At 70.7% G+C, this 57,172-nt stretch carries 47 protein-coding genes, 1 tRNA gene and 3 pseudogenes (1 of these 51 cut by a window edge); 30 read left to right on the top strand and 21 right to left on the bottom strand.

The window, feature by feature from the left end:
* Positions 1–250 precede the first annotated feature (250 nt).
* From ABZV40_RS19440 to ABZV40_RS19460, 5 genes are all read left to right on the top strand, one after another.
* The gene (locus ABZV40_RS19440) at positions 251–424 is read left to right on the top strand and encodes a DUF5999 family protein (protein ID WP_355442949.1); all 174 of its coding nucleotides are present in this window, start codon (positions 251–253) and stop codon (positions 422–424) included.
* 187 nt (positions 425–611) lie between these two features.
* Positions 612–749, top strand: coding sequence for a hypothetical protein (locus ABZV40_RS19445; protein ID WP_355442952.1), 138 nt, complete (start codon positions 612–614; stop codon positions 747–749).
* Between the two features lie 77 nt (positions 750–826).
* Positions 827–1,474 (top strand): TMEM175 family protein, encoded by a 648-nt coding sequence (locus ABZV40_RS19450; RefSeq protein WP_355442955.1) that lies wholly within the window; start codon positions 827–829, stop codon positions 1,472–1,474.
* 105 nt (positions 1,475–1,579) lie between these two features.
* Positions 1,580–2,596 (top strand): LacI family DNA-binding transcriptional regulator, encoded by a 1,017-nt coding sequence (locus tag ABZV40_RS19455; protein WP_355443350.1) that lies wholly within the window; start codon positions 1,580–1,582, stop codon positions 2,594–2,596.
* Positions 2,597–2,784: 188 nt separating this feature from the next.
* Positions 2,785–3,651: a cellulose-binding domain-containing protein gene (locus ABZV40_RS19460; RefSeq protein ID WP_355442958.1), complete on the top strand. Its 867-nt coding sequence runs from the start codon at positions 2,785–2,787 to the stop codon at positions 3,649–3,651.
* A 19-nt stretch (positions 3,652–3,670) separates the two neighbouring features.
* Here the strand turns inward: ABZV40_RS19460 and ABZV40_RS19465 are convergent, their stop codons facing one another.
* A complete protein-coding gene (locus tag ABZV40_RS19465) occupies positions 3,671–4,576 on the bottom strand; it encodes a S1 family peptidase (RefSeq protein WP_355442961.1) in 906 nt (301 codons plus the stop codon).
* Positions 4,577–4,799: 223 nt separating this feature from the next.
* On the opposite strand from ABZV40_RS19465, the gene ABZV40_RS19470 reads away from it, so the two are divergent.
* Positions 4,800–5,288, top strand: coding sequence for a hypothetical protein (locus ABZV40_RS19470; protein ID WP_355442964.1), 489 nt, complete (start codon positions 4,800–4,802; stop codon positions 5,286–5,288).
* A gap of 72 nt (positions 5,289–5,360) precedes the next feature.
* Here the strand turns inward: ABZV40_RS19470 and ABZV40_RS19475 are convergent, their stop codons facing one another.
* The 3 genes from ABZV40_RS19475 to ABZV40_RS19485 are packed head-to-tail and all read right to left on the bottom strand — an operon-like array spanning position 5,361 to position 8,065.
* The gene (locus tag ABZV40_RS19475; RefSeq protein ID WP_355442967.1) at positions 5,361–6,017 is read right to left on the bottom strand and encodes a response regulator transcription factor; all 657 of its coding nucleotides are present in this window, start codon (positions 6,015–6,017) and stop codon (positions 5,361–5,363) included.
* A gap of 3 nt (positions 6,018–6,020) precedes the next feature.
* Positions 6,021–7,547 (bottom strand): histidine kinase, encoded by a 1,527-nt coding sequence (locus tag ABZV40_RS19480; protein WP_355442970.1) that lies wholly within the window; start codon positions 7,545–7,547, stop codon positions 6,021–6,023.
* A gap of 32 nt (positions 7,548–7,579) precedes the next feature.
* The gene (locus ABZV40_RS19485; RefSeq protein WP_355442973.1) at positions 7,580–8,065 is read right to left on the bottom strand and encodes a hypothetical protein; all 486 of its coding nucleotides are present in this window, start codon (positions 8,063–8,065) and stop codon (positions 7,580–7,582) included.
* A 146-nt stretch (positions 8,066–8,211) separates the two neighbouring features.
* Here ABZV40_RS19485 and ABZV40_RS19490 point away from each other — a divergent pair, with 146 nt between their 5' ends.
* The 3 genes from ABZV40_RS19490 to ABZV40_RS19500 all read left to right on the top strand — a co-directional run bounded on the left by ABZV40_RS19490 (position 8,212) and on the right by ABZV40_RS19500 (position 11,595).
* Entirely contained in the window at positions 8,212–9,474 is a 1,263-nt protein-coding gene (locus ABZV40_RS19490) for a cation:proton antiporter (RefSeq protein ID WP_355442976.1), read from the top strand.
* Complete coding sequence (locus ABZV40_RS19495) at positions 9,471–10,079, top strand: RraA family protein (protein ID WP_355442978.1); 609 nt, start codon at positions 9,471–9,473, stop codon at positions 10,077–10,079. Before ABZV40_RS19490 ends, ABZV40_RS19495 begins: the two co-directional genes overlap by 4 nt.
* A gap of 178 nt (positions 10,080–10,257) precedes the next feature.
* Complete coding sequence (locus ABZV40_RS19500) at positions 10,258–11,595, top strand: NB-ARC domain-containing protein (protein ID WP_355442981.1); 1,338 nt, start codon at positions 10,258–10,260, stop codon at positions 11,593–11,595.
* Positions 11,596–11,620: 25 nt separating this feature from the next.
* On the opposite strand, the gene ABZV40_RS19505 is transcribed toward ABZV40_RS19500, so the two are convergent.
* Genes ABZV40_RS19505 through ugpC form a run of 4 tightly spaced genes read right to left on the bottom strand, consistent with a single transcriptional unit; the run spans position 11,621 to position 16,305 of the window.
* A complete protein-coding gene (locus tag ABZV40_RS19505; RefSeq protein ID WP_355442985.1) occupies positions 11,621–12,526 on the bottom strand; it encodes a carbohydrate ABC transporter permease in 906 nt (301 codons plus the stop codon).
* Positions 12,523–13,818 carry an ABC transporter permease subunit gene (locus ABZV40_RS19510; protein ID WP_355442988.1) on the bottom strand — a complete coding sequence of 432 codons (1,296 nt, stop codon included), beginning with the start codon at positions 13,816–13,818 and terminating at the stop codon, positions 12,523–12,525. Before ABZV40_RS19510 ends, ABZV40_RS19505 begins: the two co-directional genes overlap by 4 nt.
* The gene (locus tag ABZV40_RS19515; protein WP_355442991.1) at positions 13,815–15,098 is read right to left on the bottom strand and encodes an extracellular solute-binding protein; all 1,284 of its coding nucleotides are present in this window, start codon (positions 15,096–15,098) and stop codon (positions 13,815–13,817) included. The genes ABZV40_RS19510 and ABZV40_RS19515 overlap by 4 nt, the downstream gene beginning before the upstream one ends.
* A gap of 10 nt (positions 15,099–15,108) precedes the next feature.
* Positions 15,109–16,305, bottom strand: coding sequence for a sn-glycerol-3-phosphate ABC transporter ATP-binding protein UgpC (gene ugpC, locus ABZV40_RS19520; RefSeq protein WP_355442994.1), 1,197 nt, complete (start codon positions 16,303–16,305; stop codon positions 15,109–15,111).
* 133 nt (positions 16,306–16,438) lie between these two features.
* Here ugpC and ABZV40_RS19525 point away from each other — a divergent pair, with 133 nt between their 5' ends.
* The 3 genes from ABZV40_RS19525 to ABZV40_RS19535 all read left to right on the top strand — a co-directional run bounded on the left by ABZV40_RS19525 (position 16,439) and on the right by ABZV40_RS19535 (position 19,149).
* Positions 16,439–17,125 (top strand): response regulator transcription factor, encoded by a 687-nt coding sequence (locus ABZV40_RS19525; protein WP_355442998.1) that lies wholly within the window; start codon positions 16,439–16,441, stop codon positions 17,123–17,125.
* A complete protein-coding gene (locus tag ABZV40_RS19530; protein WP_355443001.1) occupies positions 17,122–18,336 on the top strand; it encodes a HAMP domain-containing sensor histidine kinase in 1,215 nt (404 codons plus the stop codon). The genes ABZV40_RS19525 and ABZV40_RS19530 overlap by 4 nt, the downstream gene beginning before the upstream one ends.
* A gap of 66 nt (positions 18,337–18,402) precedes the next feature.
* On the top strand, positions 18,403–19,149 hold the full coding sequence (locus ABZV40_RS19535; protein WP_355443005.1) for a DUF899 family protein: 747 nt from the start codon (positions 18,403–18,405) through the stop codon (positions 19,147–19,149).
* A gap of 76 nt (positions 19,150–19,225) precedes the next feature.
* Here ABZV40_RS19535 and ABZV40_RS19540 read toward each other — a convergent pair.
* Positions 19,226–20,872: pseudogene (locus tag ABZV40_RS19540) on the bottom strand (trehalase-like domain-containing protein); the annotation flags it as partial.
* Between the two features lie 205 nt (positions 20,873–21,077).
* Here ABZV40_RS19540 and ABZV40_RS19545 point away from each other — a divergent pair.
* Positions 21,078–22,544, top strand: coding sequence for a sigma-70 family RNA polymerase sigma factor (locus ABZV40_RS19545; RefSeq protein ID WP_355443008.1), 1,467 nt, complete (start codon positions 21,078–21,080; stop codon positions 22,542–22,544).
* A 3-nt stretch (positions 22,545–22,547) separates the two neighbouring features.
* On the opposite strand, the gene ABZV40_RS19550 is transcribed toward ABZV40_RS19545, so the two are convergent.
* Entirely contained in the window at positions 22,548–22,961 is a 414-nt protein-coding gene (locus tag ABZV40_RS19550) for a peptidase inhibitor family I36 protein (RefSeq protein WP_355443011.1), read from the bottom strand.
* A 164-nt stretch (positions 22,962–23,125) separates the two neighbouring features.
* Between ABZV40_RS19550 and ABZV40_RS19555 the strand changes: the two genes are divergently transcribed.
* From ABZV40_RS19555 to ABZV40_RS19565, 3 genes are all read left to right on the top strand, one after another.
* Positions 23,126–23,902: an SGNH/GDSL hydrolase family protein gene (locus tag ABZV40_RS19555; protein WP_355443014.1), complete on the top strand. Its 777-nt coding sequence runs from the start codon at positions 23,126–23,128 to the stop codon at positions 23,900–23,902.
* A gap of 52 nt (positions 23,903–23,954) precedes the next feature.
* Complete coding sequence (locus ABZV40_RS19560) at positions 23,955–24,419, top strand: hypothetical protein (RefSeq protein WP_355443017.1); 465 nt, start codon at positions 23,955–23,957, stop codon at positions 24,417–24,419.
* A gap of 71 nt (positions 24,420–24,490) precedes the next feature.
* Positions 24,491–24,688: a hypothetical protein gene (locus ABZV40_RS19565; protein WP_355443020.1), complete on the top strand. Its 198-nt coding sequence runs from the start codon at positions 24,491–24,493 to the stop codon at positions 24,686–24,688.
* 9 nt (positions 24,689–24,697) lie between these two features.
* Here the strand turns inward: ABZV40_RS19565 and ABZV40_RS19570 are convergent, their stop codons facing one another.
* From ABZV40_RS19570 to ABZV40_RS19580, 3 genes are all read right to left on the bottom strand, one after another.
* Positions 24,698–24,841: a hypothetical protein gene (locus ABZV40_RS19570; protein WP_355443023.1), complete on the bottom strand. Its 144-nt coding sequence runs from the start codon at positions 24,839–24,841 to the stop codon at positions 24,698–24,700.
* Between the two features lie 50 nt (positions 24,842–24,891).
* Positions 24,892–27,630, bottom strand: a complete 2,739-nt coding sequence (locus ABZV40_RS19575; RefSeq protein WP_355443026.1) for a BTAD domain-containing putative transcriptional regulator — start codon at positions 27,628–27,630, stop codon at positions 24,892–24,894.
* A 97-nt stretch (positions 27,631–27,727) separates the two neighbouring features.
* Positions 27,728–30,556: a glycoside hydrolase family 2 TIM barrel-domain containing protein gene (locus tag ABZV40_RS19580; RefSeq protein WP_355443029.1), complete on the bottom strand. Its 2,829-nt coding sequence runs from the start codon at positions 30,554–30,556 to the stop codon at positions 27,728–27,730.
* A gap of 148 nt (positions 30,557–30,704) precedes the next feature.
* On the opposite strand from ABZV40_RS19580, the gene ABZV40_RS19585 reads away from it, so the two are divergent.
* Together ABZV40_RS19585 and ABZV40_RS19590 are read left to right on the top strand one after the other, a co-directional pair.
* Positions 30,705–31,733 carry a LacI family DNA-binding transcriptional regulator gene (locus ABZV40_RS19585; RefSeq protein WP_355443031.1) on the top strand — a complete coding sequence of 343 codons (1,029 nt, stop codon included), beginning with the start codon at positions 30,705–30,707 and terminating at the stop codon, positions 31,731–31,733.
* Between the two features lie 374 nt (positions 31,734–32,107).
* Positions 32,108–32,359, top strand: a complete 252-nt coding sequence (locus ABZV40_RS19590) for a hypothetical protein (RefSeq protein ID WP_355443034.1) — start codon at positions 32,108–32,110, stop codon at positions 32,357–32,359.
* Here the strand turns inward: ABZV40_RS19590 and ABZV40_RS19595 are convergent, their stop codons facing one another.
* Both ABZV40_RS19595 and ABZV40_RS19600 read right to left on the bottom strand, forming a co-directional pair.
* Complete coding sequence (locus tag ABZV40_RS19595) at positions 32,360–33,100, bottom strand: DUF1684 domain-containing protein (protein ID WP_355443037.1); 741 nt, start codon at positions 33,098–33,100, stop codon at positions 32,360–32,362.
* Between the two features lie 213 nt (positions 33,101–33,313).
* A tRNA-Gln gene (locus tag ABZV40_RS19600) sits at positions 33,314–33,386 on the bottom strand.
* Between the two features lie 307 nt (positions 33,387–33,693).
* On the opposite strand from ABZV40_RS19600, the gene ABZV40_RS19605 reads away from it, so the two are divergent.
* The 7 genes from ABZV40_RS19605 (at position 33,694) to ABZV40_RS19635 (ending at position 49,080) form a co-directional block, all read left to right on the top strand.
* Positions 33,694–35,241, top strand: coding sequence for a glycoside hydrolase family 13 protein (locus tag ABZV40_RS19605; protein WP_355443353.1), 1,548 nt, complete (start codon positions 33,694–33,696; stop codon positions 35,239–35,241).
* Positions 35,242–35,734: 493 nt separating this feature from the next.
* Entirely contained in the window at positions 35,735–39,265 is a 3,531-nt protein-coding gene (locus ABZV40_RS19610; protein ID WP_355443040.1) for a DUF4132 domain-containing protein, read from the top strand.
* A gap of 69 nt (positions 39,266–39,334) precedes the next feature.
* Entirely contained in the window at positions 39,335–42,886 is a 3,552-nt protein-coding gene (locus ABZV40_RS19615; RefSeq protein WP_355443043.1) for a DUF4132 domain-containing protein, read from the top strand.
* Positions 42,883–43,953, top strand: coding sequence for an AAA family ATPase (locus tag ABZV40_RS19620; protein ID WP_355443046.1), 1,071 nt, complete (start codon positions 42,883–42,885; stop codon positions 43,951–43,953). The genes ABZV40_RS19615 and ABZV40_RS19620 overlap by 4 nt, the downstream gene beginning before the upstream one ends.
* The gene (locus ABZV40_RS19625; RefSeq protein ID WP_355443049.1) at positions 43,911–46,154 is read left to right on the top strand and encodes a DUF5682 family protein; all 2,244 of its coding nucleotides are present in this window, start codon (positions 43,911–43,913) and stop codon (positions 46,152–46,154) included. Before ABZV40_RS19620 ends, ABZV40_RS19625 begins: the two co-directional genes overlap by 43 nt.
* The gene (locus ABZV40_RS19630) at positions 46,151–47,254 is read left to right on the top strand and encodes a VWA domain-containing protein (protein ID WP_355443052.1); all 1,104 of its coding nucleotides are present in this window, start codon (positions 46,151–46,153) and stop codon (positions 47,252–47,254) included. The genes ABZV40_RS19625 and ABZV40_RS19630 overlap by 4 nt, the downstream gene beginning before the upstream one ends.
* The gene (locus tag ABZV40_RS19635) at positions 47,251–49,080 is read left to right on the top strand and encodes a hypothetical protein (protein WP_355443054.1); all 1,830 of its coding nucleotides are present in this window, start codon (positions 47,251–47,253) and stop codon (positions 49,078–49,080) included. The genes ABZV40_RS19630 and ABZV40_RS19635 overlap by 4 nt, the downstream gene beginning before the upstream one ends.
* Before the next feature lie 141 nt (positions 49,081–49,221).
* On the opposite strand, the pseudogene ABZV40_RS19640 reads toward ABZV40_RS19635, so the two are convergent.
* From ABZV40_RS19640 to ABZV40_RS19650, 3 genes and pseudogenes are all read right to left on the bottom strand, one after another.
* A pseudogene (locus tag ABZV40_RS19640) lies at positions 49,222–50,250 on the bottom strand (BTAD domain-containing putative transcriptional regulator); the annotation flags it as partial.
* A 15-nt stretch (positions 50,251–50,265) separates the two neighbouring features.
* The gene (locus ABZV40_RS19645) at positions 50,266–51,186 is read right to left on the bottom strand and encodes an ArsR family transcriptional regulator (RefSeq protein WP_355443057.1); all 921 of its coding nucleotides are present in this window, start codon (positions 51,184–51,186) and stop codon (positions 50,266–50,268) included.
* A gap of 96 nt (positions 51,187–51,282) precedes the next feature.
* On the bottom strand, positions 51,283–51,837 hold the full coding sequence (locus tag ABZV40_RS19650; RefSeq protein ID WP_355443060.1) for a TetR/AcrR family transcriptional regulator: 555 nt from the start codon (positions 51,835–51,837) through the stop codon (positions 51,283–51,285).
* An 82-nt stretch (positions 51,838–51,919) separates the two neighbouring features.
* Between ABZV40_RS19650 and ABZV40_RS19655 the strand changes: the two genes are divergently transcribed.
* Entirely contained in the window at positions 51,920–53,275 is a 1,356-nt protein-coding gene (locus ABZV40_RS19655) for an MFS transporter (RefSeq protein ID WP_355443063.1), read from the top strand.
* On the opposite strand, the gene ABZV40_RS19660 is transcribed toward ABZV40_RS19655, so the two are convergent.
* Positions 53,265–53,726, bottom strand: a complete 462-nt coding sequence (locus ABZV40_RS19660) for a MarR family transcriptional regulator (protein WP_355443066.1) — start codon at positions 53,724–53,726, stop codon at positions 53,265–53,267. The genes ABZV40_RS19655 and ABZV40_RS19660 overlap by 11 nt on opposite strands.
* Positions 53,727–53,767: 41 nt before the next feature.
* Here ABZV40_RS19660 and ABZV40_RS19665 point away from each other — a divergent pair, with 41 nt between their 5' ends.
* Positions 53,768–54,697 carry an alpha/beta hydrolase gene (locus tag ABZV40_RS19665; RefSeq protein WP_355443069.1) on the top strand — a complete coding sequence of 310 codons (930 nt, stop codon included), beginning with the start codon at positions 53,768–53,770 and terminating at the stop codon, positions 54,695–54,697.
* Here ABZV40_RS19665 and ABZV40_RS19670 read toward each other — a convergent pair.
* Positions 54,645–54,806: a hypothetical protein gene (locus tag ABZV40_RS19670; RefSeq protein WP_355443072.1), complete on the bottom strand. Its 162-nt coding sequence runs from the start codon at positions 54,804–54,806 to the stop codon at positions 54,645–54,647. The genes ABZV40_RS19665 and ABZV40_RS19670 overlap by 53 nt on opposite strands.
* 19 nt (positions 54,807–54,825) lie before the next feature.
* On the opposite strand from ABZV40_RS19670, the gene ABZV40_RS19675 reads away from it, so the two are divergent.
* Entirely contained in the window at positions 54,826–55,437 is a 612-nt protein-coding gene (locus ABZV40_RS19675; protein ID WP_355443075.1) for a hypothetical protein, read from the top strand.
* Positions 55,438–55,486: 49 nt separating this feature from the next.
* On the top strand, positions 55,487–56,269 hold the full coding sequence (locus ABZV40_RS19680) for an alpha/beta fold hydrolase (RefSeq protein ID WP_355443077.1): 783 nt from the start codon (positions 55,487–55,489) through the stop codon (positions 56,267–56,269).
* Here ABZV40_RS19680 and ABZV40_RS19685 read toward each other — a convergent pair.
* Positions 56,161–56,682, bottom strand: coding sequence for a metallophosphoesterase family protein (locus ABZV40_RS19685; protein WP_355443080.1), 522 nt, complete (start codon positions 56,680–56,682; stop codon positions 56,161–56,163). The two genes, ABZV40_RS19680 and ABZV40_RS19685, sit on opposite strands and share 109 nt — an antisense overlap.
* A 173-nt stretch (positions 56,683–56,855) precedes the next feature.
* Here ABZV40_RS19685 and ABZV40_RS19690 point away from each other — a divergent pair.
* A pseudogene (locus tag ABZV40_RS19690) lies at positions 56,856–57,172 on the top strand (Ku protein); its annotated part runs 475 nt beyond the window's last position; the annotation flags it as partial.

Here is a 57,172-nt window from a genome sequence, read left to right on the forward strand (position 1 = left end):
TCGTCGGTGCCGCCTCCCCCCCCCTCGCTTTTTCTTTGTTTTTTTCACGTCACCCTTCAACCCCCTCTGCTCTTTGAAGGCGCCCTTCATCCACGACTTTGCCGGGCCCTGGGACACTCTCGAATCCGTAGGCGTCTACGCAGTTCTCCCGATGTGTCCGCGCGGCGCGGCGAGCACTCTTTTCTCCTGTGACCCGGAACACGAAGGCCGGTGCGGAAGCCGGCCGCCGGATCCACCAGGAGCGCCAGCCATGTGCCAGCACGAACCGCACTGCCCCGCCGCGGAGGACCCGCGCGGCCAGTGGGCCGAGATCGCCGTCTCCCACCCCGAGCAGGGCTGGTACCTGCTGTGCAACGGGATCGTGCTGTTCGACGACGGCGGCCTGATGCTGCCCGGCCACCGCGTCGTCGCTCCTGCCGCCTGATCTCGCTCGGGGGCGGCCTGTTCCCCGGCGGCCACCCTCAGCGTGCCCGGTGACTCCCCGATGCCGGTGCCTGATTCCCCCTCCGGGCACCGACGCGCACCGGGCGGGCGGGGTGACGGTCTGCTCGCCGCAGCGCGCCTCTGCGGTCGGACCGTCCCCCGCACTCCACTTCCCGAGAAAGCACGCCATGACCATCGACTCACCACCGCAGCCCTGCCCGCACTGCCTGCGGCCGACCGTGCTGGTGACCAACCGCCGCGGCCGCGAATGGGCGCACGTCGGCACCTGGCTCGCCCGGTGCGGCCCGGTCGTGCATCCACGATAAACAACCCAAACCGACCAAACAGCACCCGTGAACAATCCGCATCGGAATCCCGGTGCGCGACGGCATAATGATCAACCGTGACCTACGTGACCGACGCCGTCGCGCCGACCCGCGAAACCGATTCGGCCCTGGAACGGCTGACGTTCTTCTCCGACGCCGTCATCGCGATCGCGATGACGCTGCTCGCACTCGAACTGCCGGTCCCGGAAGGGGAGAACGACGGCGAGCTGTGGCAGTCGTTCCTGCACCTCCTGCCGCGGCAGTACCTGACGTTCGTCCTCGGCTTCGTGGTGATCGCGATGTTCTGGCACTCGCACCACCGCTTCTTCCAGCACGTCACGGCGCTCGCACCGGGTCTGGTCAGGGCGAACACGGTGTTCCTGTTCACCGTCGTGACGCTGCCGTTCGCCACGCGGGTGCTCGGCGAGCGCGGCGAGTCGACGTTCGGCACCGTGTTCTACGCGCTCGCCGTGACCGCCGTCGGCCTGAGCCTGCTCGCACTGCTGTGGCTCGTCCGCAAGCACGGGGTGGTGCACTCGGACGCCGATCCCGAATGGCCGGGGCGGATGGCGCGGGGAATCCTGGTCCCGGTGTCCGCGTTCGTGATCTCCATTCCGGTCGCGTTCGTCGACAACGAGATCGTCAGGTACTCGTGGGTGCCGCTCGCGTGGCTGATCGGGTTGGCCGTCCGCGGGTATCTCCGGTTGCGCCGGGTGAATTCATAGCCGATGGAACCGCGTGGCCGCGGGACTCCACTGTGGAAGCTCATCTTGCCGATCGTGCCTGGTTTCACCCGCACCGCATTACGATGATCGCGGCTGAGCGAGGCGATCCGAGGAGCGGGCATGATCACGATCAAGGAGGTCGCCCGTCACGCCGGTGTCTCGATGAGCACGGTGTCCTATGTGCTCAGCGGAAAGCGGACCATCTCCGAGGAGACCAAGCGCCGGGTGGAGCGCAGCATCGCCGCCCTCGGCTACCACCCGAACGCGGGCGCGCGGGCGCTCGCGTCGAACCGGTCGCAGGTGCTCGGCCTCGTCGTGCCGTTGCGGTCCGACCACCACCTGCCGGTGCTCATGCAGTTCGTCTCGTCGATCGCGGCGTCCGCCCGTGAGCACGACTACGACGTGCTGCTGCTGACCAAGGAAGCCGGTCCCGGCGAGGCCCACCGGGTGACCGCCAGGTCCATGACCGACGCGGTCATCGTGATGGACGTCGAGAGCAACGATCCCCGCGTGCCCGAACTGCGTTCCGTCGACGCGCCCGTGGTGCTGCTGGGCATGCCCGACGACAACGAGGGCCTCAGCTGCGTCGACCTCGACTTCGCCACCGCGGGCAGGCAGATGGCCGCCCATCTGGCCGACCTCGGCCACCGCCGCATCGCCCTGATCGGCTCGGCCCCCGCGGTCTACCAGCGCGGCACCAGCTACGCCCAGCGGCTGCTCACCGGGTTCGAGAGCGAGGCCGCCAAACGGGAGCTGTCCGCGTCGGTGCACCCGTGCGACCCCGGCTACGACGCGGTGGCGGCCTGCCTGGACGACGTGCTGCGCGCGGATCACGGCGTCACCGGTCTGGCCGTGCACAACGAGGCCGCGCTCGGTGCACTGCTGCTCGAACTGCGCCGACGGTCGCTGCGGGTGCCGGACGACCTGTCGGTGATCACGTTGTGCCCCGACGACGTCGCGGAGAACCAGGCCGTCCCGCTCACCTCGATCTCCGTGCCCGCGGACGAGCTCGGCGCCATCGCCGTCGAGATGGTGATGGCCCGGCTCGTCCAGGAGCAGGCACCGGAGATCCGGCTGCTCCAGCCGCGCCTCACCGACCGCGGCAGCACGTCCGCTCCCTGATAACGATTTCTCCGGCGGGTTCGACGGAATTCGAGTCGAATCACGTCGAACGCGCCCGGATATCGATTTATGCGAAGGTTCTTCCGCATTCGGCCGAAGAGTCGTAGCCTCCCGGGACAAGATCAGCCGTTCGGTCGAACTCGCTGTGGGTCGTTCGCCGGGCAACTCCTTGCCGCGGGGGGAAAGAAATGAGAAGAAGACCTGCCAGATGGCTGCTGGTCGCCGCGATTCCGCTGGTCGCGGCGTGCGGGGCGGGCCACGCGGAGGAGGCGCCGCCCACGTCGACGACCTCGCCGGCGCACTTTCCCTCGCTCATCGAACAGCCGTCGAAGAAGACGTCGGTGACCGTCCAGAGCGTGGTGGACGTGCGCACCGTCCGGCTCTCCGACGGCACGGAGTTCAAGATCAACGGGCTCGCCGCCCCCGACGACTGCTGGGCGGAGGCGGCCACGACGTTCGCCAGAACCATGCTGCTCGACAAGCCGGTCGAGCCCACCGCCTCCGGATCCCTGCGACTCGCCGACAGCACGGACTACGCGGTGGTCGCCGTCGAGCTCGGCATGACGCGCAACGAGTCCGCCGACGACCGCGCGCTCAAGGAAGCGGAAGCCACCGCCGCGGCCAAACGCCTCGGCCGCTGGGGCCCGCCCTGCGTGAAGCCGAGCACCAGCACCGCGCCGCCACCGGCCCCCGGCACCACGTCCACCACCACCCCGAAGCCGAAACCCGTGCCCGGCTGCGCGGTGAACTACCACGTCACCGACGTCTGGCCCGGCGGGTTCCGCACCGACGTCACGATCTACAACACCGGCAACACCGAGGTCAACGGCTGGACGCTGCAGTGGAAGTTCGCCAGCGGTCAGCGGATCAACGAGATGTGGAACGCGACGCCCAAGCAGTCGGGCGCCGACGTGCAGGCGACCGCCGTGTCGTACAACCAGGTCATCCCGGCCGGCGAGTCACTGCTGATGGGCTTCACCGGCTCCAGCGGCAACACCAACGCCGACCCGCGCTCCTTCAGCCTCAACGGTCTGGCCTGCACGCTCAGGGCGTGACCCTCTCCCGACCGCGCGGTCAGTTGCCGATGCGCGCCCCCGTCCGTTCGAGCGCGTCGGTGACGGGCTGGAAGAACGTCACGCCGCCCGACTGGCAGTCACCGCTGCCGCCGGAGGTCAGGCCGATCGCGTCGCCGTTGCGCGTGAACAGCGGGCCGCCGCTGTCGCCGCCCTCCGCGCACACGGTGGTCTGGATGAGACCCGTGACAGTGCCTTCCGGGTAGTTCACGGTCGCGTTGAGCGCCGTGACGCGGCCGGAGTGCAGGCCGGTCGTGCTGCCCATGCGCTGCACCTGGCTGCCGACGCGCGCCTTGGCGGCACGGCGGATCTGGACCTTGCCGCCGTTGCCGGTGTCGACCTCGCTGGGCGCCTTGGTGTTGCGGTTGTTGTAGGTCAGCAGGGCGAAGTCGGCGTCGCCCGGGAACGTCGAGTCGGTGACGGTCGCGGCCGGGCGTCCGTTGGCGGACAGGGCGAACTGGCGTCCCGCCAAGGTGCAGTGGCCCGCGGTGAGGAAGGCGGGACGGCCGTCGTCGGTGACCACGTTGAAGCCGAGTGAGCAACGGCTCCTGCCCGCGAAGATGGCGTCGCCGCCCTCCGCGAACACGTGGAAGGTGCCCGCGGCGCGCTGCAGGGCGGCCCGGCCGCCCATGGCGTCCACTGTGGACACGAGGTTGTCCCACCGCGCCCCGGTGACCGTGCTGTCGGCCGTGACGACGACCTTGTCGGTGTCCGGGTCCACGGCCCACGCGGTGCCGGGCGTGGACGCCTTCTGCCGCAACATCGCGGTGGCCTGGGCCGCGGTCGGCCGCTCGTCCTGCGCGGCCTGGCTCGCGGTGAAGGTCGTGGCGGTGATCGTCACCGCCACGAGACCAACGGCGGCCGCGACGGCTTTGGCCCTGCGGTTGTCGTCCTTGTGCTTGCCCATGTGGTGGTGCCCTCTCGTGAAGTCCGCAACTGGATGAACAGTGAATCTCGTTGTGCCGCAACGACAAGTTGCCGATCGTCTCGGTCTGCGAGCCGGTCGGCCCTCACCGGTGCCCGATCGTTTCGAGCGTGCGGAAGCGGTGAACGCGCGGCGTCCGGAGCCGCGTAGTCCGGGTCAGACGGCACCGCCGCACGAGCGGGCCGCAGCGGAAGGGAAGCGGAAGATGCCTGAGTACAAGGCGAAGCGGGCCGTGCTGGCGGCGGTGCTGGCGGCGACGGCGGGGTTCGGCGTCGTCGGGTTCGCGGGGACAGCGGTCGCGGCGCCACCCACGACGAGCGCGACCAGCACCTGCAACGCGCAGCAGCGCCAGGCCGTGACCAACGCCAGGAACCAGGCCGCGCGGGCACAACGGGCGGCCAAGCTGGCGGCGAACACCGCGAAGCGGGCTCAGCAGGCCGTGCAACGGGCCCAGCAGCGGGCGAACCAGGCCAGGCAGGCTGCCGAGGCGGCGGCGAAGAAGGCGCAGCAGACCGGGCAGCAGGCGGACAAGGACAAGGCCGCCCAGGCACAGCAGCAGGCTCAACAGGCCGCCGCGCAGGCGAACCGGGCCAGGCAGCAGGCGGCCGCGCTGGCGAACCGGGCCGCGCAGGCGCGAAGGACCGCGGACCAGCGCAACACCCAGGCCACCGCGGCGGCCCGCAGGTGCGCCTGACCGAGGCGGCGGCAGAGGAGCCCAGGGACGGCGGTCCTGGGCTCCTTTCGCCGTCTGGCAACGGAAGCGGGCTCATCCGGCCGGCAGCAGCCCGGCGTCGTGGGCGATGATCGCCGCCTGCACCCGGTTGGCACAGCCCAGCTTCGCCAGAATCCTGCTGACGTAGGTCTTGACCGTGCCCTCACCCATGTACAGCATCCGGGCGGCCTCGGCGTTCGACGCGCCGACGCCGACCATGACGAGCACGTCGCGTTCGCGTTCGTTCAACCCGTCGACCAACCGTTGTGCTTTCACGGAACGGTTGTCGGCCGCCATCACGTGCGTGGCGATGAGGTCCTTGGTGATGCGCGGCGACAGGATCGCGCCACCGTGCGCCGCCGCCCGCACCGCGTGGATCAGCTCCTGCGGACCGCTGTCCTTCAACAGGAACCCGGCGGCGCCGGCCCGCAGGGCCCTCGTGATGTACTCCTGTTCCCCGAACGTGGTCAGCATGACCACCTTGACCGCCGGTGCCCGCACGGCGAGCTGCTCGGCGGCCGTCAGCCCGTCGGTGCCCGGCATGCGGATGTCCACCAGGGCGACGTCCACCGGTCGCGTGCACGCCAGCCGCACGGCCTCGGCACCGTCACCCGCCTCCGCGGTCACCTCGATGTCGTCGGCGTGCCGCAGCACCAGCCGGACGCCCGCGCGCAGCAGCTGTTCGTCGTCGACCAGCATCACCTTGATCACGGGTCACGCTCCCGGCAGGGCGAAGCGGGTCTTCTCGACGAGAAGATCCCTGCGGAAGCAGTAGCGCTCGACCATGGCTGTCCCGTTCTGTTGTTCGTAGTAGGTGTACGAGCAGTCCGACTTGTTGGGCAGCAACGGCTCGACGCCGCGCGAGGCGATGCGGGCGATCGGGCTGCCCGTGCCGATCTTCTGGACGACCTCGTCGCGGGTGCTGCCGAGGGCGAGCGTCTCGAACGGCAGCCGCACCTCGTCCGCGTCGAACATCACCGTGTTGAAGGTGACGACGAGGATCGCGACCGCGCCGATCAGCCCGGTCGCCAGCACGGCCGACATGCCCGCGCGGGAGAAGGTGTCCTCCGGCCCTTCCGCCGGCGCCTCCACGGCGGGTGCGGCCGGGGCGAGCGAGAGCTCGGCCGTGACGCGGAACCCGCGTCCTGCCACGGGTCCGGCGGTGAAGGTGCCGCCGAGCAGCCGGACCCGTTCCTGCACACCGGCGAGGCCGAGCCCGGTGCCCGGAACCGCCGCCGCGGCACGCCCGTCGTCGAACACCCCGACGCGGACCCGGTCGTTCCCGTGCTCCACCACCACTTCGGCGTGTGAACCGGGCGCGTGGCGGCACACGTTGGTGAGGCCTTCGCGCACGATCCGGTGCACCGCCTGCCGGACCGGTCTGGCCACTTCGGACAGATCATCACCGCTCCAGTCCAGCGCCACCCGCACCCCACCGGCCCGGGCCTGGCGCACCAGCTGGAAGATGTCCGCCCGCGTGCCGGTGTGGTCGGCCGGCTGCGTGGCCGCGGGTTCGGGCTGGCGCAGGATGCCGAGGGTGGCCCTGAGCTCGTCCATCGCGGTCCGCACGGTCGTCCTGATGAGCCGCGCCGGTTCGCTCACGTGCTGCGGGGCGCCCATCTCGAGGCTGCCCGCGTACAGCGAGATGAGGCTGAGGCGGTGGCCGAGCAGGTCGTGCATCTCCTGCGCGATGCGGGAGCGTTCCTGCAGCCGTGCCGTCGACCCGGCGTAGCGCGACTGCTCCCGCAACGCGCTGATCAGCTGTTCCCGTTGCGCGAGAAGGATTTGCACCACGACCGGACCGGCCACGGTGACGAGCGCGGCGATGCCGAACTCGATGATCACCACCTGCCACAGGTACCCGGACCCGACCAGCCCGATCAGCATCGGCAGCACCGCCGCCGCGGTCAGGACGACCACCCGCGGGCGCCTGGCCCGCACCCGCGCCGCCACGCTGTAGGAGGAGATCGCCAGCGCGATGCCGGTCGCGGGGTACCACCCGAAGAGCGTCGCCGCCGCGAGCACCGCCACCGCGGGGAACCGGCGCCGGAGCACGGCGGGCACCATCGCGGAGCCCGCGACCAGCAACCCCACCACGACGTTGTTGCACGGGGCGGGCCCCCACTCCACCGTCACGTACTGCGTCGCCATCCAGGTGACGGCACCGACGAACGCCAGCAGCGCCACCTCCCGGCCCAGCGCAACGACCCGCGGTGACGTCAGGGCGTGCGATGCGCTCATGTCCGGGTGTACGTACGCGGCCACCACCCGGTTTAGGCGGGCGCCTTGCGCACCGGCGAAAGGCAGTACGTGGTGGGCGGTTCGGGGTACACGATCGAGATCAGGTCGTCGCCGGCGTCGGGACACTCGGCGTCACCGCCCGCCGCCGCGAGCACCTTCGTGACCTTGACGGTCTCGTCACCGGCGCACGCGGCCTTGCCCCAGCTGTCGCCGTTGTCGGAGGGCTGGTAGCAGGCGCCCTCGACGAGGTTGGGCAGCAGGCAGAGCTTGCCGCCGGACTTGGGCGCGACCTGCACGTACTCGTCGTCGCCGGCGGGACAGCTCGCGTTGGGGTCCGCGAGCACCTTGCCGACCTTGAACCGCGCGTTGTCGGCGGTGCAGCCGGTGGTCACGACGTCGGAGCTGCCCACGAGGCACTCCCCCGCCCTCGCCTCGGGGCCAGCGGAGAACTTGACGAAGGCGAACGCCGCGGCGGCGGTGACGGCCAGCGCCGCGATGACCAGAACAGGTTTCCTCATGTTCAGGGGTACGGACCCACCCTGTCACCCCGGCGACGGCGAACGTCTTCGCGATCGAGACGATGCGGGACTTGCGTTCCGCGCCGACTTGTGGGAGAGCCACCCCTGTAGCCGTCCTCTTAGGACAAGTCAGCGAAGATGAGCGCATGAACTCGTTCTTGCTCGCGGCCGCGTTCGCCATGGTCGTGCGCTCACTGGCGGCGGACCGGCTGGAGCGGTGGAACCTCGGCGCGCCGGTCCTGATGGTGCTGGCGGGCGTCGCGGTCGGCCTGCTCAACCAGAGCTCGATCGCCGAGGGCCTGAACACCGAGACCGCGCAGGGTGCGGCCGAGATCATCCTGGCGGTGCTGCTGTTCGTCGACGCCACCGAGGTGCGCGCGGGCCGGCTGTGGGGCGCCTACCCCGGTCTGGTGGCGAGGGTGCTGCTCGTCGCGATGCCGCTGAGCCTGGCCCTGGCCGCGCTGCTGGGCTGGCTGCTGTTCCCCGGCCTGCCGTGGGCGGTCCTGCTGCTGATCGCGTGCGTCACCGTGCCGACCGACTTCGCCCCGGCGGAACGCGTCGTCCGCGACCCGGCGCTGTCCGTTCGGGTCCGCAGCACGCTGAACGTCGAGAGCGGCTACAACGACGGCATCGTGTCGCCGCTGTTCCTGTTCGCGCTCATCCTGGCCGGCAGCAAGACCGAGCAACGCACGCCGATGGAGGCGCTCGCGACGGTGCTGCCGTTCGCCGTCAAGGCCCTCGTCGCCGGAGTCGTGATCGGCGCCCTGCTCGGGTGGCTGATGGACCGCGCCCACCACGCGGGCTGGGTGACGACGCAGTCCGGGCGTGTCGCGGTGCTGCTCGCGCCGCTGCTCACCTACACCGCCACGGTCGCGATCGACGGCAACGGCTTCGTCGCCTCGTTCGTCTGCGGCATCGCCTTCCGCTACGTGCACCGGCTGCTCAAGGCCGCCAAGGTCCGGGCGGGGCACAGCGACCGCGCTGAGATCCGCGCCGACGCGCTGAACTCGGACTTCCGCCTGCTGGAGGACGTCACCGGTGTGCTGGTGATGACCATGTGGTTCGTCGTCGGCATCACCACCGTGCTGACGTTCGACCTGGGCATCACGTGGCAGGTGGTGCTGTACTGCGCCGCGGTCCTCACCGCGATCCGGCTGGTACCGGTGCTCGTCGCCCTCGTCAGGTCGAGGCTCACGGGCCGCGAACGCGTGCTCGTCGGGGCGCTGGGACCGCGCGGCACCACCACGATCGTGTTCGGGCTGCTGGCGTTCAACAAGCTACCGGAAGGCGATGCCGCCAACACGATTCTCGTGATCACGGTGGTCTGCGTGCTGGGTAGCGTGGTGCTGCACGGCATCGGGGCACGGCCGATGGCGCACCTGCTGGCACGAACGGGAGAACGCCGGTGAACCAGGAACTGCTCGACCGCTTCCGCCGCGTCGACACGACCGCCATCTGCGACGCCGACCGGACCGTCCGGGTCGTGCACAGCGCGATCCGTCCCCGTTCCACCGCGACCCGGATCTTCGGCAGGGCGTTCACGGTCCGGTGCCGCGAGGACTTCCTGGCCGTGCTGCACGCCGTCGAGACGGCCGAGCCGGGCGACGTGATCGTCGTGGACGGCGGCGGCCGCGAGACCGCGCTCGGCGGCGAGCTGTTCGCGCGGACGGCGCTGGCGCGGTCCCTCGGCGGCATCGTGGTGGACGGCGGCTACCGCGACATGTCGTACGTCGCGACCTGTGCGCTGCCCGTCTACAGCCGGTTCGTCACGCCCCGCGCCGGCACCGCCGTGCAGCCCGGCGAGCTGCAGGTGCCGGTGACGTGCGGAGGTGTCGTCGTCAACCCGGGAGATCTGGTGCTGGCCGACGACGAGGGCCTCGTCGTGCTCGATCCCGATCGCGTCGACGCGCTCCTCGACGCGGCGCTCGCCGTCAAGAACCGGGAGCAGAAGGTGGTCGAGCTGCTGAACGGCGGGACGCCGCTGAGCGAGGCGTTGAAGGTCGTCCAGCACTGAGCCGCAGCGGTGGCCCGCCCATTACCACACCGGCGCGAGCACTTTCCGTGCAACGAAGGAACATGACCGGATCGGCCGCATTGTGGAAACAGCTGACACGTTTCCGACGACCGGCAGAAGTTCCGGCGGAATTTGGCTTCGCAGGCAACGTAAGTGCTGCGTGCGGTGTCTTCATCGTGTGGGAACCACCGCATTCGGAGACTTTCTGCGCTTCTACCGTTCACGCGTTCCGCTGACCCAGGAAGAACTGGCGGAACGAACGGGGCTGAGCATGCGGGCGATCGGCGACATGGAACGCGGCCGCACGCTCACACCGCAGTCCCGCACTGTTCAACTGCTCATCGGCGGACTTGACCTGGAAGGCGCGGAAGCCGCGGAGTTCAGCGCACTGGCCCGCGCCGGCCGGGCGTCCGCGGCGGAGGAGAAGCCCGAGGTCCCCGGCCCGGCCCCGGTGTCCCCCTCGCTGCCGCCCGTGCTCGTCGAACTCACCGGACGGGAAGCCGAGCGGGCGCAGTTGGACAGGTTCGCGGCCGACACCGCGACGCGGCTGCGGATCGCGGTGGTCCACGGCGCACCCGGCTCCGGCAAGACCGCGCTCGCCGTCGACGCGGGCCACCGCCTCGGCGCGCGCTTCGCCGACGGGTGCGTGTTCCTCGACCTGCGCGGCATGGACTCGGACCCGTTGACACCGGCACGGGCGGCGCACCGGTTGCTGCGCTCGTTCGGGGTGGACGAGCACCAGATCCCCGCCGACGCGGACGACAAGCTGTCGCTCTACCGCTCGATGCTGCGCGACCGCACGGTGCTGCTCGTGCTGGACAACGCCGCGAACGAGGCCCAGGTGCGGCCGTTGCTCGCCTCCAGCCCCGGCACGCTGGTGCTCGTGACCAGCCGCAACACGCTGGTCGGTCTGGACGCCCGGCACCGGCTGGCCGTCGACATGCTCCCGTTGGACCACTCAGTGGCACTGCTGCGTGCCGTCGCGGGTGAAGCCCGGGTCGCAGCCGAGAGCGAGGCCACCGCACGGGTCGCGACGCTGTGCGGAGGCATGCCGCTGGCGTTGCTGATCGCGGGCAACCGGCTCACCAGCAGACCGCGGTGGACGATCGCGCACCTCGCCGAGCAGCTGGAGGACGGGAGACGGCGGCTGTCCGTGCTGCGGGCGGGCGACCTGCAGGTGCGGGCGGCGTTCGAGATGTCCTACCACCAGCTGAGTCCCGGCGCGGCCACCCTGTTCCGCCGGCTCGCCCTGCTGCCCGGCACCTCCGCGAGCACCGGCCTGGCCGCCGTGCTGACCGACTGCCCCGAGGAGGCGCTGGACGAGCTCGCCGACGCGAGCCTGCTCGGCATCAGCGAGACCCCCGGCCACTACACGCAACACGACCTGCTGCGCGTGTTCGCCGCCGAGCGCCTCGAACTCGACGAGCCACCCGCCGTCGTGCAGGAGTTGCTCGCCCGGCTGCGGCACCGGCACTCGGACCCGTACGGCGAACTCGCCGGCGCCCTGGTGCACTGACGCCGAGCCGCGGCCCCGGCGCCCCTCACTTCGTCGACCCCGCCAGCACGCCCTGCACGAAGTACTTCTGGAACACCAGGAACACCGCCAGCGGCACGATCATCGACAGGAACGCGCCCGTTGCCAGCGTGTCGATGTTGGTGCCGAACTGCCGCAGCTGGGCCCGCAGCGCCACGGTGATCGGCGCCGAGTCCTGGTCCGCGAACACCAGCGCCACCAGCAGGTCGTTCCACACCCAGAGGAACTGGAAGATCGTCAGCGACGCGATGGCCGGCTTCGCCACCGGGAGCACGACGCGTTTGAAGATGACCCACTCGGTGGCGCCGTCCATGCGCGCGGCCTCGATCAGGTCGCGCGGGATGCCGGTGAAGAAGTTGCGCAGCAGGAAGATGGCGAACGGCAGGCCGAACGCGACGTGGAACAGCACGACGCCGGTGATGGTGCCGAAGAGCCCGATGGCGCCGAACAGCTTCGCCACCGGGATCAACGCCACCTGGATCGGCATCACCAGCAGCCCGACCACCAGCACCGTCAGGCCCTCGCGGCCGGGGAACTCGATCCACGACAGCGCGTAGGACGCCAGCGCCGCCATCACGACGACCAGGATCGTCGCGGGCACGGCGATGTAGAAGGTGTTGAGGAACGACTGCCACACCGTCCGGTTCGCCACCAGCTCGGCGTAGTTCGCGAGCGTGAGCTCGGCAGGTTTGGTGAAGACCGTCCACCAGCCGCTCGCGGTGTTGGCCGACTCGTCGCGCAACGACGCGATCAGCAGGCCGAACACCGGAACCAGCCAGAACAGCGCCACCAGCGCGAGCACCAGCTGCACGAAACCGTTGCCCAGGCGGGAAGCGAGCCGCGACAGCACTCCTCGCCGCGGCGCGCCGGACACCGGCACGTCGATGCGGACCTCGTCGGCTACCAGGGTCACGACCGCTCCCGTCGGAATCTGCGGATGTTGAACAGCATCGCCGGGGCGACCAGCAGGAAGAGGATCACCGCCAGGGCACTGCCCGCGCCCTGGTCGCCGCCGGTGCCGAAGGACACCTGCCACATCTGCAGGGCGAGCACGTTGGCCTCGGACTGGACCGAGCCCGGCGCGATGACGAAGACCAGCTCGAAGATCTTCAGCACGTTGATCACCAGCGTCACGAAGACCACCAGCAGCACCGGCGACAGCAGCGGGATCGTGACGCGGCGGAACACCTGCCACTCCGTCGCGCCGTCGACGCGGGCCGCCTCCAGCGCGTCACGGGGGATCGCGGACAGGCCGGCGGCGATGAACGTGATCGCGAACCCGGTCATGATCCAGATCCAGGACGAGATGATCACCGGTGTGATCAGCGACGGGCCGAGCCAGGTCAGGCCGCGGAACGGCAGCGTGAAGCTGGACGACGGCAGGCGCACCACGACCTCACCCCTCGCCAGGTCGGGGAACGTGAACCTGCCGTCGTCGCCCGTGGTGGTGCGCGCCACGACCTGACCGTCCCGCACCGCCTCCACCGCGACGCCGGGCAGCCCGCGCTCGGTCGGGTCGATCTTGCCCGCCTTGCCGCCGACCGACACGTCCAGCCACACCACGCCGCGCAGTTCGCCTTGGCCCGCCTGGGGAAGCGACGCCGGGAGCGCCTGCGCGGGCACCTGCTGCGCGCTGAAACCCACCAGCGGCACCATGACCGTGTCGCCGGCCCGCGCCGGGGCGTTGGCGGTGAAGCCCGCTTCCGTTGCGGTGTAACCGTCTCGGGGCCGTGCGCCGGGGTAGTTCGACGACGAGCTGAACACGTCGTGCACGCCGACCAGCACCGCGTTGACGACGCCCTGGTTCGGCGCTTCCTCGTAGACGAGCCGGAAGATGATGCCCGAGGCGAACAGCGAGATCGCCATCGGCATGAACAGCACCAACCGGAACGCCGTCGCCCACCTGATCCGTTCGGTCAGCACGGCGAGGACCAGGCCGATGCCGGTGACGGCCGCCGGAGCGACCACCACCCAGATCACGTTGTTGCGGAACGCGGTCAGCGTCCGCGGGTCGGTGAACGTGTCGACGTAGTTGCGCAGGCCGACGAACTGGTCGCCTGAGGCGTCGAAGAAGCTGCGGATCAGCGAGAACACCAACGGGTACAGCACGAGCGCGGCGAGCACGACCACCGCGGGCAGCAGGAACGGGATCGCCTGCCGGGGCGAGCGCCCCGGCGCGGCGTCGACGCTCGGCTTCAGCCTCATTTGCCGTAGGCCTTCGCCGCGTTGGCCTCCAGGCGCTGCATGATCCCGTCGACGTTCTTCGGGTCGGCGAGGAAGTCCTGCAGGTCCTTCCACTCCCCCGCACCCTTCGTGCCGCCGAACGCGGCCGGCGCCAGGTCGGACATGTCGAACCGCACGTTGTCACCCGCGTCCACGATGCGCTTCGCGAGGTCCTGCGTCACCTCGTCGGGGTAGGCCGTGGGCTTGATGTCCTTGTTGGGCGACAGGAACCCGCCCAGTTCGGCCCAGATCTGGCCGGACTCCGGCGAGGCGAGGAACTTCATCAGCTCGGTGGTCGCCTTGTCGTCCTTGAACTGCACCGCCATGTCGCCACCGGCGACGACCGCGTCCTTGCTGCCCGCGACCGACGGGAACGGGAAGAACTTGGCGTCCTGGCCGACCTTCGCCTTGGTGTTGGCGCTGATCACGCCCGCCACGAAGTCCGCCTCGAACACCATCGCGGCCGAGGGCGGCTCACCGAAGACGTTGATCACGGACTTCGGGAACTCGGTCTGCAGCGCACCGCTCGCGATCAGCGTCGGGTCACCCCACAGCTTCGCCAGTTCCTCCAGCGCCTTGCGCACCGACGGGTCGGTCCACCCGATCTCGTGCTTCGCGAGCTTGTCGTAGTTGTCCGGTCCCGCGGTGCGCAGGTAGACGTTCTCGAACCAGTCGGTGAGCGTCCAGCCGTCCGCGCCGCCGACCGCCACCGCGGCCAGCCCGGTCTCGGAGATCGCCTTGCTGGTCTTCACCAGGTCGTCCCACGTGGCCGGCGGCCGCGCGCCGACCTGCTGGAAGGCCTTGTCGCTGTACCAGAACGCGGACTTGTTGGCGGTCTTGAAGGTGAAGCCGTAGAGCTTGCCGTCGACGCTGCCGAACTTCTTCCAGACCGCCGCGTTGTGCTCGGTGACGGCCTTCTCGACGTCGGCGTTCACCGGCTTGAGCGAACCGGCCTTGGCGAACTGCGCCACGAGCCCCGGCTGGGCGACCAGTGCCACGTTCGGTGGTGTGCCACCGGAGATTCTCGTCTGCAGCACCGTCGGCAGTTCGTCACCGGCGGGTGTGTACTTGACCTCGGCGCCGGTCTTGGACTTGAACGCCTCCAGCACCTTCTCGAAGTTCTTCTGCTCGTCCCCGGTCCACGGGCCGACGATCTCGACCGACTGACCCTTGAGGTCCCCGGACACCGCGGCACCTCCCGAGCACGCGCCGGCCCCTGCGACGACGGTCAGCGAGAGCAAGGCGATCCACTGCTTCCTCATCGGAGCTCCTCTACTTCCAGATCGAGGACCCGGTGGCCGGGTCGAAGAAGTGCAGCCGGGACGTGTCGACCCAGGCGGCGACGGGTTGTCCTTCGTAGATGCGGGTGCGCGGGCTGAACCGTCCAACCAGGACGGTGCCCTTGCCGCCCGCCTTGGGCAGGTCGTCGGTTCCGGCGTCCTGCGCCAGTTCGCGGGTGTCGTCGGTGACCACGGGCGGCACGTCCACCGGGAAGTGCACGAGGACGTCCGAGCCCATGGCCTCGACCAGGTCTGCGACGGAGTGCAGAATCTGTCCTTCACGAGCGTCGGCCAGGGCCGTGTCCTCCATGTCCTCCGGCCGGATGCCGACCACGACGTCGCGGCCGACGTACTGCCGCAACGCGGGCCGCTGCCGCAGCACGGACTCCGGCAGCAGCAGGGCGTCCGAGTCGAGCGAGACCCAGAACCGGCCGTCGGCGTCCTGGTCGAGCTTGGCGGACACCAGGTTCATGCCCGGCGAGCCGATGAACCCGGCGACGAACAGGTTCACCGGACGGTCGTAGAGCTCCTGCGGCGGCCCGACCTGTTGCAGCACACCGCGTCGCATCACCGCCACGCGGTCGCCCAGCGTCATGGCCTCGGTCTGGTCGTGCGTCACGTAGACCGTCGTCACGCCGATCTCGCGCTGGATGCGGGCGATCTGCGCGCGCATCTGCACCCGCAGCTTGGCGTCCAGATTGGACAGCGGCTCGTCCATCAGGAACGCCTGCGGGGCGCGCACGATCGCCCTGCCCATGGCCACGCGCTGCCGTTGCCCGCCGGAGAGGTTGCGGGGCTTGCGGTCGAGGTGCTCGGTCAGTTCGAGGACCTCGGCGACCTCGCGGACCCGGTGGTCGATCTCGGACTTCGGGAGCTTGCGCAGCGTGAGCCCGAAAGCGATGTTGTCGTACACGTTCAGGTGCGGGTAGAGCGCGTACGACTGGAACACCATCGCCACGTCGCGGTCACGGGAGGGCACGTCGTTCACGACCTGCTCGCCGATGCGGATGGTGCCCTCGGTGATCTGCTCCAGTCCGGCGATCATCCGCAGCGCCGTGGTCTTGCCGCAGCCGGACGGGCCGACGAGCACCAGGAACTCGCCGTCGCGGATCTCGAGGTTGAGGTCGGTGACCGCACGGGTGCCGTCACCGTAGGCCTTGCCCAGGCCCGTCAGAACGACTTCTGCCACGTGAACTCCCTGGTTCGGTGTGACTGCAGACCGTAGGGCCGCGTGCCCTAAGGGAGATTTAAGGACGAAACACGATCTAGATAAGCTTGTGACTTCTCTCCCAATCGATGGCTTCGCTGCTTACGCTGCGTGTATGTCGAAGGTGCTGGTGGTCGAGGACGACCCGGTGGTGCAGGCGGCGCTCGTGCACGCGCTGACCGACCTCGGGCACGTCGTGCAGGCCGTCGGCACCGCGGTCGCGGCGTTGCGCGAGGCCGGGACGAACGAGCTCGACCTGGTGATCCTCGACCTCGGGCTGCCGGATCTCGACGGTGTCGCGGCTCTGCGGATGCTGCGCGGGGTGAGCAACGTGCCGGTCATCGTGGCCACCGCCCGCGGTGCCGAGAACTCGGTCGTGAGCACGTTGAACGCCGGTGCGGACGACTACATCGTGAAGCCGTTCTCGTCCGAGCACCTGGCCGCGCGGATCAACGCCCTGATGCGGCGAACGGGTGGTTCTTCGGCTCCCCCGTCGGAAGTCGTGGTGCTGGGCGAGCTTTCGGTCGACCTCGCCCAGCGCACCGCCACGCTCGGTGATCGCGCGCTCGCGCTGAGCAGGCGGGAGTTCGATCTGCTCGCGTATCTGGCACAACGGCCGGGGCGGGTGATCTCGCGGCGGGAGCTCATCCAGGCCGTGTGGGGGCATCCGTACGTCGGTGACGACAAGACGATCGACGTCCATGCCTCGTGGTTGCGGCGCAAGCTCGGCGAAACGGCGGCGCATCCCCGTTATCTGCACACCGTCCGCGGCGTCGGGTTCAAGCTGGCGGCGCCGGAATGAGATCGGTCATCACCCGCGCTCTGCTGATCGCGGCAGGCCTGGTGACGGTCGTTTTCCTGGTCACCGCTGGGTTTCTGGTGTTCACGCACGCGGCTGCCGTGGCGGAGGCGGCCGATCAGCGCGACGCCGCCGCGGTTGCCGCGGTGCTCGCGGTGTCCTCGAACGCCGACGACATCCGCGGCACGATCGCGCGGACGTCCGCCGGTGCCGCGGGACGGTTGTCCGTGGTGCTGGCGGACGGCACGAGGCTCGGCGTCGGTGGTGGGACACCGGTCGCGTCCGCCGGCGGGGCGGTGGTGTCGATCAGACCGGCTGTCGTGCCGTTCCCGTTCGGCGCGGTGTTCGGGGTTCTGGGGATCTCGGCGGTGGCGCTGGCGGCGGCGGTCTGGCTGGGGCACAGGCCTTTCACGCCGGTGCTCGACGCGCTGCGGGTGCTGGCGTCCGCGGCGGGACGGCGGGTGCGGTTGCGCGGGCCGAAGGAGCTGGAGGCGCTGGCCGCGTCGATCGACGAGGCCTCGGAGCGCACCGCACAGCTGCTGGCCAAGGAACGCGAGATGATCGCGGACGTCTCGCACCGGCTGCGAACCCCGTTGGCCGCGCTGAGGCTGGACGCCGACGCGGTGGGCTCGGGGCCGGTCGCCGACCGGATCCGCAGCGCGGTCAGCACCCTGGGCCACGACGTGGACCGGATCATCCAGGCCCTGCAGCCGGAGGAGCGCGAGTCGGCAGGCACGTGCGACGTGGCGTCGGTGGTCGAGGCGCGGATGAAGTTCTGGTCCGCGCACGCGGCCGACCAGGGCCGGATGCTCGAAGTGGACGTCGGCGAGCCCGCCTGGGTGCCGCTGGCGCCCGATGCGCTGGGCGCGGTGGTGGACGCGTTGCTGGAGAACGTCTTCCGGCACACCCCCGCCGCCGCACCGGTCGGCGTGTCGGTCGTGCGGCACGCGGGCTGGGTGACGCTGGTGGTCGAGGACGGCGGCACGGGCGTCGCGGACCCGTCGTCGGCGTTGCACCGCGGCAGCAGCGGCGGCGGGTCGACCGGGCTCGGGCTCGACATCGCGAGGGCGGCCGCGGAGGCCACCGGCGGCACGATCCACCTGGAACGCGGACGGCTCGGCGGGGCTCGGGTGCGACTGCGGTTCGGGGAGGCGAACAGCCACCACTCTCCGGCCAGCCCGCGGGCCTGGCGGTTGTGGCGAGGTCATCCCTGATGTCGAAACGGTGAAGACGGCTTCGACATGTCGGTGGAAGCGGTACCGACATGCTTGGAGGACGTCATGACACGCCCGCCCGTCGTCGACTTCGACACCTGGCAGGCCGCCAGCGATGAGCTGCTGGTTCGAGAGAAGGCGCACACGCGCGAGGGGGACGCCATCGCCGCGGCCCGCCGGCGGTTGCCGATGGTCGAGGTCGACGGGAAGGCCGAGGTCGTCGGCGCGAACGGCCCGGTGCCGTTCGTCGAGGTGTTCGAGGGCCGCGACGAGCTCGTGGTCTACCAGCACATGTGGTGGGACGGGGCGCCGCACCAGGGTCAGTGCGAGGGCTGCACCCACGTGCCGTGGCACCTCACGAACGCGGCCTACCTGCACGCGCGCGGCGTCTCGTTCGCGATCCTGACCGTCGGCGCGTGGGCCGAGGTGGCCCCGTTCGTCGAGTTCATGGGCTACACCCAGCCCTGGTACTCGGTGCGGGACGTGCCCGCGCCGATCGGCGGCGACATGGGCTACCTCGCGTGCTTCCTGCGCGACGGCGAGCGGGTGTTCCTCACCTACCGGTCGACCGGGCGCGGCACCGAACGGGTCAACGGGTCGCTCGCGTTGCTCGACATCACGCCGTACGGCCGCCGCGAGAGGTGGGAGGACAACCCGGAGGGATGGCCGGAGGGACGCCACGCCGGCTGGTTCTGGCGGACCGACGCCGAGGGCAACTCCACGTGGGGTCCGACCGGCAGGCCGACACCGCAGTGGACCCGTCCCGGCGCGACGCCCGAGCAGACGCTCGGCCGGGACGGCCACTGCCACTGAGCACCTGCCCGCCTTCATCGAGCACCTGGCACCCGCGTTCGAGTGCGCGTCACGGACAGTGGTTCCGAGAAGGCGCTCAACCCAGCAACGAGGCACACCGGATCAGGCCCAGGTGGGAGTAGGCCTGCGGGTGGTTGCCCAGCGATCGTTCGGCGACCGGGTCGTACTCCTCGGGCAGCAGCCCGGTCGGCCCGGCCAGCCGGACGAGGCTCGCGAACAGCTCCTCGGCGTCGGCGCGGCGCCCCACCCCGAGGTAGGCCTCGACCAGCCACGCCGTGCAGAGGTGGAAGCCGCCCTCGTCGCCGGGCAGGCCGTCGTCGCGCAGGTAGCGGTAGACGGTCGGGCCGTTGCGCAGGGTCTCCTCGACCGCGACGACCGTGGCGCGGAACCGGTCGTCGGACGGGTCGAGGAGACCCGAGAGGCCCACGTGCAGGGACGCGGCGTCGAGGTCGGTGCCGTCGTAGGCCGTGGTGAACGCGCCGACGTCCGGGTTCCAGCCGCGCTCGAGCACGTCGGCGGCGATGGTGTCGCGCAGCACGGCCCACTCCGGGTCGGCCGGGCGCCCGAACCGGGTGGCGAGCGCGAGGGCGCGGTCGAGGGTCTGCCAGCACATCACCCGCGAGTGGACGCGGTGGCGCGGCACGTGGCGCTCCTCCCAGATGCCGTGGTCCGGCTCGTGCCAGCGCCGGCTGACGGCGCGGACCATCGCGGTGACGACGTCCCAGTCGCGGTCGTCCAGCCGGCCGCGCGCGAGGGCCAGGTCGTGGACGAGGTCGGTGATCGGGCCGAACACGTCGAGCTGCACCTGCTGGTCGGCGAGGTTGCCGACGCGGACCGGACCGGAGCCCGCGTAGCCGGGCAGGCCGTCGACGGTCCGCTCGGGGCCGAGCGCGGTGCCGTGGACGGTGTAGAGCGGGTTGAGGTGTTCCGGACCGGCGACCCCGTCCAGCACTCCGTGCAGCCACTTCAGGAAACCTTCAGCTTCCTCGAGAGATCCCAGTGACACCAACGCCTGCACGGTCAGGGCCGCGTCGCGCAGCCAGCAGTAGCGGTAGTCCCAGTTGCGGACACCGCCGATCTGCTCGGGCAACGACGTCGTGGCGGCGGCGAGCACGGCACCGGTGTCGCGGTGGCAGAGGGCGCGCAACGTGAGCGCCGATCTTCGCACCAGCTCGCGCTCGGTCGCCGGCAGTCTCAGCGCGGCTGACCACCCGGGCCAGTCGGAGTCCACTTCGGACGGTTCGCCGAGCTGGAGCTCCAGGGTGAACGGCGGGGTGACCACGGCGGTGGCGGTGCCGTCGGCGATCTGCCAGTCCACGCCGGGAGAACGCAGCACGATCGACGTCCCGGTCACGCGCAGGCCGTCGTCGATCCGCTCCAGCCTGACCGGCACCTGACCGAAATCGGGGCGTGGCGCGAATTCCACGACAGCGGGCGCCTCGCCTTCGACCGTTCGCACCAGACTCGACTCCAGGTGGTCGGTCACCCGAAGGCGCGTCCAGCGGGTCTGGACGGTCATGGTGCCCGGTGCATACCGTTGGCCGAGCGGAAGCTGCTCCTTCTGGGGCCGCACGGAGAAATGGCCGGAACCTCCGAGCAGCGCGGCGAACAACGCGGGAGAGTCCGGCGAGGGGTGGCACAGCCACGTCACGTCCGCGTCGGGCGTGACCAGGGCGAGGGCACGGCGGTCGGAGAGCAGGCTGTGCCGTTCGATCGGCACGGCCAGGCGCACCGGCAGCTCGGTCAGGAAGTCCGTCACGAGCGGCAACGTAAGTGCGCGCCAGGGCCATCCGGCCTGACTTGGTCAAGACTTAGACCCGCCCTAAACCTCTTTTATTGCATCAGTTTCGTATGCGTGGATTGTTCGTGTTGAGTCCTCTCGATAGGGTCCGCGTATCAGTGGTGAGCATGACGTAAGGCGGCATTCTTTGATCGGGCAGCGTGGGCGACCGCCGTCGGACGCCGACCTGATAGACGCCGTCCGCGACGGCAAGGTCGAGGCTTACGGCAAGCTCTACGAACGCCATGTCAGAGCCGCCAGCATCCTGGCGATGCAGCTGTCCACGTCCTCCTCGGACGCGGACGACCTCGTCGCGGACGCGTTCGCCAAGGTGCTCGCCGCGCTGCGCACCGGAGGCGGTCCGGGGGCGGCGTTCCGGCCGTACCTGCTGACGGCGGTGCGGCATGCCGCGTATGACAGAACTCGCAAGGAGAAGCGGCTCGAACTGGCGGGTGACGTCGAGGAGATTCCCGGCGCGGCGCGGGCGACGAGCGTGCCGTTCCGCGACAAGGCCGTCGAGGACCTCGACCAGGCGCTGGCCGCCACGGCGTTCGCGTCGCTGCCCGAACGCTGGCAGACCGTGTTGTGGCACACCGCGATCGAAGGCCAGTCGCCCGGTGAGATCGCTCCCCTGCTGGGATTGACCGCGAACGGCGTCTCGGCGATGGCGTTCCGTGCGCGCGAGGGTCTGCGCAAGGCGTTCCTGCAGGCGCACGTGGCGCAGGAACCGCCGGAACGTTGCCGCGCAACGGTGACGAAGCTCGGCGCCTGGACTCGCGGCGGCCTCAAGGGCCGCGAGGCGATCCAGCTCGACGCGCACCTCGACGACTGCGCCGAGTGCCGCAAGCTCGCCAGCGAACTGGCCGACGTCAACGGCGCGTTGCGCGGTCTCGTCGCACCCATCGTGCTCGGCACGGGCACCGCGGGATACCTGGCCGCCGCGGCGTCCAAGGGCGCGGCGGTGTCGCTCAGCGCCACGTCGTGGCTCGGTGTCGCCGCCTCGGCCGCGGCGGTCGTGGTCGTCGCGGGCTCCGGTGTGGTCACGTCCAACAGCCCCAGCAGCACCCAAGGCGCCGCGCCGGTGATCACGACGGTCACCACGACCGGGTCCGCACCGGTCGGTTCGTCCGGCTCGGCACCGACGTCCGGCACGGCGCCCGCGGGCACCACGGCCGGTTCCGCGGCTCCGGCCACCGACACGAGCCGGGCGGGCCAGCCGGTGATCACGACGACGACGGTCACCGCGCCGCCGGGATCGGCGACGCTGTCCGCGAAGTCGCCGTCGAACGTCGCCATGACGACCGAAGGCCCGCCCGACGACATGACCATCGACATCACCAACACCGGCACGGAGCCCACCCAGGTGCCGACGCTGACGCTGAACCTGCCGGACAAGATCAAGACGGTCGGCCCCGGCAAGGTGCCGGAGGGTTCCGTCGGCTGTCCGGCCGGCAAGGGCACCGTGACCTGCACCGGAGGTCAGACGCTGGCGCCCGGTCAGACGATCACGTTCAAGGCCCGACTGCAGGCCGGACCGAAGGCGGGTGACGGGACGATCACCGGCACGGCGGGGCCGCTGCGGGTGACCATCCCGGTCACGATCACGTCGAAGTAGCCCTCACAGGAACAGGTGGCACTCGTTCAGGTTGGACGTCGCCACCAGGTTCTTGTACTGACCGGCGGCGAACAGGTCGTACCCGCCCCGGTAGTTGATCGTCCTGTGCACGCGCACGGCGTGCGAGGTGCGGTTCCACGCCGACATCGCGTTGTGCCAGACGCACAGCCCCTGGCCCGCACCCGGTCCCCTGAACTCGTAGCAGGTCGGTTGCGAGGAGCCGTAGCCGGGAATCGACGTGTTGAAGTCCGACACGGAGCCCCCGCGGTTCGACAGGTAGTACAGGCAGAACTCGCCTACCTCGCAGATTCCGTTGCGCGGCTGCGGATCGACGGACACGTCGGCCTGCGCGGCGACGGGCACGGCGACCGACGCCGCCATGGCCAGCGCGCTCGCGATCATCGTGATCTTCTTCATTTCCCCCTCCAACGTTCAGCGGATGGTGACTGCGCCGATTGTTCGAGAGCGGCCCGGATCGCAACAGCGACAACCTCCACAGTCCGCCTGCACAAATTGCTCGTGCAGGTGGTTGAGACGCGTCTCGAATGAACTGCGTCCCCGATCACGGCGTGCTGACGGGCATGACTCGATTACTCGCCATGGTGGCCGCGATCGCTCTCCTCACCGCAGTTCCGGCGCAGGCGCACGACAAGCAGCACTTCCTGGCGCTGGGCGACTCCATCGCGACCGGGCGGCAGGCCGTCCCGGTCACGCCGAACCGGGGTTACGTCGCGCAGCTGGCCAGGAAGCTGCCGAACCTCACGCTCACGAACCTGGCGTGCGACGGCGAGACCACCACGACCATGCGCGCCGGCGGCACGTGCTCCTACCCCGAGGGCAACCAGCTCGACGCGGCGCTGAATTTCATCGGGCACAACAAGGTCCAGCTCATCACGATCACCGTGGCGGGCAACGACATCGCGCCGTGCGGCACGCAGGGCATCGACCCCGCGTGCATCCAGCGCGCGACCGCGACGATCGACGCCAACCTCCGGCACATCACCGCGAAACTCCGCAAAGCCGCGCCCAAGGCCACCATCGTCGGCATGACGTTGTACGACCCGTTCCTCGCCGCGTGGCTGACGGGCCCGGACGGGCGGGAGTTCGCCCGGCAGTCCGTCGTGGTCACCCAGTCGATCAACGACGTGATCGAAAGCGCTTACCGGGCGAGCAAGGTCAAGGTCGCCGACGTCGAAGGCGCGTTCGCCACGACCGACCTGACCACGATCGTGGACGGGCTGCCACTGGCCGTGGCACGCATCTGCCAGTGGACGACGACGTGCACGGCGGCGGACATCCATCCCACGACCGAGGGCTACACGGCGATCTACCAGGCGTACCTGCCACTCGTCCGGTGACGTTATTCCACGTCGGACGGCGAAATCCGGCGGAACGACGCACCATGAGCGGGTGGAGGAGCTCACCGCGGCTCTCGCCGGGCTGGAGGCGCCGTTCCGCACACTCGTCGACGACTCCAAGTGGGCGCACGCGAGCGTGGAAGGGCTGGTGCTCGACGTCGGCACGTGGTGGACCGCCGACGCCCAGACGCGCCTGACGCCGCAGGTCGCGTTCAGCGTGGCCTTCAGCGAGGCGGGCCGGCTGCGGGGCGGTGTGTACGTGGAGGGTTACCTCTGGAGGGACGGCCAACCGGTCGCCGGCGCGTGGTGCGGGCACGGCGACCGGGTCGTCTACGGGCCGCGGTCCGAGGCCTACCTGGGGATCGGGCTCTCGCCGCACTTCTGCCGCCGGATCCAGCAGCGCAACGGCACGGCCGCGGTGCTCATGAGCAAGCACCCCAACCTGCTGCCGTTGCTGCGGGACGGGCTGCCGCGCGGCGCGGTGCTGCCCGGCGGGCGGCCGGGTCCGCGGGCCTGACCGACGAGGCGGCGGCGCCAGTCCACTGGCGTGACCGTGATGGCCCTGCCGGGGTCGCCGTTCCACTCGGCGTGGAGACCGGCCGCTTCGAGAGCGGCCACGACCTCATGACCGATGGCCGCGGTGGTCTCGGCAGAGCCGTCGAAGCCGCCGTAGAGCAACGTCAGTCCACGTCCGGCCGCGGCGGACTCCGTGCACTGGGCGTGGAAGTACTCGCGAACGCGGTTCTCCAGCTCCCCGAGCTCGGTTTCGCCGAGGTCGGGCGGTGAGCACCGCGATCACGGCGTCCGGCACGTCGGCCCTCGCCTCGACGTGCCGGTCGACGGCAGCGCCGCGGCGCAGGCACCACCGGCCGCGTGCCAGACCTGGGCGAACACGTCCGGCAGGTCCGGCACCCGCGGACGGCCGGACGTGCCGTTCACCGTTCTCCGTCCGCACCACGATCTCCAGCATGCGCGGACTCTGGCACAGGTCAGTCGGTGCCCAGCGCGGCGAACCGCTCCTCGGCCTCCCTGCGGTGCCGCGCCGCCTCGGCGGGGTCCGCGACCGCGCGGGCCAGGTGCCTGTGCGCGTTCGCGGCCTCACGCCGGTCGTCGATCCGTTCCGCCAGCTCCAGGGCCTCGCGCAACCGCACCACGGCCTCCGCGGGACGTCCGGCCGCCGTGAGCACCTCGCCCAGGTAGTTCAGCACCACGGTCTCGGTCGTGACGTCACCGATCGCGCGCACCGCCGTCAGCGCCGAGTTCAACGCGTCGAGCGCCTCGTCGTGGCGGCCCATGGCGTGCAGGATCATGCCGAGCGCGCTCTGGGTGTCGGCCTCGTCGCGACGGCTGCCCATCTCGCGCATGAGCACCAACGCCTTGTTGCACGCCTCCAGCGCCTCGTCGTACCGGCCGAGCGCGCTGTAGATGTTGCTGACGTTGCTCATCGCCTGCGACTCCAGGTGCCGGTCGCCGAGTTCGCGCGCCACCGTGATGGCCTGTTCGAGCAGCTCGGCGGCCTCGGCGTGCCGGCCCAGCGTCCGGTAGACCAGGGACAGGTTGTTCAGCGTGCCCGCGACGCCCTGCAGGTCGCCCTGTTCGCGCAGCATCTCGATGGCGCGCTCGTTGTGGTGGATGGCCTCGGCGTACCGCGCGGTCTGCCAGAACACCATCGCGTAGTTCTTGGTGGTGATCGCGAGCGCCGCCTTGTCGTCCTTCGCGGCCTCCAGCGCCAGCTCGTTGATCGTCGCCCAGTCACGCGTATGCCCACGCACCATGCAGAAGAACGTCATCGCGCGGGCGAGCTGCCACGTGTGTGTGCGCCAGTCACCGTCCAGTGACAACGCCACGGCGGCCACGAGCGTCTGGCGTTCGGTCTCCAGCCACTCCACGGCGTGGTCGTAGTCGCGCAGCACGAGCCGTGACTCCGGCCGGTAGGTGATGTCGACCTCGTACTTGCGGGCCGCGGGCGACATCAGCCGCGTCGCCTGGTTCGCCGTGTCCAGGAAGTGGTCGAGCAGCCGGGTGAGCGGCTCGCGCGAGGAGTCCACTTTGGACTGCGCGTACTGCCGGAGCAGGTCGTGCATCCGGTACCGGCCGAGCGTCGTCGCCTCCAGCAGGTGGACGTCGACGAGGTCCTCCAGCATCCCGTCGCACTCCAGCAGGTCCAGCTCGCCCAGCGCCGCGGCCTGGTAGACGTCGAAGTCCGTGCCGTGGTGCAGGCCCAGCAGGCCGAACAACCGCTGGTGCCCGGCGGGCAGCTGGCCGAACGACAACGCGAAGACAGCGTCCAGTTCGGATAATCGTCCCTCGCGCAACCGCGTCGCGAGGTGCGCCGTGGTCCACGTCGGCCGGCTGCGCAACCGGCCGGCGGCCAGCCGCACGGCCAGCGGCAGCCTGCCGCACAGCTCGACGACCTCGCGGGCCGCCTCGTCCGTGCCGCGTTCGTCGCCGACGATGGTGGCGAACAGCTCCAGCGCCTCCGCCTCGGACAGCACGTCCAGCGTGAGCGTCGACGTGCCTTCCAGCTCGACCAGCCGCGCCCGTGACGTGACCAGCACCAACGACCCCGGCACGCCCGGCAGCAGCGGCCGCACCTGCTCGGCGCTCGCCGCGTTGTCCAGCACGACCAGCAGCCGCCGCCGGGACAGCTCGGCCCGCCACAGCGCGGCCCGCTCGTCCAGGTCGACCGGGATCTCCTCCAGACCGAGCGCGCGCAGCAGCACGTCCAGCGCGTCCGTCGGTTCGACCGGCGCGCGGCCCGCTGTGTGCGCGTGCAGGTCGATGAACAGCTGACCGTCCGGATACTCCAGCCGGTGCGCCAGGTGCACGGCCAGCGTCGTCTTGCCCACGCCGGGCATCCCGTCGATCGCGGAGATCACCACGGCCGACCGCCCGGTGACGGCCCTGGTCAGCCGTTCCATCTCGGCCGCGCGCCCGGTGAAGTCCGCGACGTCGCGCGGCAACGTGTTGAGCGCGGGCCGGGGCTCGTCCCCGCGCAGCAGCCGTTCGTGCAGCTCCCGCAGGTCCGGACCCGGATCGGTGCCCAGCTCCTCGGCCAGCAGCACCCGCACGTCCTCGAACGCCTGCAACGCCTCGGCCGGCCTGCCCGCCCGCTGCAGCGCGTGCATCAGCTGCAGCCACAGCTGTTCGCGCAGCGGGAACTGCGCGGTCAACCGGCGCAGCTCGGCGATCAGCCGTTCGCCCTGGCCCAGCTCGATCGCCAGGCGCGCGTGCTGCTCGGCGACCGTGAGCCTGCGCTCCTGCAGCAACGTCAGCTCGGCGACCAGCCGTGCGCCGACCGTGAGCCCGTCGAGCGCCGGTCCCCGCCACAGCGCGAGCGCCTCGGCGTACTTCGCGACGGCCTCGCGGTGATCACCCTGCCGCAACGCCTCGTCGCCGGCGGCGCACAGCCGTTCGAAGACGTGGACGTCGACGTCGTCGGCGGGAACCACCAGCCGGTATCCACCTGGGACGGTCACCAGGTCGTCGAGCACGAGCTTGCGCAACGCCGCCACGTAGGTGCGGATGTTCGATTCCGGTGCCGCGGGTGGAGATTCCCACACCGCCTCACTCAAGTGTTCAAAGCTGACAGTCTCGTTGACGTGCAGCGCCAACGCAGCGAGCAGCGCCCGTTGCCGGGGCCCGCCCAGCCGCAGTTCCACGCCCCCACGCCAGATCTGCAGCGGCCCAAGAAGCCGATACCGCACTGACCCTCCTCGGGAGGGCATGGTGCCAGAACTTCGGGGCCCTGTGCGGAATTTGTGCGGACGATCTTCGACACTTCCCCCACCGCAGCCGCGAAGGGGGAAGTGCCGATGAAGGGGATCAGGACGCGGTCAGCTCGGCGATGCGGAGGAACCCACCTCCCGTGCCTGGTGCCGAGCTGGTCAGGCCAAGCCGCACGCCAGTAGTCGAGACGGCGTCGAACGTCACGGTGCTGGGCGCGCCCGACTCTCCCGCCCAGGCCACGTGCAGCCCGGTCACCGGCGTGTACCGGGCGCCGTCCCAGTACCGGACGTCGACCTCCTTCGGCAGCGAATAGACCCCTCCGGTCGTGAACGTGGCGGTCAGCTTGCCGACCGTGCGTTTCGGCCAGTTCAGCGCGACCCAGTCGGAGGCGTGCGAGAGGCTCGTCGCCGGCAGCTGCGGGGTCTGCCCCTTGGTGTAGAAGTTCGACCAGGCGGTGTCGGGGTTGCCGTCGATCAGGTGCGCGGGCAGCGTGGTCGCGGCGCCGGAGTAGGACGCGTCGGCGGCGGGCCGGGGCCGTGCCGCACCGAGCTTCGCGGTCACCCGTGCGCCCGCGGTGACGATGGCGAGCGCTTTGCCCTGGAACGCGCTGCGCACGGGCTTCGTGAAGTTCTCCTCGTCCTCCGGACGCCCGTTGTCGGTGCCGACGATCCGACCGCCGGTCGCGCTGAACGTGATCTGGTTGTCCGCATTTGGCACGACCGTGCCGCCGGCGTCGACCACGGTGGCGGTGACGTAGTCGAGTTGCTTGCCGCGAACCGTCTTCAACGCGACCCGAGCAGGTGCTCCCGCCGTGCGCAGCCCGTCGGTCGCGACCTGCCTGCCGTTCTCCCGCGCCACCGCGGTGAGCTCACCCGGCTCGAACGGCACGGTCCAGGCCAGCCGGAGGTGCCCGGTTCCGCCGTTCGGGCTCGTGTAGCTGCCACCGGCACAGGTCTTGTCGTCACCGGTCGGCTCGTCGGTCTCCAGATAGGACTTCCCGTAGGTGGTCTTCTTGGTGCTGAACGACTTCACGCCGAGCGAACGGCCGTTGAGGAACAGCTCCACGTCCGGGGCGTTGCTGTACGCCCACACCTGCACCGGTGCCCCCGGTTCGTGTGCGGTCCAGTCCATCGGCAGCAGGTGCACCATCGGTTTCGCGCTCCACTGCGACTGGAACAGGTAGAACTGGTCCTTCTCGAACCCGGCGGTGTCGACAGCGCCGAACAGCGACGACCGCACCGGGAAGACGCCGCTGTACGGCGTGGGCTCGCCGATGTAGTCCTGGCCGGACCACAGGAACTGCCCCGCGAGGAACTTGCGGTCGCGGTCCTTCTTGAGCGCGTGCTCACCGCTGGACGCCCAGCCGACGATGTTGTTGTCGTAGGAGGAACCGCCCTGCTTGCCCGGCGTGTAGTTCTGGCCGGTGTTGAGCTGGCCGGGATCGAGGTAGACGCCGCGGGCGGAGGTCTCCGACGACGACTCGGACTCGACGAAGAACGTCCCGGGGTACTTGGCGTGCAGCGCGTCGACGGACTTGGCCGAGTTGTAGTTCAGGCCCACGCCGTCGAGCATGCGCAGGATCTGGTCCTGGGCCGAGCCGTCCTCGGGCACGCTGGTGTAGCTGTGCGAGCCGATCACCACGGGCCGGGTGCGGTCGACGGACTTGATGTCGTCGATCAGCCTGCGCGCGATCGGCACGCCGATCGCGACCGACGTGCCGTCCGGGATCTCGTTGCCGATCGACCACATGATCACCGACGGCGAGTTCCTGGCCGCGTGCACCATCTCCTCGATGTCGGCATCGCTGTTCTCGTCGAAGAAGCGGCCGTAGTCGTACTGCTTCTTGGGCGTGTGCCAGGTGTCGAACGCCTCGATCATCAGCAGCAGCCCCAGTTCGTCGCAGAGCCGCACGAACTCCGGCGACGGCGGGTTGTGCGACGTGCGGACGGCGTTCACACCCATCCTCTTCATGGTGAGCAGCTGCTGCCGGATGCCGTCCTCGGAGACGGCGGCGCCCAGTGCGCCGAGCGTGTGGTGCAGGTTGACGCCCTGCAGTTTCGAGTACCTGCCGTTCAGCGAGAAGCCCTCGGCGGGGTCGATCCGGAACCAGCGGATGCCGAACCTCGTGCGGACCGTGTCACCGGAGCTGACCTTGGTGAGCAGCGTGTAGAGGTAGGGCTGGTCCGTGCTCCAGAGCTTCGGCCGGTCGACCCTGAGGTCCTTGCCGGAGGCGACGACCACGCCGTCGGCGTCGAGGACGTGGTGGGTGACGGTGCCGGAGCCGACCAGGTCGGTCTTGACGTCGATCCGGGCATAGCCCTGCGGGTAGGTGGTCTCGAGGTCCGGCGTGGTGACGAAGACGCCGTGCCGTGCGACGTGCACGGGCTCTGTGACGACGAGGTGGACGTTGCGGTAGATGCCGCTGCCCGCGTACCAGCGGCTGCTCGGCGCCTGGTGCACGACCTTGACCGCGACGACGTTCGGGGCGCCGTCGGTGTGCACGAGGTCGGTCATGTCGACGTTGAAGCCCGTGTAGCCGTAGGGGTGATTGGCCGCGAGCTTGCCGTTCACGTACACGTGCGAGTCCATGTAGACCCCGTCGAACTCCAGCGAGATCCGCTTGCCCTTCGCGGTCGCCGGCAGCGTGAAGGTCTTGCGGTACCAGCCGGTCCCGGCGCGGTAGTAGCCCTCACCGGGCGCGGCCTGCGGGTCCGGGTCGAACTCGATGCTCCAGTCGTGCGGCAGGTCGAGTCTGCGCCACGCCGAGTCGTCGTAGTCCGGCATGTGCGCGTTCGCCGGATCGGCGAGCACGAACCGCCAGTCCTGGGTGAACGAGGTGCTGCGCGGTGCCGCCGCCGCACCGGCGATCGGTGTGGCCAGGCCGAGCAGAAGGAGGAGAACGAAGATCAGGCGTCGCCAAGACATCGGATCTCACCGCCAGAGTCGAGAGCAGGGACCTTCTTCCTAGCAACGACAAAACGGCAGGTCCAGTCAACTTTCTCCACCTTGACAGGCAGCGGCGGAACACTTGACTCCGTTCACCCAAGGTCGGATGTCTAGTCCAAGCCTTACGATGACTGTCATGACGGAGACGGCGAAGCGACGCCCCGGCGCCAGAATCGAAGAGGTCGCACGGGTCGCCGGCGTCTCGAAGTCGACCGTCTCACGTGTGATCAACGACGAGCAGTACGTCAGCGCGAAGGCCCGCGAGGCCGTCCACGCCGCCATCGCCCAGCTGGGCTACGCGCCCAACCAGGCCGCGCGGGCGCTCGCCGGCCACCGCGCCAACGCCATCGCGCTCGTCGTCTCCGAACCCTCCGGCCGCGTGCTGTCCGACCCGTTCTTCGCCGGGGTGCTGCGCGGCGTCCACCGCGAGCTGACCGGACGGCACATGCAGCTGTTGCTGATGATGAGCCAGCCGTCCGACACCGAGGACCTGGTCACGTACCTGAGCAGCGGCCACGTCGACGGCGCGCTGCTGGTGAGCCTGCACGGCGAGGACCCGCTGGTGCCGATGCTGAACGAGATCGGCCTCCCGGTCGTCGTCGGCGGCCGCCCGCTCGGCAAGACCAGCGTCCCGTTCGTCGACGCCGACAACTTCACCGGCGGCCTGGACGCCGCGCGACACCTGGTGTCGTTGGGACGCAAGCGGATCGCCACCGTCGCGGGCCCCAAGGACATGGCCGTCGGCGCGGACCGCCTCAACGGGTTCAAGCGCGGGCTGAGCGAGGCGAAGATCGCCACCGACCTCGTGGCGCACGGCGACTTCACCCCGGAGAGCGGCACGCGGGCGATGGAGCGGTTGCTGCAGAAGGCTCCCGACCTCGACGCGGTGTTCGTGGCCGCGGACATCATGGCGCTGGGCGCCCTGCAGGTGCTCCACGCGCAGGGCAGGCGCGTCCCCGAGGACGTCGCGGTGATCGGGTTCGACGACTCGGTGTTCGCCGCGAGCGCGACGCCGCCGCTCACCACGATCCGGCAGGACGTGGAGGAGCTCGGCCGCACCATGACGTGGCGCCTGCTGGCCGAGCTGGCCGGTGAGCAGGGGCTGCCGCCGTCGCTGCTCCTGCCCACCTCGCTGGTGGTGCGCACCAGCGCCTGACCAACTCGGATCAGTGCGCCCGCCAGGGCGTGTCCAGCGCCATGTCGTTCTCCCGTGCGATGAAGGTGTTGCGCCCGTGGCTCAAGCTAGTGTGAAAGCGCTCTCTCGGCAGATTGCGTCTCAACTGGCGACCCCGGGAAAGGGCTTACAGCGGCAATAACCAACCGTCCGTGACCGATTGCAGCCGATTTTCACCCGATCGACATAATCGTGCGACACTCTCGGTAACACCTGGAGTGGTTCCTCGATGGTCAGGCGGATGAACGCCCGGGTCCAGCGCGGCACTAACGGGTTGCTGCAGGTCGTGTTGCGGATGCCACGGGAGGCCCCCGTGGCGCGGTGGTGCCCGTGGCGTCGAAGCGGCCAGCCTGTTGGTGTTCTTCTTCGTCACCGGCGTCATCGGCGCCGCGGTCGCACAGCCGAAGCCGCAACCCGCTCCTCAGCCGCAGCCTCAACCTCAGCCCCAGTGCGACCCGAACTACAGCGGGTGCGTGCCGATTGCGTCCGACGTGGACTGCGCGGGCGGCAAGGGCGACGGACCGGCCTACGTCACCGGTCCGGTCCGCGTGATCGGCCGCGACATCTACGGGCTGGACAGCGACAAGGACGGCATCGGCTGCGAGTGATCAGCGCTCGTGCGGGATCTTCTCCCCCGCCTCGACCGCGAACGGCAGATGGTTGCCCGCGGGCGGCAACGGGCAGGTGGCGAAGTCGGTGAACGCGCACGGCAGGTTGGTCGCGCGGTTGAAGTCGAGCAGGACCTTGCCGTCGACCGGAGTCGTTGCGAGGGAACGGTTCGCCGCGTACGTGGTGACTCCGCTCGTGGCGTCGGTGAAGAGGATGTTGAGGTCGCCGTTGCGTCCGTTGAACGCAGTCAGTGTGTGCTCGGTGCCGTCGTGCGTGAACCGCACACGGCCCGGCGCCTCGTATACGTGGCTAAGTCCTTCCACGACCGCACCGACGGTCGTGGGGATGGGGGCGTCGAACGGTTCGTACACGCCTTCGAGCACCCACTGCTCTTGCGGCTCGTACGACGGCACGCCGCGGAAGTTCCGCAGCACCTCGGCCTTCGGGTCGTGGACGCGGATCAGGTAACCGCCCCGGCGCGCGACCTCGACCTCCACGTCGCCGACCTGGACGCGCGCGCCGGGACCGCTCTGGACGAGTTCGAACCGCTGGGGTTCGCTGCCGTTGCGCCAGTACGCCGCGTCGTCGTCTTGCCACCACTCGCCCGGTAGGCCGTCATAGCTGCGAGGGGTCGTCTCCAGCCAGTCGAGCGAGACGAGCGCGAGCCACCCGTACGGGTCGGCCAGGCTCTTCTCCCGTTCCGTCTTCCAGGTCTGCCAGTCCTGCGCGAAGTCGCTCATGCCCAAGCCAACGAGCAGGGCACGAGCGGACTTCCCCGTTCCACTCCTTGAGACCCACCTGGGAGTCGAACCCAGTGTCAACGCTTTTGCAGAGCGTTCCACGGCCGTCGTGACGTGGGTCGCCGATCGCGCGATGGGGTGACCGACCGGACTCGCACCGGCTTCGACCAGGACCACGGCCTGGCGCCTCGACTTCTTCGGCTTCGGTCACAGCTGCCCGTCGAGGACTCGAACCTCGATCTCCGCGTCCAGAGCGCGGCGTCCGTGCCGATTGGACCAACGGGCAACAAAAAAGCCGCTCGTCGCGTCGCGACGGGCGGCTCCCTCGGGCATGGGTCAGCTCATGCCGGGGAGCACCAGACGTGCTGGTGACAGCTGTGCATGTGCTGGTTCCGGATCACAACTGCCTCCCCTCGGGTTCGTTGGACACACTGTGCCGGACCGGTCCGCACTTGGGCAACACAATTTCGCGAGTCTTCTGAAAAAGTTTGCAAGATTGCGGGTAAAACTCAAGCAATCCTCATGTCGACTTGCGGAAAACTTTTGCAACGTCTTTCCTGGAGCGCTGACACACCCCATCGGAAGGCATGGACATGTCCCAGGACTGGTGGCGCCACGCCGTCATCTACCAGGTCTACGTGCGCAGTTTCGCCGACTCGGACGGCGACGGCGTCGGCGACCTGCCCGGCATCCGCTCACGCCTGCCCTACCTCCGCGACCTGGGCGTCGACGCGGTGTGGATCACGCCGTTCTACGCGTCACCGATGGCCGACGGCGGCTACGACGTCGCGGACTACCGGGCGGTGGACCCGCAGTTCGGCGACCTCGACGACGTGCGCGCGCTGGTCGCGGACGCGCACGAGCTCGGCATCCGGGTGATCGTCGACATCGTGCCGAACCACAGCTCCGACCAGCACGAGTGGTTCCAGGAGGCGCTGGCCGGGCGTGGCCGTGAGCGCTACATCTTCCGCGAGGGCGTCGGCGACCAGCCGCCGAACGACTGGGAGTCCGTGTTCGGCGGGCCGGCGTGGACGCGGGTCGAGGACGGGTCCTGGTACCTGCACCTGTTCGCGCCCGAGCAGCCCGACCTCAACTGGGAGCTGCCGGAGGTGCGCGCGGAGTTCCGCGACGTGCTGCGGTTCTGGCTGGACCTGGGCGTCGACGGGTTCCGGGTGGACGTGGCGCACGGGATGATCAAGGCGCCGGGGCTGCCGGACATCGGGCACGCGGACCAGCTGAAGCTGCTGGGCACGGAGCCGTTGCCGTTCTTCGACCAGGACGGCGTGCACGAGATCCATCGCGAGTGGCGTGCCGTGGTCGACTCGTACCCCGGTGAGCGCGTGCTGGTGGCCGAGGCGTGGACGCCTTCCGCCGAGCGGACGGCGCTGTACCTGCGCCCCGACGAGATGCACCAGGCGTTCAACTTCCACTACCTGACCGCGGAGTGGAACTTCGAGGCGCTGCGAACGGTGATCGACTCGTCGCTGGCGGCCGTGGCTCCCGTTGGTGCGCCTACTACGTGGGTGCTGTCGAACCACGACGTGCAACGGCACGTGACGCGGTACGGCGGCGGCGAGACCGGTGTGCGCCGGGCGCGTGCGGCGCTCGCGTTGATGCTCGCGCTGCCGGGGTCGGTGTACCTGTACCAGGGCGAGGAGCTCGGGCTGCCCGAGGTGCTGGACCTGCCGGACGAGGTGCTGCAGGACCCGATGTGGGAGCGGTCCGGGCACACCGAACGCGGCCGTGACGGCTGCCGGGTGCCGCTGCCGTGGTCGTCCTCCGGCCCGTCGCTCGGGTTCGGTCCCGGTGGCTCGTGGCTGCCGCAGCCCGCGGACTGGGCCAAGCTCAGCGTCGAGGCGCAGTCCGGTGACCAGGACTCGATGTTGTCCTTCTACCGCACCGCCTTGCGCATCCGGCGCGAGCACCCGGCGCTCGGTGCGGGCGACGGCGTGAAGTGGGTGGACGGTCCCGCGGACGTGCTGTGGTTCGAGCGCGACGGCTTCGCGTGCGCGGTGAACCTGTCCGGTGAGGTCGTCGCACTGCCGGATCCGGGCGCGGTGCTGCTGGCGTCGTCGTACTACGGCGTGCGCGACGGGCAGCTGCTCCTCCCGCCGGACACGGCGCTGTGGTGGGAGCTCTGACCAGCGCTTTCGCTTGATCATCAGAACTGTCAGACCCCCTGGGCAGCGTTCGTCGGCAACAGCTTCGAACAGCTCTCAGGGGGTCTTTTCCGTGCACGAGGACGACTGGGGCGTGCCGGCCACGTGGTTGCGGCAGACGTGACGTGAGTCCGTTGCCGGCACACCCCAGGACGACGGCGTCGAGGAGCGGATCACCCGCCCCCTCCCGTCCGGCGGCGCCCTGGTGCCCGCACTGGACCCCGGCATGGCGATCGGCGCCGCGGACATCCACCCAGAGGTGAGGTTCAGCGCGATCTCCGAGGCCTGCGAAGGCTTCTGGAGGCCCTGCGGGACGGCGACCAGGACTCCTTGGACCCGGTCATCGCCTCGGACCTCCTCGCGGACCTGGCATTCCCGCACGCGTGACCAGCGTCTTCGCGCGACCGACCAAATTTGTCAGACCGTCTGAGTACGGTCCCGACATCACTCCGAATCGGTCCCAGGGGGTAGAGCAGTGCGCAGGTGGGAGCTCGTCGCGGGCGCCTCGGCGAAGTTCTGGGAGATCGGCCAGGACGGCAGGACCGTGACCGTCCGCTTCGGACGGCTGCAGACCGCCGGCCAAACCCAGACCAAGGAACTCGCCTCCCCGGAAGCGGCAACAGCCCACGTGGCCAAACTGGTGGCGGAAAAGGAAAAGAAGGGCTACCGCGCTGTCACCCCACCCGAGCCGAGCGCGCCACCGGCAACCGCCGAACCCCAGCCCGCCAACCACCCCACCGCCGGCCCCGCAGCACCACAAGCCGCCGCCCACCAGTCCTCGGCTCCCTCGGCCACTCGACCCGTCAAAGCCAACCCCGCGCCTCCCATCGACGAGAACACCTGGGCCATGCCCAAACCCTGGCTCCGGGACGTGGTCCGCCAACGAGGCTTCCACCCACCACCGACCTTCTCCCTGGACCACGAGCGAGCCGCCCGAGCCAGGCAACGAGCGACCAGGCAGCAGGCCACCCTCGACCGCGTCCTGGCCGCGCCGGAGTCCGGCCCGGACCTCGTGCGGGCGGCCCAGAACCACCTCAACGGGCACCCGAATCCCGTTGGCGCGGCAGCGATCGCGGTCATGACGACCCGCGACGTGGCGTCGGTGCACCACTGGATCGCCGACCACGGTCTGGTGTTCGCGGTGGAGGCGGTGGTCGAGAGCGTCGGCATGTACGCCAACGCGAAGTGGCTGCCGCACCAGTCGCAGTGGAGCAACCCGCACCTGTACCGCTACGCGGCCGCCACGCACCCGAGCCTCGACAGCGAGGAAGGCCGGATGCTCACGGCGGTCCGGTACGCGCTGGCCGTCGCCGACGAGGCCGAGCGGGAGGCCGCAGAGGCCGTGCTGGAGCGGATCGGCGCGCACACCACACCGTTGCTGAGGGCCTATCTGCTGCCAGGGCGTCGCGCGGACTGGTTCGAGCAGGCGTGCCAGGAGCCGAACTCGGCGGCACGCTGGTGGATGCTTCCCTGCAGTGCCGGCACGTACGACGAGTTCGTGAAGGCTCAGACGCCGGTGAACAACGGCGCGCAAATCCTCTACACGGCGCTGTACGTGCTCGGGCCGGCCATTGCGCCGTTGCTCGCGGAGGACCTCGACAAGAGCTACCAGCGGGCGGACAGCCGCAAGCAGGCGCTGAGGGTGCTCGCGGCGCTGCCCACCGACGAGGCCTTCACGATCCTGCTCGACCGCGTCGGCACCAAGTACGCGCGCCCGGCGTTGCTGTCGGCGATGGCGGCGTTCCCGGCTCGGGCGGCCCGGCTGCTCGGTGAACGCGCGTCCGACGAAGAACTGCGCCGGCTGCTGACCGTCCACCTGACGACGCACCCGCAGCTGAAGGCACCTGACGGCGTCACCGCGGCCGACACCGACGCCGTGCCGGAAGCACCCGCTGAAGCGTTGCCGGAGGTGCTCGCGTCGCCGCCGTGGTTGCGCCGGCGTCCGCCGGTCAAGCCGGTCGTGGTGCCGGACGTGCCGGTGCCCGCGCCGTCGGTCGTGTGGGAACCGGGCGAGCGGGACGAGTGGCTGAACGGCGCCCACTGGAGCACCTACCACGACTGGCCGCACCTGCTGAAGGAGTACGTGGCCGGCCGGAGCGGCAACGACCTCTTCCTGATGGCACCGGAGGACGAGGTCCGGCACCTGCTGGCGGACTGGGAGCCGAAGTACGGCTGGAGTGCCGAGCGGTCCGGCAAGCGGCTCGCGGCGCGGTTCGGGCTCGACGCCTTACCGCCGTTGCTGCGCATCGTCGAGTCGAACACCAACGCCGCGACGGTTCTGCTGCCGTTCGCCTGCCCGGAGGTCGCCGCGGTGATGGCGGACTGGGTGGTGCGGCTCAAGCAGGCCGGGCGCGTCGCGATCGACTGGCTCACCCGGCACCGGGAGGCGGCTGCGGGGTTCCTCGTTCCCGCCGCACTCGGCACGCCGGGGGCCGCGCGGCGCAACGCCGAGGCGGCGATCCGCCGGCTGCACGGGATGGGAGTGGACGTCGTCGGCAGCGCTCCCACAGCGGAGGCGGCCGCGGGCATCGAGGCGTTGCTGTCCGCGGAGCCGGTCGACGTGCTGCCCGCCAAGCTGCCGGTGATCGGCGAGTGGGCCGACACCCGGCTGCTGCCCCAGGTGCTGTTGAGCGACCGCGAGCACGCGCTGTCGCCGGAGGCCGCCAAGCACCTGCTGATGACCGCCGCGTTGTCCAAGCCGGGCGACGTCTACGCGGGCCTGCCGATCGCTCGTGAGGCACTCGACCGCAGCTCGCTGGCGGAGTTCGCGTGGGCGGTTTTCCAGCGCTGGCAGGAGGTCGGCGCGCCGTCGAAGGAAGGCTGGGCGCTCGCCGCGCTCGGCTGGTTCGGCGACGACTCGACGGTCCGCGCGTTGTCGCCGCTGATCCGCGCCTGGCCGGGCGAGAGCCAGCACGCGAAGGCCGTGGCGGCCCTCGACGTGCTGGCCGACATCGGCACCGAGGTGGCGTTGTCGCACCTGAACAGCATCGCGGAGAAGGTGAAGTTCAAGGGGCTCAAGATCCGTGCCCAGGAGAAGGTCACCCAGATCGCCGCCGAGCTGGGCCTGTCCCGCGAGCAGCTCGCGGACCGGCTCGTCCCGCGCCTCGGGCTCGACGACGAGGCCTCGCTGGTGATCGACTACGGCCCGCGCCGGTTCCGCGTCGGTTTCGACGAGCAGCTCAAGCCCCACGTGCTGGACCCGGACGGCAAGCGCCGCAAGGACCTCCCCAAACCCGCCGCCAAGGACGACCTGGAGAAGGCCCCGCTCGAACACAAGCGCTACCTGACCTTGAAGAAGGACGTTCGCGCCGTCGCGGCCGACCAGATCCACCGCCTGGAACGCTCGATGGTCGACCAGCGCACCTGGACCGCCGAGGAGTTCCACACCGTCCTGGCCGGGCATCCGTTGCTGCGGCACATCGTCCGGCGGCTGGTGTGGATCACCGACGACGGTGTCTCGTTCCGCCTCGCGGAGGACCGCACGCTCGCCGACTCGAGCGACGACGAGTTCACGTTGGCCGGCAACGCCACCGTGCGGGTGGCACACCCGGTCGACCTGCAGGACTCGCTGGCGGCGTGGGGTGAGGTGTTCGCCGACTACGAGATCCTGCAGCCGTTCCCGCAGCTGGGCCGCCCGCTGCACGTCCTGGCGCCCGGCGAGGACTTCCTGGCCCGGCTCGAGCACCACTGCGACCGGCCGTACGCGGTCGGCCGGGTCCTCAGCCTCACCAAGAGGGGCTGGGTGCGCGGCGAACCGCAGGACGCGGGTGTCGAGTGCTGGATCACCAGGCCGTTGCCCGGTGGCGGCGCACTCGTCGCGTCCCTCGACCCCGGGATCGCGGTCGGCGCGGTCGACGTGTTCCCGGAGATCAAGTTCGCCGAGCTCTGGTACTCCACCAACGGCGACGGCTACTGGTCGGCGCAGAAGAACGCCCCGTCCACGGTCGAGGCCGACCCGATCACGGTCTCCGAGATCCTGTCCGAACTGGAATCCCTGCACGGCTGAAAATTGTCAGACCCCCTGGCTACGGTTCAGGGACAGGCCTTTTCCGATACTGATCCAGGGGGTACGGCAGTGCGCAGATGGGAACTCGTCGCCGGAGGTTCGGCGAAGTTCTGGGAGATCGGTCAGGACGGGACGACGGTCACCGTCCGGTTCGGACGGCTGAACACGGCCGGACAGACCCAGACCAAGGAGTTCCCGTCCGCACAGGCCGCCGAGGCACACGTCGCGAAGCTGGTGGCGGAGAAGGAGAAGAAGGGCTACCGCCCGGTCGACGCCTCCACCGGTGGCGACACCGCCGACGAGGACCAGGCCGCTGCCCGATCAGCGTCAACGCCCGCAACCGCATCCACCAGCGACGGCAAGCACATCACCACCCCTCGGTCGACGCCGAAACCCGCGCCCGTCACCGTCGACGAGGACGCGTGGGTGATGCCCAAGGCGTGGCTGCGCGACGTGGTGCGGCAACGCGGCTTCCACCCGGCACCGGAGTTCTCGGTCGACCGGCAGCCGGCCGAGCAGGCCCGGCAGCTGGTGGCCGAGAAGGCCGAGGTGATCGAGCGCGCGCTGGCCGCACCCGGTTCCGAGCAGGAGCTCGTGCAGGCGGTCCGCGACCACCTCGCCGGGCAGGCCGATCCCGTCGGGGCGGCGGCGATCGCGGCGATCACGGCGGCCGGTCTGCCGGCGGTGCACGCCTGGGTCGCCGATCACGGGGTGGCGTTCGCGGCCGTCGCGGTCGTGGAGTTCGTCGGGCTGGAGTACACGGAGGAGTGGCACGAGCGGCGGCAGGAGTGGGTCGGCGTCCGCCTGCGGCACCGTCGCGGCTACTACCACCACACGGGTCGCACCGACGTCGGAGGGCACATGCTGATCGCCGTCCGGTACGCGCTCGCGGTCGCCGACGACGAGCAACGGGCGGCCGCGGAAGCCGCGCTGGCCGAGCTGAGCGCCACGCCGGAGGTGCAGGAGCGGAGGTCGTTCCTGGTGCCCTCCCGCGCCGACTGGTTCGACGAGGTGTGCGCCCTGCCGCACCGGGCGAGCTGGTGGCTGCTGCCGTGCAGTGCGAGCAGCTACGACGACTTCGTCAAGGTCGACCTCTCCCTGCCCAGCTCGCCTTTCGTGCTGTACACCGCGCTGTACGTGCTGGGGCCGGCCATCGCGCCGTTGCTCGCGGAGGAGCTCGACCGCGAGTACCAGGGCGCGGACAGCCGCAAGCTGGTGCTCAAGATCCTCGCGGCGCTGCCCACCGACGAGGCGTTCACCATCATGCTCGACCGCCTCGGCACCAAGTACGTGCACCCGGCGTTGCTGTCGGCGATGGCGGCGTTCCCGGCACGGGCGGCCCGGCTGCTGGCGAAGCGGGTGTCGTCGGACGACGAGAGCCGGCAACTCCTCACGGCGCATCTGCTGTCGAACCCGGCGATCGACGTGCCGGCCGAGGCCGCCGCCGTGCTCGCCGAGGCTCAGGCCCAGGCGGTGCCGGAAGCGGACGCGGACCAGTTGCCGCCGCTGCTCGTCTCACCGCCGTGGCTGCACCGCCGCCCGCCGGTGAAACCGGTGGTGCTGAAAGATCTTCCGGTGCCCGGCCCGTCCACGGCGTGGCAACCGGGCGAGCGCGAGGCCTGGCTGGAGTCGGGGCACGAGTGGTACTGGGCGGACCAAGACTGGAAGAAGCTGCTCGAGGACTACCACGCGGGCCGGATCGGCTACCGCGACAACGACCTGTTCCTCATCGCGCCGGAGAACGCGGTGCGGCACCTGCTCGCGGAGTGGAAACCGAACTACGCCTACGGTGCCGAGGACTGGGGCAGGCGCATCGCCGCCCGGTTCGGCGTCGACGCCGTGCCCGCCCTGCTGCGGCTCGCCGCCGCCACGCCCGGCACGGGCGGCAGGGTGCTGCTGCCGTTCGTCACCGCCGAGGTGGCCGCCGTGATGGCCGACTGGTTCGCGCGGACCAAGCAGCCCCGCCGCTGGGGCCTCGAATGGCTGGCCAGGCACCGCGACGAGGCCGCCCGCCTCCTCATCCCCGCAGCGGCCGGCGCACCGGGTGTCTCCCGCCGCAACGCCGAGGCGGCGATCCGCCACCTGCACGGCCTCGGCGTCGACGTGGCGGGCATCGCCGCATCGTGCGGTGCACAGGCCGCGATCGAGGCGGTGCTGGCCGTCGACCCGCTCGACGTGCTGCCCGCCAAGCTGCCGGTGATCGGCGAGTGGGCCGACACCCGGCCGCTCCCGCAGGTCCTGCTGCGCGACCGCAGGCACGCGCTGCCCGCCGAAGCCGCCGGCCATCTGCTGATGACCGCCGCGTTGTCCAAGCCCGGCGAGATCTACGCCGGCCTGGCGATCGCCCGTGAAGCGCTCGACCGCACCTCGCTGGCGGAGTTCGCGTGGGCGGTCTTCCAGCAGTGGCAGAAGGCCGGTGCCCCGTCGAAGGAGAGCTGGGCGCTGAACGCGCTGGGCTGGTTCGGCGACGACTCCACGGTTCGGGCCCTGTCGCCGCTGGTTCGCGCCTGGCCGGGCGAGAGCCAGCACGCCAGGGCGGTCGCCGGCCTCGACGTGCTGGCCGACATCGGCACCGAGGTCGCCCTCTCACACCTGAACAGCATCGCCGAGAAGGTGTCCTTCAAGGGGCTCAAGACCCGTGCCCAGGAGAAGGTCGCCCAGATCGCCGCCGAGCTGGGCCTGTCGCGCGACCAGCTGTCCGACCGCCTGGTCCCGCGCCTGGGCCTCGACGACGCGGCGACCCTGGTGATCGACTACGGTCCGCGCCAGTTCACCGTCGGCTTCGACGAGCAGCTCAAGCCCTACGTGCTCGACCCGGACGGCAAGCGCCGCAAGGACCTCCCCAAACCCGCCGCGAAGGACGACCAGGACAAGGCACCGCTGGAGCACAAGCGGTTCAGCGCGCTGAAGAAGGACGTCCGCACGATCGCGGCCGACCAGATCCGCCGCCTCGAACGCGCGATGGTCGACCAGCGCACGTGGAGCGCAGAGGAGTTCCACACGATCCTGGCCGCGCACCCGTTGCTCTGGCACCTGGTCCGCAGGCTCGTCTGGATCACCGGCGAAGGCCTGGCCTTCCGCCTGGCCGAGGACCGCACGCCGGCCGACGTGAACGACGAGGAGATCACGCTGCCGGCAGACGCGACCGTCCGCGTCGCCCACCCGGTCGATCTCCCCGGCTCGGTGTCGACGTGGGGTGAGGTGTTCGCCGACTACGAGATCCTCCAGCCGTTCCCGCAGCTCGGCCGTCCGGTCCACCTCGTCCCACCCGGCGAGGCCCTGCTCCCGCACCTGAGGAAGTACTGCGGCGCGCCGCATCCGATCGGCAAGGTCCTCGGTCTGACCAAGAGGGGCTGGGTTCGCGGCGAGCCGCAGGACGCGGGCGTCGAGTGCTGGATGACGAGGCCGTTGCCCGGCGGCGGCGCGCTGGTCGTCTCCCTCGACCCCGGGATCGCCGTCGGCGCCGTCGACGAGTTCCCCGAGGTCAGCTTCCCCGACCTGTGGTTCTCCCCCACCGGCACCGGCGACTGGTCTGCGCCGAAGAACGCGCCGCGCACCTTCGACGCCGACCCGATCACTCTCTCCGAGGTCCTTTCCGAACTGGAGTCCCTGCAGTCATGACGAGCACCCAGACCATGCAGCGCCCGCCGGCCGAGGTCCGGTACGCCGACGAGCTCGCGCGGCTGCGCGACGACGACACCGCGCCCAGGCCGCCCGGCTGGGCGTTGAGCCTCGAGGCCGCGCGCCGGTTCGTGGTGGGCGACGAGAAACGGGGCATCAGCAAGAAGTTCGTCGGTGATCCGTCGCTTGTGGACAGAGCGCTGGTCACGCTGGCCACCAGCAGGGGCCTGATGCTCGTGGGCGAGCCGGGCACGGCCAAGTCGTTGCTGTCCGAGCTGATCGCGGCGGCGGTCTGCGGTGAGTCGACGCTGACGATCCAGGGTGGCGCGGCGACCACCGAGGACCAGATCAAGTACTCGTGGAACTACGCGCTGCTGGTGGCGGAGGGGCCGTCGCCTCGGTCGCTGGTGCCCGCGCCGATGCTGCGCGGCATGGCCGAGGGCAAGGTCGTGCGGTTCGAGGAGATCACCCGGTGCCCGCTCGAGGTGCAGGACTGCATGTTGTCGATGCTGTCCGACCGCGTGATGGCGATCGGTGAGCTGAACGGACCGGACGGCATGGTGTTCGCGCAGGACGGGTTCAACGTCATCGCCACGGCCAACACGCGTGACCGGGGTGTCAACGAGATGAGCGCGGCGCTCAAGCGGCGGTTCAACTTCGAGACGGTCTTCCCGATCGCCGACTTCGACACCGAGCTCGCGCTGGTCGAGCAGGAGGCGGCGAAGCTGCTGGAACGCTCCGGCGTGCAGCTCGCGCCGAAGCGGGACGTGCTGGAGGTGCTCGTCAGGACGTTCCGCGACCTGCGGGAGGGCACCGATCGGCTCACCACGGTCATGAGCACGGCGGAGGCGGTGTCGGTGGCGCACGCGGTGGGGCTGCGGGGGTGGTTCCTGCGCGGTGAGGCGGGGACCGCGGCCGACGTCGTCGAGTGCCTGGCGGGCACGGCGGCCAAGGACAACGCGGAGGACCTGGCTCGGCTGCGCAGGTATCTGGAGCAGCACGCGCCGCGGCGCAAGGGCAAGCAGTGGCAGGAGCTGCACCGCGCCCGGCACCTGCTGCCCGGCTGATGGGGGCCGTGTTCGTCGGCGTCCGGCACCACAGTCCCGCCTGTGCCCGGCTGGTCGCCGCCACCATCGAACGCCACCGGCCCGCGTACGTGCTGATCGAGGGACCGGCGGACTTCAACGAGCGCATCGACGAGCTGCTGCTCGGGCACGAGCTGCCGGTCGCGTTGTTCAGCTACTCCGACGAGCACGCGTCGTGGTCGCCGTTCTGCGACTACTCGCCGGAGTGGGTGGCGATCACCGAGGCCCGGCGGCACCACGCCGAGGTGAGGTTCATCGACCTGCCCGCGTGGCACAAGGCGTTCCACGACGTCACCAACCGGTACGCCGACGCCGAGCTGCGGTACGCCGAGGTCGTCGAGCGGCTGTGCCGGGAGTTCGCGGTCGACAACGTGGACGTGCTGTGGGACCACCTCTTCGAGGCCGAGGAGGACCCGCGGGGGCTGGCCGAGTACTTCGACCTGCTGCGCGGCACGGCGACCGCCGACGAGGGGGACGCGGCGCGCGAGGCGTACATGGCGAGGTGGGTGCGGGCGGCGGTGAAGCACGCCGGTGGGCGGCCGGTCGTCGTGGTCACCGGTGGTTTCCACACGCCGGCGCTCAGGGCCATGCTCGACGGCGACGCGGAGTGGCCCGAGGTGCCCGAGCGCGAACGGGGCGCCAGCTATCTCGTGCCGTACTCGCACGCGCGGCTGGACGCGTTCACCGGCTACCAGTCCGGCATGCCCTCCCCCGGCTACTACCAGCAGGTGTGGGAGAACGGGCCGCAGCGCGCGGCGGACTGGCTCATCGAGTCGGTGGCGACGCGGCTGCGCCGCGAGCAACAACCGGTGTCGACCGCGGACCTGATCGCGGCGCACACCCAGGCCGGTGCCCTCGCGCGGTTGCGCGGGCACGAGAACCTGGCGCGCACCGACGTGCTCGACGGCCTGACCAGCGCGTTGATCTCCGAGGACCTCACCCAGCCGCCACCGTGGACACGACGCGGCACCCTGCAGCCCGGCGCGCACCCGGCGCTCGTCGAGATGATCGCGGCGCTGCGGGGCGACGGGGTCGGGCGGCTGCACCCGGACACCCCCGCGCCGCCGTTGGTGGACGCCGTGCTGCACCTGCTCCGCGAGCACGGTCTCGACGGGGAGGGCGAGGTCGCCCTCGACCTCACCGACCCGAAGGCGTTGGAGCGCAGCAGGATCCTGCACCGGCTCCGGGTGCTGCGGATTCCCGGCTTCGACCGCACGAGCGGGCCGTCGCAGGGCTCGCGGCCGCAGCTCGACGAGCAGTGGGTGCTCAAACCGGTCGAGGAGCGGCTGGCCGCGTTGATCGAGGCCGCCGAGAACGGCGCCACCCTGGCGGAAGCGGCCGGGGCGGTGCTGGAACGACGCTCGCGGCACGCCCAGCTGGACCACCTGGCCGAGGTGCTGTTCGACGCCGTGCTGTGCGGCATCACGACGTTGTCGGGCAAGGTCAAGGAGTCCCTCGACGAGGGTGTGCGGGAGACGGGTGATCTCGCGGCGCTCGGCCACGTGCTCAGCGGCGTGCTCGGGCTGTGGCGGCACGACAGGTTGTTCGGCACGGCGAAGGACCCGCTGCTGGGCGCGGTGATCGACACCGGCACGGCCAGGGTGCTGTGGCTGATCGAGGGCCTGCACGGCGGTCCGGCCCCGGCCGACGAGAACCGGCTGCGGGCGATGGCGGCGACCAGGGACGCCGTGCTGCATGCGAAAGCCGCGCTGTCGCTGGACATCGCGGACGTCACGGGCGTGGCGACGCGCGTGAGCAACGACGTGCAGGCACCGCCGGACCTGCGCGGCGCGGCGCTCGGCCTCGCGTGGGCGCTGGGCACGCAGCCGGACGTGCGCAAGGTGCGCGGCATCGACGCGCTCGGCGACTGGCTGGCCGGGCTTTTCGCGGTGGCGCGGGAGGAGGTGCTGGCGAGCCCCGAGCTGGTGGGCGTGCTGGACGAGCTGGTCAGCGCGATGACCGAGGAGGAGTTCCTGGTGGCGCTGCCCGCGTTGCGGCTCGCCTTCACCTACTTCCCGCCCAGGGAACGGGAGACGATCGCGGTCACCGTCCTGGACCACCGCGGCGTCGCGGGCGACGCGCGGAGCGTCACCCGTCTCGCCGCGGATCCGCTGGTCGTGGCCGAAGCGCTGGCGGTGGAGAAGCGCGTGGACGCGTTGCTGGTGAAAGGCGGCCTGGCATGACGGACGTGGAACGCTGGCGGCTGATCCTCGGCGAGCCCGCCTCCCGGTGCACCGGCGGTCTGCAGGCCGACGGCGCGGCCAGGGACGCCGCGCTGGAGTGGCTCTACGGCCGCGATCCCGGCCTCGCCGAACGCGGCGTGCGCAGGGGTGGCGACGCGGACTCGGTGCTGCAGACCGTCGACTGGCTGGACCAGGTGCACCGGCTCTTCCCCAGGGAGACGATCGAACGCCTGGAGCGCGACGCCGTCGAGCGCTACGAGATCACCGACGTCGTCACGGATCCCGATGTGCTGCAACGGATCGAGCCGAACCCGGCGTTGCTGCGCGCGGTGCTGCGGACCAAGCACCTGATGAACCCCGCCGTGCTCGCGATGGCGCGCAAGATCGTCGAGGCGGTCGTCCGGCAGCTGATGGAGAAGCTGAGGACCGAGGTGCGGCAGGCGTTCAGCGGCACGAGGTCGCGCCGGCCGAGCATCCACCGCAACTCGCGCAACTTCGAGTTCCGCGCCACGATCAGGGCAAACCTCCAGCGCTACCAGCCGGAGGAGCGCAAGCTGTCGATAGAGCACGCGAAGTTCTTCTCCCGCACGCGCAGGCACGTCGAGCAGTGGCAGGTGGTCCTGCTGGTCGACCAGTCCGGGTCGATGACGAGCTCGGTGATCCACTCGGCCGTCACCGCCGCCTGCCTGTGGAACCTGCCCGGCCTCAAGACGCACCTCGTCGCGTTCGACACCAACGTCGTCGACCTGACCTCGGACGTGACGGACCCGGTCGAGCTGCTGATGAAGGTCCAGCTCGGCGGCGGCACCGACATCGCGAAAGCCACCGCCTACGGGGCGAGTCTCGTGGACAGTCCGCGCCGGGCGATCGTCGCGATCATCAGCGACTTCTACGAGGGCGGGAACTCCGAACACCTCGTCCGCACGGTGAAGGGCCTGTGCGAACAGGGCACCCACGTGCTGTGCCTCGCGGCGCTGGACGAGGAGGCGAATCCGGACTACGACCGCGTGCTGGCGCAACGCCTCGCGAACGTGGGCGCCCACGTCGGCGCGATGACCCCAGGCCAACTAGCGGAATTCGTTGCGGAGAAGCTCGCGTGACCAGACCCGACCTGCTGGCCCTGACCCCGGACGCGCTGGCGGCCCTGGCCAACCGCGGCCTGGTGAAGCGGGCCGCCAAGGAACTCGACGCCGGTGCCGTGCCGGCCCTCGACACCGACCCGTCCGGCACCGTCCAGGGCAAGTTCCCGGACGGCACCGTCACGACCTTGCCGCCGAGCACGACGCTCGACGCCGCGCGATGCAGCTGCGGTGCGACAGGCGTGTGCCGGCACCGCATCGCGGTGGTCCTCGCCTACCAGCGCACCCGGGAGCCGAGCGCCCCGGTCGAACTGTGGTCGCCGGCCGCGGTGACCGACGAGGACCTGGCGGCGTTGCTGGGCGAACGCACCCTCCGCCGAGCCCGCCGAGTGCTCCAGGCGGGCTACCGCGCCAAGCTCCGCCGCCCGACCGCCGACGACCGGACCGCCCAGGCCGAGCTGCCCACCTGCACGGTGACGTTCCTCGTGCCCGGCGACCTGGCCTACGTCCACACCGACGCGGTCAACCGCGACGAGGCGACGGCGCTGGCGGTCTGGGCGTTCCGCGCGGCCGACGCCCACGGCACCGACACGGTCGACGTCGGCGGATCTCCCACCACCGCAACAGATCTGACCGCCGTCACCGATCTGCTGGACCAGCTGCTCCTCGACGGAGCGGCGAACGCGAGCGAGGTCCTCGACGTCGCCTGGCAACGCCTGCACCGCGACCTGACCGCCGGGCGCCTGCACTGGCCGGCCGCCGTGATCACGGATCTGCTCGCCCAGCTGACCGCGTACCGCCGGCGCAGCGCGGACTACGACTCGACCCAGTTCGCCGCCCTGCTCACCGAACTGCACGCGCGCACCACCGCGACGGGCCCGCGCGCCGAAGTCCTCGGCTTCGACGAACCCGCCGAGACCCCGCTGCGCCGGGTCCGCCTGACCGCCCTGGGCGCCCGCCTGCGCACCGCCACCACCGCCGACGTCTACTTCGCCTCAGGCGACGTGGTCCTGGTGCAACGCGAGACCGCCCTGCGCACGGCCCAGAAACTGGCCGTGTCGAACGTCGTCTCCGAGTCGGCCACCCGCAACGCGAGCCGATCCGTGGCGCTGAAGACGAGCCGTGTCGCGAAAACCTCGCTCACGCCGGTCGGCACCTCCTGGGACGACCTGCCGCAGGCGCTGGTGATCGACGACTACGGGGCCGCCGCCGCACACCTGGCGGAACTGCCGCCGCGCCAGGTGCGGGCGAGAGTGGAGGCGGAGCTGGTGCGCGCGGTCAGGGTCACCGAGGTGTCCGGCCTCGCCTACGACCCAGCGGCGCAACGCCTGACGGCCACGCTGCACCACGCTCCGCACGGTGACCAGCCGTCGACGCCCCGGACCCGCTGCTTCCTCGAAGCCGCTCACCGAGCTGTCGCCCCGCACGCCCTCGACGCCCTCGCCACCGCGTTGCGCGCCAACCCGACCACGATCACCGGCACGGTCCGCAGGCACCGCGGCACCCTGGTGATCGACCCGATCGCCGTCCACACCGACAGCGGCGTGGTCGTGCCGGATCTCGCCGCCGACCCCACACGCCAATCCCTGCCGCCGGGCGCGACACCGGCGGATGAGTTGAGCGCGGCGGTGGACGGTGCGCTGACGGTGTTAGCCGATGCGGCGCATCGAGGCCTGGACAACCTGACGGACGGCCTGCTCGCCCGCGTGCGCGAGGTCGGCGCTCACCTGCACCGCACGGGGCTGCGCACGGCGGCGGCCGGGGTCGCGGCGTTCGCCGACGGACCGGCCGCGGCCACCTGGTTCAGTGCGCATCTGCGGTTGCTGGTCACGGCCGATGCTCGCTGAGACGGAGGCGGTCGGGTCGATGCGTTGCGCCAGCACGTAGGACTCGGCGGCTTCCGGCAGGCGGCCGAGCAGTTCCAGCACGAAGCCGCGGAGGTACGCGGCTCGTGCGGCGCCCCAGCCGCCGAGTGACACGCCGCGGTTGTAGGCGTCGAGGGCGTCGTCCAGGCGGCCGGACGCGGCCAGGGCGTCGCCGCGCAGTGCCCAGGTGCGGTCGTCGCCTGGGCTGAGCGCGACCAGTTCGTCGGTGTAGCCGACGGCGCGGGCGGCCAGGCCCACGGCCAGGTGGCTGAGAGCGAGGAAGCAGTGCAGGGCGTAGGCCTCGTCCGCCCACGCCAACCGGTCGAAGGCGGAGGCCGGCGTGACGGATGTCAGGCATTCCAGGGCGCGGCCGAGCAGTCGGTGTGTTTCCGCGATGTCGTGGCGCACGAACGGGACGGAGGCGAGCGCGCGGTGCAGGCGCGCCTGGTGAAGGGCGGTGGCGGGCAGTTCCGACGACGCCTTCACCGCCAGGGCCGCGCCCGACCGCAGGGAGGTGGAGTCGGCGCCGCGGGCGGCGTTGCGGAACACCACGAACAGGGCGAGCTCGCGGCGGATCGAGGGCGGCAGGTCCGACCGGGCGCCGCGCAGTGCCATGGACTCCACCGCGGACGCCGGGACGTGGCAGCGCAGGACGGCGAGCTCTTCCACCGCGAGGTCGGGTGAGAGCACGTGGTGGCGCGCGTCGATGACGGAAAGGCCGATCACCGAGGCCGCGCGGTGCGGGTAGCCCAGGCGCAACAGCAGGTCGCAGGCGACGCGGCGTTCGGCGGTGCGCAGCGAGCCCGAGGCGCGTTCGTGCACGCGCCACCACAGCTCGGAGGCGAGGTCGACCGGGAACGTCGTCAGGTCGGCGCCCACGCCGTCGAGCCGGCCCCAGCTCGCCGCGGTCAGCAGGCGCAGCTGGGCGGACGGTGGTGGTTCGAAGCGCGGTACGGCCGCGGAAGCGCCGGTCACGAACGCGGACGCCATCGCGTGGGTGATCCGGGCGTGCAGCGGGGACGCGTCAACGGGAGCGGCGAGGCCCGCGTAGACGCCGCAGGCGGTGGGGACCTGGGCGGTGAGCAGCGCGCGCAGGCGGGCGGCCAGCGCACGGGGGCTCGGGTCGGTGCGGTACCGCGGCAACGCGGGCATGCGGGCCTCCCAGGGTCAGGTGAGCAGTTCCCAGCCGCGTCTGGTCAGGCGGTGGCGGACCGACCTGCCGTTGCGGTGCGTGGACACGAAGCCCGCGGTGCGCAGGGCGGTCGCGTGTTGTGAGGCGGTGGGCAGGCTGATGCCCACGTGCTTGGCGAGCTCGGTGGTGGTGCGTTCGGACGTCAGCGCGCGCAGCACCAGCGTCCGGGTGCGGCCGAGGGCCAGTTCGAGGCTGGCCCCGCTGGGCTGCGCGGCCGCCACGGGGTAGAAGAGCAGCGGCTGGGGTTCGGCGAACATCGACACCGCCGGGCGGGTCAGGCCGTGCAGCACCGGCACGATCAGCATTCCGGTGCCGCGCAGCGAGATCTCGGTGTCCCACGACAGTTCGACGTGCAGCGCGGGCGAGGTCCAGGAGATCGACGGGTGGAGGCTGCCGAGCAGGCCGCCCAGCCCGCGCGACAGGGCCTGCGACGAGCGCAGCCGCACCTCGGCGTCGAACGCCTGGCGCGTCTCCGGCCAGGTCGGCCCGAGCAGGTCCCGGAAGCCCGCCCGCAGCGCCGAGCGCAGGTCCTGACGCGAGGTCGGGGTGCCCGCGGCGTACGAGCGCAGCCACGGCGACGTCGTGCCGAGCATGTTCGCGATCTGGTCGCGCACGCGGGTGGGCGGCACGTCGAGCACCTGGCGCACGGCCTCGTCGAAGTCGGGGCGCGCGGAGTTGAAGAAGTCCGGGATGAACCGTCCCGGCCGCACCAGTTCGGCGAGCGGGCGGATCTGCGGCAGCAGCATGCGGTCCCAGTCGCCGCTGTGCACCGTGAACACCAGCTCGTACATCGGCAGCGGTGCGGGCGCGAACCGCGTGCGCGCGAGATCTTCCAACTCGAAGAGAATGGTCAGCCCGCGGCCCCTGGGCGCGGATTCGGACAACACGATTGGCATTTGCTTCCCCCCGGAGTGCAACCACTTCCGACGGTACGCAGATTTCGTTGTCCGGTGTCAGCGCTGTTCCGGTTGACAACGCTTCACAAACAAACTTCAGACGAGCGGCCCGGACTGCTCGGTGAGCTTCAGCAGCAGGTCACGGGTGTATGCGCGTTTCTCAGGGGTCTCCTGGCCGCGCCACAGCAGATCTTCGAGTGTCACCCCGTCGAGTGCCCGGGAAATGAGGTCCGCGCGCTGCGGGTGCAGCCCGTCGGAATCGGTTTGCTGCCGCCAGCGGGTCGCGGCGACGTCCAGTCGCTGCTGCAGTTCCGGAACGCCGAGCAACGCCGTTACGACAGACGGGTGAGACCACAGGTCGTCCGGCGTGAACGTCGCGCGGATGTGCGCGCGGGTCCACCGGCCTGGGGTGTCCTCCGGTTCGAGCAGGCTCTCGACGATCCTGTCGTAGCGGTCGAACCACTCGTCGATCAGGCCGACGAGCAACGCCTGCTTGCTGCGGAAGTGGTGCAGCAGGCCGCCTTTGGACACGCCGGCCTCCTTGGCCACCGTGTCGAGGCTGACTCCGGGCCCGTGTGCGGTCAACGCGCGCGCGGCCGCCTCGATCACTTCACGGCGAGTGCGGGGCGCGTTGCGCTGTTCTCCGGGCATGTGATCAACCTAGTCGTTTGCTCTGCCGACCGTCTGGACGGTACGTTAGTTTGCAGACCAGATGGTCGGCTAAGGAGATCTCATGCGGAAGTGGGCGGCTCTGGGCGTGCTGGCCCTCGCGTTGTTGCTGATCGCCGTGGACGCCACGGTGCTCGCCCTGGCGATTCCCGCCCTGCAGCACGACCTCGCGCCGTCCCCCGCGCAGGTGCTGTGGATCGGTGACGTCTACTCGTTCGTGCTGGGCGGTCTGCTCGTCACGATGGGCACGCTCGGCGACCGGATCGGCCGCAAGAAGCTGCTGCTCACGGGCGCCGCCGGATTCGGGGCGGCGTCGCTGCTGGCCGCGTTCGCACCGTCGGCGGGCTGGCTGATCGCGGCCCGCGCCCTGCTCGGCGTGGCGGGCGCGACGATCATGCCGTCGACGTTGTCGATCATCCGCAACCTGTTCACCGACCCCGTCGAGCGCACGCGGGCGGTGGCGGTGTGGGCGGCGATGGCCACGGCCGGTGCCGCGCTGGGGCCGCTGGTCGGCGGCGTGCTGCTGGAGCACTTCTGGTGGGGTTCGGTGTTCGTGATCAACCTGCCGGTGATGGTGTTGCTGCTGGTGTTCGGCGCGTGGTGGCTGCCGGAGAGCCGGGACCCGGCACCGGGCCCGTTCGACCTGGCCTCGGCCGCGCTGTCGGCGGTGGGCGTGGTGCCGCTGGTGTACGCGGTCAAGGAGTTCGCGCTGGCCGGGCCGTCGTGGACGGCACTCCTGGCCGCGCTCGTCGGCATGGCGGGACTGCGGCTGTTCGTGCGGCGGCAGCAGACGTCCGCGCACCCGATGTTCGACGTGTCGCTGTTCCGCAGTCCGGCGTTCAGCGGTGCGGTGGGCGCGACCATGATCGCGGTGTTCGCCCTGACCGGGTTGGTGTTCTTCCTGTCGCAGTACTTCCAGAACGTGCTGGGCTACTCACCGCTGCAGGCCGGGCTGCGCGAGCTGCCGCTGGGAGCCGCCGGCGTGCTGGTGATCGCGTTGATCGGGCCCGCGGTGCGGCGGCTCGGCCTGGGCCGCGCGATCGCACTGGGCCTGCTGGTCAGCGCGGGCGGGCTGGCGATCGTCGGGTTCTCGGCGCGGTACGGCGCGATCGCGGTGGCACTGGTGGTCGTCGGTGCCGGGGTCGGGCTCGCGCTGACGCTGACCACGGACGCGGTGGTGTCCGCCGTGCCCGCGGACAAGGCCGGAGCGGCGTCGGCGGTGTCGGAGACGGCCTACGAGCTGGGCGCGGCCCTGGGCATCGCGGTGCTCGGCACGGTGCTGTCGGCGTGGGCTCGCGCGGGCACGTTCACCGAGGCGATGCAGGGCACGGCCCTGGTCGCCGCCGCGCTGCTGGCGCTGGCGTCCCTCGTGGCCTACCGGTTCGTCCCGAGCCCGCTCCGGGAAGCCGTCAGCCGGTAGGCGTCCCGACGCGGTCGCGCTCCAGTGCGACGCGCAGCAGCGACAGGAACTCGGCGGCCGCCCGGGAGTGTTCGCCGACCAGGCCGAACAGCTCGGTCACCCGTTCGGTGAAGGTCAGCTCGGCGGCGTCGACCAAGCGCACGCCGTCGTCGGTCAGGACCAGCAGGGACGACCTGCGGTCCGCCGGGTTGGGCAGGCGCGAAACCAGGCCGAGCCGCTCCAGGCGGTCCACGCCCTTGCTGGTCGCCCCGATGCCGACGGCGAACTCCGCAGCCAGGTCGGCCACCCGCGACTCCGGGTGCTCACGCAGGAAGCGCAGGAACTCGTACTGCGAGGTGACGATCCCGTGCCGCTCCCGCAGCCGGTCGTTCAGCGCGTTGTACAGCCGCGTCTCGCAGCGCACGAGGTCGGCGAACAGGGCCTGCGGGTCGACCGGAAATTTAGATGCCACGGCATATACTGTAGCGGCATGTACTTGAACCGGGGGTGCTCATGAGCAGGGAACAGCGGGCGAAGATCGACACGATGCTGCGCGAGCGGCCACAACCAGAGGGACCGCTGTCGGTCGAACAGCTGCGAACGGGCTTCGCGGCGATGATGGCCGCGATGACCGTTCCGGACGGGATCAGGACCGAGGACACCGTGCTCGGGTCACGACGGGCCCTGCTGGTCGAGCGAGCGAACGACCAGCGCGCCGGCACGATCCTGTACTTCCACGGCGGCTCCTACGTCGTGGGCTCGCCGGAGACCGCGCTGTCGCTGACCGGGAGCCTGGTGGCGAGGACCGGGTTCCGGGCGTTCTCGCTGGACTACCGGCTCGCACCGGAGCACCCGTTCCCCGCCGCGATCGACGACGCGGTGGCGGCCTACCGCGCGTTGCTCGACGCCGGCGAGGACCCGGCGTCCATCGCGTTCGCCGGCGACTCCGCGGGCGGCGGCCTGACCGTCACGACCTGCCTGGCGGCGCGCGCCGCGGGACTGCCCGCACCGGCGGCGATCGTGGCCTTCTCCCCCGGCCTGGACGTCACCCGGACCGGCGAGAGCATGGACGCGAAGGAGGACGCCGACCCGTTCTTCACGCGCCAGAGCCTCGAACGCACCAGCGCGCTCTACCTGGCCGGGCAGGATCCGCGCCACGAGCTCGTCAGCCCCGCGCTGTTCGCCGACCTGACGGGCTTCCCGCCGATGCTGCTGCAGGTGGGCACCAACGAGGTGCTGCTGGACGACTCCACGCGCATGGCCGAGCGCGCCAGGGCCGCCGGAGTCGACGTGATCCTCGACGTCACCGCCGACGTGCCGCACGTGTTCCAGGCGTTCACCGGGGTCCTCGACGAGGCCGACGACGCACTCGACCGCGCGGCGTTCTTCCTCACCCAGAGGCTCGTGAGGCCTCGCTCAGCCGTTCGTGCAGACGTTCCCTGACCTGGTCGGGGGTGTAGGCGGCGCGGCGGCGCTGGTTGCGGGCCACCAGCACGCCGCTCGCCGCGACACCGGCGAACGCGGCGATGCCGAGCACCTTCCAGAGCTTCATGTGCCTAGGCTACGGGCTCATGGCGATCTCTCTGGACGAAGCCGTGGAGTTGACCCGCACCGGTGACGTGTGGGTGTTCCGCGGGCGCAGCGCCGCGGATCGGGCGATCCAGGCCATGACGAACAGCCCCGTCAACCACGTGGGCATGGCGATCGTGCTGGACGACCTGCCGCCGCTGATGTGGCACGCCGAGCTCGGCAAGTCGCTCAAGGACATCTGGACCGGCACGCACCAGCGCGGCGCCCAGCTGCACGACCTGCGCGACGCCGTGGTGACGTGGCACGACAGGTACAACCAGCGGGCGTGGCTGCGGCAGCTCGACCACCCGGTGACGCGCGAGATGGAGGACGCGGCACTGCGGACGGTCGCACGGCTCGACGGCACGCCGTTCCCCTCGACCGCGAAGCTCGCCTCGCGGTGGCTGCGCGGCCGCGTTCCGTTGCGGCCCAAGGCGGACGCCACGCTGGAGAGCGCGTTCTGCGCGGAGATCGTCGCGATCACGTACGAGGAGATGGGGTTGCTGCCGAAACGGCGGCCCAACTGGTACGACCCCGGCCGGTTCTGGAGCGGCGACGACCTCGAACTGATGAACGGCGCCAAACTCGGCGCGGAAATCGCGGTCCACTTCTGACAGGTTTTGTCCCGCGAACGGCTGGCAAACCAGTGTCATGTTCGACGGGATGCGTTCTACCGCACGGGAAAGCGTCGTTCGCGCGCTCTGGGACGTGCCGAAGCTGCTGCGGCACCCGGTGTGGCGGGGCGCGGATCCCGGTCAGGGCAAGGGTTTGGGTGTCGTGCTGGCGCCCGGTTTCGGGGCGGGTGACGTGAGCCTGCTGCCTGCCGCGTCGTGGTTGCGGGCGCGTGGTTACGTGCCGGCGAGCGCGGGCGTCGGGTTCACCGTCGGCTGCACCGGCGACCTGCTGGCGGAACTGGTGCGCCGCACCGAGAAGCACGCCGAGCGCACCGGTCGTCCGGCGGTGCTGCTCGGCCAGAGCCGTGGTGGCGGCATCGCGCGCCTGGCCGCCGCCCGGCGGCCAGACCTGGTGCGCGGCCTGGTGATGCTGGGCAGTCCCGTGCTGGACCCGATGGGCGCGCATCCCAACGTCATGCGGATCGCGAGGTTCCTGGCACGGCTGGCTTCCGCGGGTGTGCCGGGGTTGCTCGACGACGACTGCCTGGGCGGCCCGTGCTTCGAGGAGCACGTGAAGATCCTCGCCGAACCGCTGCGGGTGCCCGCGATCTCCATCTACTCCCGTTCGGACGGCATCGTGCCGTGGCGGCTGTGCCTGGACCCGTACGCCGAGTGCGTCGAGGTGCACAGCACGCACACCGGCATGGGCTTCGACCCGCGCGTCTACGAGCTTCTGGGACCGCGGCTCGCCGCCTGGGCCACCGGCACGATCCGCGCGTCCAGCAGCACGCCGTCCGCCACGTCCAGCAGCCCGATCGTGCCGTGCGGCTGACGTCGCTTGTCCGTCGGCGAGCCGGGGTTGAAGACGCGGAACCCGTCCTCCTCCTCGTCCCACGGGATGTGCGAATGTCCGAACACGACGAGCCGCGCGGACGGGAACCGGCGGCGCATCCTGGCGAGCCTGCCGGTCTTCTGCCCGCTGTCGTGGATCATCGCGACCGGTAGCCCCTCGATGTCGAGCTCGACGGTCTCCGGTGCGCCCCAGGCCACCACGTCCGGGCCGTCGTTGTTGCCGCACACCGCGATCACCGGCGCGTACTGCGCCAGCTCGTCCAGCACGGGAGCGACGCAGACATCACCGCCGTGCAGGATCAGGTCCGCCGACCGCAGATGCTCGGCCACGGCGGGTGGGCACCGCTTCCAGAACCGCGGCGCGTGGGTGTCGGACAGCACGACGACTCTCACGCCCGCCAACCGTACCGGCCCGGCTCGAGTGCGGAGTGGACACTCTGGTGCTCGATGAAGGGCTCCTTCCTCCACCTCAGGTCGATGAAGGAGCCCTTCATCGACAACGAGCGCGCCAGCGCGAGATCGGGCGCGGAAGGTTGCACGCGATCGCGAGCGGGTACCTGACCTGCATGGCACGGGCGATCTGGAGCGGGTCGGTCAGTTTCGGGCTGGTGACGATCCCGGTGGAGCTGTACAGCGCCACCGAGGACCACACGGTGCACTTCAACCAGTTCCAGCGCGGGACGTCCGACCGCATCCGCTACAAGCGCGTCAACGAGCGCACCGGACGCGAGGTGCCCTACGACAAGATCGTCAAGGGGCACGAGGTCGACGACGGCGAGTACGTGATCGTCGAACCGGAGGAGCTCGACGACATCGCACCGGGCCGCTCGCGCACGCTCGACATCGAGGCGTTCGTGGACCTCGCCGAGATCGACCCGGTGTT

The organism is Lentzea sp. NPDC004782 (assembly GCF_040609115.1).
GTDB lineage: Bacteria > Actinomycetota > Actinomycetes > Mycobacteriales > Pseudonocardiaceae > Lentzea.

Excerpts from the sequence above, each read along its gene's own strand:
- ABZV40_RS19440 (WP_355442949.1), top strand. The coding sequence starts at position 251 with ATGTGCCAGCACGAACCGCACTGCCCCGCCGCGGAGGACCCGCGCGGC.
- ABZV40_RS19445 (WP_355442952.1), top strand. The coding sequence starts at position 612 with ATGACCATCGACTCACCACCGCAGCCCTGCCCGCACTGCCTGCGGCCG.
- ABZV40_RS19460 (WP_355442958.1), top strand. The coding sequence starts at position 2,785 with ATGAGAAGAAGACCTGCCAGATGGCTGCTGGTCGCCGCGATTCCGCTG.
- ABZV40_RS19465 (WP_355442961.1), bottom strand. The coding sequence starts at position 4,576 with ATGGGCAAGCACAAGGACGACAACCGCAGGGCCAAAGCCGTCGCGGCC.
- ABZV40_RS19470 (WP_355442964.1), top strand. The coding sequence starts at position 4,800 with ATGCCTGAGTACAAGGCGAAGCGGGCCGTGCTGGCGGCGGTGCTGGCG.
- ABZV40_RS19480 (WP_355442970.1), bottom strand. The coding sequence starts at position 7,547 with ATGAGCGCATCGCACGCCCTGACGTCACCGCGGGTCGTTGCGCTGGGC.
- ABZV40_RS19485 (WP_355442973.1), bottom strand. The coding sequence starts at position 8,065 with ATGAGGAAACCTGTTCTGGTCATCGCGGCGCTGGCCGTCACCGCCGCC.
- ABZV40_RS19490 (WP_355442976.1), top strand. The coding sequence starts at position 8,212 with ATGAACTCGTTCTTGCTCGCGGCCGCGTTCGCCATGGTCGTGCGCTCA.
- ABZV40_RS19510 (WP_355442988.1), bottom strand. The coding sequence starts at position 13,818 with ATGAGGCTGAAGCCGAGCGTCGACGCCGCGCCGGGGCGCTCGCCCCGG.
- ABZV40_RS19515 (WP_355442991.1), bottom strand. The coding sequence starts at position 15,098 with ATGAGGAAGCAGTGGATCGCCTTGCTCTCGCTGACCGTCGTCGCAGGG.
- ABZV40_RS19525 (WP_355442998.1), top strand. The coding sequence starts at position 16,439 with ATGTCGAAGGTGCTGGTGGTCGAGGACGACCCGGTGGTGCAGGCGGCG.
- ABZV40_RS19530 (WP_355443001.1), top strand. The coding sequence starts at position 17,122 with ATGAGATCGGTCATCACCCGCGCTCTGCTGATCGCGGCAGGCCTGGTG.
- ABZV40_RS19535 (WP_355443005.1), top strand. The coding sequence starts at position 18,403 with ATGACACGCCCGCCCGTCGTCGACTTCGACACCTGGCAGGCCGCCAGC.
- ABZV40_RS19550 (WP_355443011.1), bottom strand. The coding sequence starts at position 22,961 with ATGAAGAAGATCACGATGATCGCGAGCGCGCTGGCCATGGCGGCGTCG.
- ABZV40_RS19555 (WP_355443014.1), top strand. The coding sequence starts at position 23,126 with ATGACTCGATTACTCGCCATGGTGGCCGCGATCGCTCTCCTCACCGCA.
- ABZV40_RS19575 (WP_355443026.1), bottom strand. The coding sequence starts at position 27,630 with ATGCCCTCCCGAGGAGGGTCAGTGCGGTATCGGCTTCTTGGGCCGCTG.
- ABZV40_RS19580 (WP_355443029.1), bottom strand. The coding sequence starts at position 30,556 with ATGTCTTGGCGACGCCTGATCTTCGTTCTCCTCCTTCTGCTCGGCCTG.
- ABZV40_RS19585 (WP_355443031.1), top strand. The coding sequence starts at position 30,705 with ATGACTGTCATGACGGAGACGGCGAAGCGACGCCCCGGCGCCAGAATC.
- ABZV40_RS19595 (WP_355443037.1), bottom strand. The coding sequence starts at position 33,100 with ATGAGCGACTTCGCGCAGGACTGGCAGACCTGGAAGACGGAACGGGAG.
- ABZV40_RS19605 (WP_355443353.1), top strand. The coding sequence starts at position 33,694 with ATGTCCCAGGACTGGTGGCGCCACGCCGTCATCTACCAGGTCTACGTG.
- ABZV40_RS19620 (WP_355443046.1), top strand. The coding sequence starts at position 42,883 with ATGACGAGCACCCAGACCATGCAGCGCCCGCCGGCCGAGGTCCGGTAC.
- ABZV40_RS19630 (WP_355443052.1), top strand. The coding sequence starts at position 46,151 with ATGACGGACGTGGAACGCTGGCGGCTGATCCTCGGCGAGCCCGCCTCC.
- ABZV40_RS19645 (WP_355443057.1), bottom strand. The coding sequence starts at position 51,186 with ATGCCAATCGTGTTGTCCGAATCCGCGCCCAGGGGCCGCGGGCTGACC.
- ABZV40_RS19650 (WP_355443060.1), bottom strand. The coding sequence starts at position 51,837 with ATGCCCGGAGAACAGCGCAACGCGCCCCGCACTCGCCGTGAAGTGATC.
- ABZV40_RS19655 (WP_355443063.1), top strand. The coding sequence starts at position 51,920 with ATGCGGAAGTGGGCGGCTCTGGGCGTGCTGGCCCTCGCGTTGTTGCTG.
- ABZV40_RS19665 (WP_355443069.1), top strand. The coding sequence starts at position 53,768 with ATGAGCAGGGAACAGCGGGCGAAGATCGACACGATGCTGCGCGAGCGG.
- ABZV40_RS19670 (WP_355443072.1), bottom strand. The coding sequence starts at position 54,806 with ATGAAGCTCTGGAAGGTGCTCGGCATCGCCGCGTTCGCCGGTGTCGCG.
- ABZV40_RS19675 (WP_355443075.1), top strand. The coding sequence starts at position 54,826 with ATGGCGATCTCTCTGGACGAAGCCGTGGAGTTGACCCGCACCGGTGAC.
- ABZV40_RS19680 (WP_355443077.1), top strand. The coding sequence starts at position 55,487 with ATGCGTTCTACCGCACGGGAAAGCGTCGTTCGCGCGCTCTGGGACGTG.